General features: G+C 56.4%; 47 protein-coding genes and 1 pseudogene (1 of these 48 cut by a window edge). 25 read left to right on the top strand and 23 right to left on the bottom strand.

Translation table 11 applies throughout. The features are described 5' to 3' along the window. The 4 genes and pseudogenes from ABCS64_RS06500 to ABCS64_RS06485 form a co-directional block, all read right to left on the bottom strand. Window positions 1-70: the beginning of a DUF2169 family type VI secretion system accessory protein gene (locus tag ABCS64_RS06500; protein WP_418891063.1), read on the bottom strand. The gene continues 1,028 nt to the left of window position 1, outside the view; only the first 70 of its 1,098 coding nucleotides appear in the window; it begins with the start codon at window positions 68-70; the stop codon falls past the left edge of the window. A 15-nt stretch (window positions 71-85) separates the two neighbouring features. Next, complete coding sequence (locus ABCS64_RS06495; RefSeq protein WP_418891062.1) at window positions 86-2,311, bottom strand: type VI secretion system Vgr family protein; 2,226 nt, start codon at window positions 2,309-2,311, stop codon at window positions 86-88. A 454-nt stretch (window positions 2,312-2,765) separates the two neighbouring features. Beyond that, complete coding sequence (locus ABCS64_RS06490; protein ID WP_418891061.1) at window positions 2,766-3,197, bottom strand: hypothetical protein; 432 nt, start codon at window positions 3,195-3,197, stop codon at window positions 2,766-2,768. Next, window positions 3,194-3,496: pseudogene (locus ABCS64_RS06485) on the bottom strand (scabin-related ADP-ribosyltransferase); the annotation flags it as partial. The gene ABCS64_RS06490 and the pseudogene ABCS64_RS06485, both read right to left, overlap by 4 nt. Window positions 3,497-3,568: 72 nt before the next feature. On the opposite strand from ABCS64_RS06485, the gene ABCS64_RS06480 reads away from it, so the two are divergent. Further along, window positions 3,569-4,362 (top strand): IS5 family transposase gene (locus ABCS64_RS06480; protein WP_418891060.1). Its coding sequence is split into 2 segments (ribosomal slippage): window positions 3,569-3,845 and window positions 3,845-4,362, totalling 795 coding nucleotides; the frame shifts between segments, so codons are not numbered across the junction. A gap of 119 nt (window positions 4,363-4,481) precedes the next feature. Here the strand turns inward: ABCS64_RS06480 and ABCS64_RS06475 are convergent. The 6 genes from ABCS64_RS06475 to ABCS64_RS06450 form a co-directional block, all read right to left on the bottom strand. Beyond that, window positions 4,482-4,898 (bottom strand): hypothetical protein, encoded by a 417-nt coding sequence (locus tag ABCS64_RS06475; RefSeq protein ID WP_418891059.1) that lies wholly within the window; start codon window positions 4,896-4,898, stop codon window positions 4,482-4,484. A 424-nt stretch (window positions 4,899-5,322) separates the two neighbouring features. Further along, a complete protein-coding gene (locus tag ABCS64_RS06470; RefSeq protein ID WP_418891058.1) occupies window positions 5,323-5,595 on the bottom strand; it encodes a hypothetical protein in 273 nt (90 codons plus the stop codon). Then, a complete protein-coding gene (locus ABCS64_RS06465; RefSeq protein ID WP_418891057.1) occupies window positions 5,592-7,025 on the bottom strand; it encodes a PAAR-like domain-containing protein in 1,434 nt (477 codons plus the stop codon). Before ABCS64_RS06465 ends, ABCS64_RS06470 begins: the two co-directional genes overlap by 4 nt. After that, on the bottom strand, window positions 7,018-8,142 hold the full coding sequence (locus ABCS64_RS06460; protein WP_418891056.1) for a DUF2169 family type VI secretion system accessory protein: 1,125 nt from the start codon (window positions 8,140-8,142) through the stop codon (window positions 7,018-7,020). The genes ABCS64_RS06465 and ABCS64_RS06460 overlap by 8 nt, the downstream gene beginning before the upstream one ends. A 30-nt stretch (window positions 8,143-8,172) precedes the next feature. Further along, entirely contained in the window at window positions 8,173-10,464 is a 2,292-nt protein-coding gene (locus ABCS64_RS06455) for a type VI secretion system Vgr family protein (protein ID WP_418891055.1), read from the bottom strand. A 161-nt stretch (window positions 10,465-10,625) separates the two neighbouring features. After that, the gene (locus ABCS64_RS06450; protein ID WP_418891054.1) at window positions 10,626-10,844 is read right to left on the bottom strand and encodes a hypothetical protein; all 219 of its coding nucleotides are present in this window, start codon (window positions 10,842-10,844) and stop codon (window positions 10,626-10,628) included. 1,142 nt (window positions 10,845-11,986) lie between these two features. Here ABCS64_RS06450 and ABCS64_RS06445 point away from each other — a divergent pair. Next, window positions 11,987-12,523: a hypothetical protein gene (locus tag ABCS64_RS06445; RefSeq protein ID WP_418891053.1), complete on the top strand. Its 537-nt coding sequence runs from the start codon at window positions 11,987-11,989 to the stop codon at window positions 12,521-12,523. 335 nt (window positions 12,524-12,858) lie between these two features. Here ABCS64_RS06445 and ABCS64_RS06440 read toward each other — a convergent pair whose 3' ends face one another. The 3 genes from ABCS64_RS06440 to ABCS64_RS06430 form a co-directional block, all read right to left on the bottom strand. Then, on the bottom strand, window positions 12,859-13,422 hold the full coding sequence (locus tag ABCS64_RS06440) for an SET domain-containing protein (protein WP_418891052.1): 564 nt from the start codon (window positions 13,420-13,422) through the stop codon (window positions 12,859-12,861). 57 nt (window positions 13,423-13,479) lie between these two features. Then, the gene (locus ABCS64_RS06435; RefSeq protein ID WP_418891051.1) at window positions 13,480-14,817 is read right to left on the bottom strand and encodes an adenosylmethionine--8-amino-7-oxononanoate transaminase; all 1,338 of its coding nucleotides are present in this window, start codon (window positions 14,815-14,817) and stop codon (window positions 13,480-13,482) included. 82 nt (window positions 14,818-14,899) lie between these two features. Beyond that, window positions 14,900-16,075: a DUF2863 family protein gene (locus ABCS64_RS06430; RefSeq protein ID WP_418891050.1), complete on the bottom strand. Its 1,176-nt coding sequence runs from the start codon at window positions 16,073-16,075 to the stop codon at window positions 14,900-14,902. A gap of 410 nt (window positions 16,076-16,485) precedes the next feature. On the opposite strand from ABCS64_RS06430, the gene yaaA reads away from it, so the two are divergent. Beyond that, window positions 16,486-17,268 carry a peroxide stress protein YaaA gene (gene yaaA / locus ABCS64_RS06425; RefSeq protein ID WP_418891049.1) on the top strand — a complete coding sequence of 261 codons (783 nt, stop codon included), beginning with the start codon at window positions 16,486-16,488 and terminating at the stop codon, window positions 17,266-17,268. On the opposite strand, the gene ABCS64_RS06420 is transcribed toward yaaA, so the two are convergent. After that, window positions 17,224-17,808, bottom strand: coding sequence for a putative toxin-antitoxin system toxin component, PIN family (locus ABCS64_RS06420; protein ID WP_418891048.1), 585 nt, complete (start codon window positions 17,806-17,808; stop codon window positions 17,224-17,226). The two genes, yaaA and ABCS64_RS06420, sit on opposite strands and share 45 nt — an antisense overlap. 1,350 nt (window positions 17,809-19,158) lie before the next feature. Between ABCS64_RS06420 and ABCS64_RS06415 the strand changes: the two genes are divergently transcribed. The 3 genes from ABCS64_RS06415 to ABCS64_RS06405 are packed head-to-tail and all read left to right on the top strand — an operon-like array spanning window position 19,159 to window position 21,130. Beyond that, window positions 19,159-20,184, top strand: coding sequence for a tRNA dihydrouridine synthase (locus tag ABCS64_RS06415; RefSeq protein ID WP_418891047.1), 1,026 nt, complete (start codon window positions 19,159-19,161; stop codon window positions 20,182-20,184). A gap of 7 nt (window positions 20,185-20,191) precedes the next feature. Then, window positions 20,192-20,974, top strand: a complete 783-nt coding sequence (gene trmB, locus ABCS64_RS06410) for a tRNA (guanine(46)-N(7))-methyltransferase TrmB (RefSeq protein ID WP_418891046.1) — start codon at window positions 20,192-20,194, stop codon at window positions 20,972-20,974. Window positions 20,975-20,995: 21 nt separating this feature from the next. Further along, complete coding sequence (locus ABCS64_RS06405; protein WP_418891045.1) at window positions 20,996-21,130, top strand: hypothetical protein; 135 nt, start codon at window positions 20,996-20,998, stop codon at window positions 21,128-21,130. 200 nt (window positions 21,131-21,330) lie between these two features. Here ABCS64_RS06405 and ABCS64_RS06400 read toward each other — a convergent pair whose 3' ends face one another. After that, entirely contained in the window at window positions 21,331-21,936 is a 606-nt protein-coding gene (locus tag ABCS64_RS06400; protein WP_418891044.1) for a hypothetical protein, read from the bottom strand. A gap of 590 nt (window positions 21,937-22,526) precedes the next feature. Then, window positions 22,527-23,843: an exodeoxyribonuclease VII large subunit gene (xseA, locus tag ABCS64_RS06395; protein ID WP_418891898.1), complete on the bottom strand. Its 1,317-nt coding sequence runs from the start codon at window positions 23,841-23,843 to the stop codon at window positions 22,527-22,529. 892 nt (window positions 23,844-24,735) lie between these two features. Between xseA and ABCS64_RS06390 the strand changes: the two genes are divergently transcribed. From ABCS64_RS06390 to ABCS64_RS06360, 7 genes are all read left to right on the top strand, one after another. Further along, entirely contained in the window at window positions 24,736-25,344 is a 609-nt protein-coding gene (locus tag ABCS64_RS06390; RefSeq protein WP_418891043.1) for a MotA/TolQ/ExbB proton channel family protein, read from the top strand. Between the two features lie 9 nt (window positions 25,345-25,353). After that, complete coding sequence (locus ABCS64_RS06385) at window positions 25,354-25,773, top strand: ExbD/TolR family protein (RefSeq protein ID WP_418891042.1); 420 nt, start codon at window positions 25,354-25,356, stop codon at window positions 25,771-25,773. Window positions 25,774-25,892: 119 nt separating this feature from the next. Next, window positions 25,893-26,963: a tetraacyldisaccharide 4'-kinase gene (gene lpxK / locus ABCS64_RS06380; RefSeq protein WP_418891041.1), complete on the top strand. Its 1,071-nt coding sequence runs from the start codon at window positions 25,893-25,895 to the stop codon at window positions 26,961-26,963. Next, complete coding sequence (locus tag ABCS64_RS06375) at window positions 26,944-27,123, top strand: Trm112 family protein (protein WP_418891040.1); 180 nt, start codon at window positions 26,944-26,946, stop codon at window positions 27,121-27,123. Before lpxK ends, ABCS64_RS06375 begins: the two co-directional genes overlap by 20 nt. A gap of 23 nt (window positions 27,124-27,146) precedes the next feature. Next, on the top strand, window positions 27,147-27,932 hold the full coding sequence (kdsB, locus tag ABCS64_RS06370) for a 3-deoxy-manno-octulosonate cytidylyltransferase (protein ID WP_418891039.1): 786 nt from the start codon (window positions 27,147-27,149) through the stop codon (window positions 27,930-27,932). 216 nt (window positions 27,933-28,148) lie between these two features. Continuing rightward, the gene (locus ABCS64_RS06365; RefSeq protein WP_418891038.1) at window positions 28,149-29,546 is read left to right on the top strand and encodes a KAP family P-loop NTPase fold protein; all 1,398 of its coding nucleotides are present in this window, start codon (window positions 28,149-28,151) and stop codon (window positions 29,544-29,546) included. Window positions 29,547-30,379: 833 nt separating this feature from the next. Further along, window positions 30,380-32,437: a sodium-translocating pyrophosphatase gene (locus tag ABCS64_RS06360; protein ID WP_418891037.1), complete on the top strand. Its 2,058-nt coding sequence runs from the start codon at window positions 30,380-30,382 to the stop codon at window positions 32,435-32,437. 1,429 nt (window positions 32,438-33,866) lie between these two features. Here ABCS64_RS06360 and ABCS64_RS06355 read toward each other — a convergent pair. Beyond that, window positions 33,867-34,514, bottom strand: coding sequence for a YbhB/YbcL family Raf kinase inhibitor-like protein (locus ABCS64_RS06355; RefSeq protein WP_418891036.1), 648 nt, complete (start codon window positions 34,512-34,514; stop codon window positions 33,867-33,869). A gap of 31 nt (window positions 34,515-34,545) precedes the next feature. Continuing rightward, complete coding sequence (gene murJ, locus ABCS64_RS06350) at window positions 34,546-36,078, bottom strand: murein biosynthesis integral membrane protein MurJ (RefSeq protein ID WP_418891035.1); 1,533 nt, start codon at window positions 36,076-36,078, stop codon at window positions 34,546-34,548. Between the two features lie 263 nt (window positions 36,079-36,341). On the opposite strand from murJ, the gene rpsT reads away from it, so the two are divergent. The 6 genes from rpsT (at window position 36,342) to ABCS64_RS06320 (ending at window position 44,189) form a co-directional block, all read left to right on the top strand. Then, complete coding sequence (rpsT, locus tag ABCS64_RS06345) at window positions 36,342-36,608, top strand: 30S ribosomal protein S20 (RefSeq protein ID WP_418891034.1); 267 nt, start codon at window positions 36,342-36,344, stop codon at window positions 36,606-36,608. A 328-nt stretch (window positions 36,609-36,936) separates the two neighbouring features. Beyond that, the gene (locus tag ABCS64_RS06340; RefSeq protein ID WP_418891033.1) at window positions 36,937-38,109 is read left to right on the top strand and encodes an aspartate aminotransferase family protein; all 1,173 of its coding nucleotides are present in this window, start codon (window positions 36,937-36,939) and stop codon (window positions 38,107-38,109) included. A 12-nt stretch (window positions 38,110-38,121) separates the two neighbouring features. Then, entirely contained in the window at window positions 38,122-39,057 is a 936-nt protein-coding gene (argF, locus tag ABCS64_RS06335) for an ornithine carbamoyltransferase (protein WP_418891032.1), read from the top strand. Window positions 39,058-39,155: 98 nt separating this feature from the next. Further along, a complete protein-coding gene (locus ABCS64_RS06330) occupies window positions 39,156-40,385 on the top strand; it encodes an argininosuccinate synthase (RefSeq protein ID WP_418891031.1) in 1,230 nt (409 codons plus the stop codon). A 174-nt stretch (window positions 40,386-40,559) separates the two neighbouring features. Beyond that, window positions 40,560-41,054: a YajQ family cyclic di-GMP-binding protein gene (locus ABCS64_RS06325; RefSeq protein WP_418891030.1), complete on the top strand. Its 495-nt coding sequence runs from the start codon at window positions 40,560-40,562 to the stop codon at window positions 41,052-41,054. Between the two features lie 69 nt (window positions 41,055-41,123). Continuing rightward, complete coding sequence (locus ABCS64_RS06320; RefSeq protein WP_418891029.1) at window positions 41,124-44,189, top strand: DEAD/DEAH box helicase; 3,066 nt, start codon at window positions 41,124-41,126, stop codon at window positions 44,187-44,189. Window positions 44,190-44,956: 767 nt separating this feature from the next. Here the strand turns inward: ABCS64_RS06320 and ABCS64_RS06315 are convergent. The 3 genes from ABCS64_RS06315 to rquA all read right to left on the bottom strand — a co-directional run bounded on the left by ABCS64_RS06315 (window position 44,957) and on the right by rquA (window position 47,024). Continuing rightward, complete coding sequence (locus ABCS64_RS06315; RefSeq protein WP_418891028.1) at window positions 44,957-45,559, bottom strand: CoA pyrophosphatase; 603 nt, start codon at window positions 45,557-45,559, stop codon at window positions 44,957-44,959. 54 nt (window positions 45,560-45,613) lie between these two features. Further along, entirely contained in the window at window positions 45,614-46,207 is a 594-nt protein-coding gene (locus ABCS64_RS06310; protein ID WP_418891027.1) for a retropepsin-like aspartic protease family protein, read from the bottom strand. 109 nt (window positions 46,208-46,316) lie between these two features. Next, window positions 46,317-47,024: a rhodoquinone biosynthesis methyltransferase RquA gene (gene rquA, locus ABCS64_RS06305; RefSeq protein WP_418891026.1), complete on the bottom strand. Its 708-nt coding sequence runs from the start codon at window positions 47,022-47,024 to the stop codon at window positions 46,317-46,319. Between rquA and ABCS64_RS06300 the strand changes: the two genes are divergently transcribed. After that, window positions 47,023-47,298: a hypothetical protein gene (locus tag ABCS64_RS06300; RefSeq protein WP_418891025.1), complete on the top strand. Its 276-nt coding sequence runs from the start codon at window positions 47,023-47,025 to the stop codon at window positions 47,296-47,298. The two genes, rquA and ABCS64_RS06300, sit on opposite strands and share 2 nt — an antisense overlap. Before the next feature lie 872 nt (window positions 47,299-48,170). Here ABCS64_RS06300 and ABCS64_RS06295 read toward each other — a convergent pair. Then, entirely contained in the window at window positions 48,171-49,379 is a 1,209-nt protein-coding gene (locus ABCS64_RS06295) for an exo-beta-N-acetylmuramidase NamZ family protein (RefSeq protein ID WP_418891024.1), read from the bottom strand. Beyond that, on the bottom strand, window positions 49,376-50,008 hold the full coding sequence (locus ABCS64_RS06290; RefSeq protein ID WP_418891023.1) for a DOMON-like domain-containing protein: 633 nt from the start codon (window positions 50,006-50,008) through the stop codon (window positions 49,376-49,378). Before ABCS64_RS06290 ends, ABCS64_RS06295 begins: the two co-directional genes overlap by 4 nt. Window positions 50,009-50,341: 333 nt before the next feature. On the opposite strand from ABCS64_RS06290, the gene ABCS64_RS06285 reads away from it, so the two are divergent. The 5 genes from ABCS64_RS06285 to ABCS64_RS06265 all read left to right on the top strand — a co-directional run bounded on the left by ABCS64_RS06285 (window position 50,342) and on the right by ABCS64_RS06265 (window position 56,885). Further along, complete coding sequence (locus tag ABCS64_RS06285) at window positions 50,342-52,516, top strand: methyl-accepting chemotaxis protein (protein WP_418891022.1); 2,175 nt, start codon at window positions 50,342-50,344, stop codon at window positions 52,514-52,516. A gap of 481 nt (window positions 52,517-52,997) precedes the next feature. Next, window positions 52,998-53,672, top strand: coding sequence for a hypothetical protein (locus tag ABCS64_RS06280; RefSeq protein WP_418891021.1), 675 nt, complete (start codon window positions 52,998-53,000; stop codon window positions 53,670-53,672). A gap of 3 nt (window positions 53,673-53,675) precedes the next feature. Then, on the top strand, window positions 53,676-54,107 hold the full coding sequence (locus ABCS64_RS06275; protein WP_418891020.1) for a WapI family immunity protein: 432 nt from the start codon (window positions 53,676-53,678) through the stop codon (window positions 54,105-54,107). 415 nt (window positions 54,108-54,522) lie between these two features. Next, window positions 54,523-55,536, top strand: a complete 1,014-nt coding sequence (locus ABCS64_RS06270; RefSeq protein WP_418891019.1) for a TRAP transporter substrate-binding protein — start codon at window positions 54,523-54,525, stop codon at window positions 55,534-55,536. Between the two features lie 314 nt (window positions 55,537-55,850). Continuing rightward, entirely contained in the window at window positions 55,851-56,885 is a 1,035-nt protein-coding gene (locus tag ABCS64_RS06265; protein ID WP_418891018.1) for a hypothetical protein, read from the top strand. Window positions 56,886-57,671 lie beyond the last annotated feature (786 nt).

The raw sequence follows: 57,671 nt of genomic DNA, 5'->3' as shown, positions 1-57,671 counted from the left end.
TGTGGTTGCGCACCTCGGGCAGGGGGGCAGCCTGTACCGGCGCGGGCAGCAACAGGTCGGGACCATTCATGTTGGCGCTCTTTGCTCAGTTCAGATCGATACGTTTAGCTTCCAGCCCGATATGCTTGTCTGCCACCAGATCGATCTCCTTGCCATTGACCGTAACCGTACCGTCAGCCTTCATCACCAGCACAGATTTACCCACTTCCAGCGTGATACTTTCTCCGGCCGTCAGCTTGTAATGTTGGCCGACGTTGACACTCTGGTTCCGACCCACGGTGTCGCTACGGCTAAGCAGTACGTTGGTGAGCATCATGGCGCCGACGTTAAGGTTGTAGGCCGCGCCGATATTGACCATCTTCCCCAGTCCGACGTTTTGCATGTACGCCATACCGATCGTCTCGGTCTTGAAACGACCGACCTTGATTGACCAGTTCTTGCCGATTTTGTCCTTCTCGTGCTTGACGACAGTCTTGTCTCGGTTTTTGCCAACCTTGAGCGACTGATCAATGCCAATCTCGACCCGTTCATTCTTCCCGACATTCTCGTTGCGGTTATCGCCGATAGAAATGGTCTCGTTGTGATCGACGCGTTCTTTCCGGTTCTGATGGATGGTAATGGTCTCATCAAGATCGACTTCCTCCGTGCGCCAGCCATGCACATTGATCTTTTCATTACGATCGACCACTTCCGTTCTGTCGCGGTGAATGGTGTTGAACTCGTCGCGGTCGATCTCCTTTCTGCGATCCTGTCCCACCCATTTGTCTTCGTCGCGCTCCACTTCGGTGAGCTGGTCTTGCTGGGCGTGCAGCCAGAGTTGTTCGGCGCCGGCCTTGTCTTCAAAGCGCAGGGCGTTGGCCGCGCCGGCGCCGTCACGCAGTCCTTCTCCGGGCGCGCCGCCTTTGCTCGAGCGGGTGAGAAAGCCCGATTGGGTCTTGTTGGCCGGCAATTCCCACGGAGGCATTTGAGCGGCGTTATAGACCCGTCCGGTAATGAGCGGACGATCCGGGTCGCCGTATTCGTAATCGACAATGACTTCCTGGCCGATGCGCGGGATGTGGATGCCGCCGAAGTTGCTCCCCGCCCAGGGACTGGCTACCCGGATCCAGCAGGAGTCGCTGCCGTCTTTCTTGCCGTAACGATCCCAGTGGAAATGCACCTTGACCCGGCCGTATTCGTCGGTATGGATTTCTTCTCCGGCCGGGCCGACAACGACAGCGGTCTCCGGCCCGCGGGCGCGCGGGCCGCTCCGCGCCAGCGGCCGGTAGCCTTTGTCGGCCGGCTGGGCCTTGACGATGACCTGGTAGCCGGCTTCTTCCCGTTCCCCCCAGGCCTCGTAATCGTTGTCAGTGGCCCGGTAGTCGGCGCGGACGACGAGTAGTTCGCGGTTTTGTTCTTCCCGCGGGTGGTTCCTTAGGGTGAAGCGGTAGCCGGGCAGGGCGCCGCGTACTTTGCCGGTGAGGGTGATGAGATCCTGCCCGGCTTGCAGGGCTTCCAGTCGAGCGATGGCGTACTGCTCGCCCTCTCCCGGGTCGGTGTAGTTGCCAGGGTAGGCGTATCTTTCGTATTGGTCAAAGAGGTGGCCGCGCGGGTCGCTATGGCCGGTGGTGAGGTCTTTGGCCGGTTTTTTGAAGTCGTAGTCGCCCTGGGTGTAGCGCCCCGGTTCAGGGCGGCGGGAGAGGTTCCAGTCCCAGTAGTGATCTTCGTCTTCGCGCGCTTCGTCCGGCGGGCAGTAGAGGACGTTTTCGTAGCCAGGGTAGGTGTCCGGGGTGGTGAAGTGGTCGGCAATGATGAGTCTCTCGCCGCCCTTTTTGTGTTCGAACCAGTAGTAGAGACCTTCGTGGGCAAGTAGCCGTTCGAGGAATTCAAGGTCGGTTTCGCCGTACTGGACTTTGTATTCCCAGCGTTTGAGCGCGTTTTTGGTACGCCAGTCGTGGCGGATGGCGTGTTTGCCAAGGAGCTCTTCGGCAATTTCCTTGACGGTGAGGTTTTGCCAGATGCGAAAGTCGCTGGTGCGTCCGGCATGCCAGAGTTTGGGGGATAGATGCGCTTCGTAGCGGTAGTAGCGCCCGGCTTTGCCCAAGGCGCCCATGCGGACAATCTGGCCGCTGAAGTAGCGTTTGGCGCCCCCCGCAGCGAGTAGTTCTACACTGCCCGCTTCCCCCAACAGTTTCTGGCAGTCGATCTGGCCGTCTTCGCTGATGAGCCGGACGCGGATCCGGTAGAGGGTGCTGAGCGCTTCTGTCCCTTCTAGCCAGACCGCTTTGAGCTTTCCCCCTCCTCCCAGGTGCGCTGTCAGTAGTCGGTTCATGGGAGATCCTTTCCTTTTTTGTCAGATGTGTCGGTGGGTGCGGGAAATTCTTGGTAGCCTCCAGGACATCCATTTTTGGCATTGCAGGTGATCGCAGAGGCGCTAATGTTTAAATAGGGTAGAGGTTAAATTATATGAGCGTGCCAAGAAGGTCAAGAAGAACAGGTTTTTTGAACAGATGCTTGGAACTTAAATCAGGTTTTGACTCTTTTGGGGGTGTTTTCTCCTCAATTCGCCTTCCGTGACGGATTATTGGCAATGTGCGGAAACAGGATGGTTAGTGGCAGTCTGGAGCCAGCATTGTTTGGCGCCTGCGGCTTCGAGAACAAGGTAGTGATGGGTGCCCAGGTAGCGGCATTTGAGATGGGGAATAAATTGCCCGCCGCCAACGTGCCAGACGGCAAGTTCCGGATGCGCCGGATCCGTTTTAGGAACGAGAATAGATCTTGACCTTTTACCGTTTTTTCTCTAAAAACTTAGTAACGGCTTCTGGGTTATAAGTTGATGTTGGGCGAAATTTATCCGTTAATTTTCCATTTTCACCAACTAACCAGTAGCCTATCTCGGCTTCTTGAGGAATGTGTGGGAATAAATGACTTACACGCAAGTCAAATTCTGTTACCCATGTACCTTTTGCATGGGGCCGCACAGCTTCTGCCATAAATTTTGGGAGAATTCTCCTTGAGGTTTCTATGGGACGATAATTTTTATTTTCTTGAAACTCACCTTTAATATTTCCATCTGAATCAACTTGCCATGCACCTTCAATAGCCTCAGGAGGTGTTGGTTCCTTATTACTATCATATGGATAATCTATTTCATAAACCCATCCATTAGGATTCTGTTTCGCTTCTAAAATAGCTTTTTGATTAGGTGATTTTTTCATTTCGGAATATAATTTGGGTTTGAGTAAAATTTTCCAATAGACCCATCTGCATTTATTGGTCTTGCACCTATAATATTCCTTGAAGGTATCTTACTGACAACAGCAATTTCTGCTTCATGCGGGTATTTAGATGCACTACCGAGTGATGAGTTTATGTCTATGCCGTGCAAACCTTTAGGATCTATTTCGTAAATATAACTACCACTTCCTTGTCTTTTTGCAAAGCTCTCTGCAACCTCCTGGGAGGTCGATGTTGATATATAAATACTACTATTACCTCCTGTTTGATGGCGCAATAGGTCAGTCTCCGTGCCCCAAGAATCGAATCCTTTCTTAGAACGTGTTCATAGTCTCTGCTGTAAAGTATCGTTATGAACAGAAAAGCCTACCCAAGCGATATAAGTCGCACACAATTTGCTACTCTTCTTCCTCTTTTGGAAAGTGCTCGCAGACGCACAGCACCGCGCAAAGTGGACTTGTACGATGTCTTTTGTGCCATTCTCTATCTTCTACGCAACGGCTGTGCCTGGCGTGCCTTACCGGGCGATTTTCCCAAATGGCGCACCGTTCATTCCTACTTCCAAAGATGGAGTGAGCCCCGCGAAAGTGGCATCAGTCTCCTTGAGGAAGCGTTAAAAAAAATCAGGTGGCCGCAGCACGTCGCAAGCAGGGACGCCATGAAGCAACCACTTTCCTGATTATTGATGCGCAGAGCGTGAAGAACACGGATACCGCCATGGAAAAAGGCTACGATGCGGGCAAGAAGGTTAGCGGTATCAAGCGACATATAGCGGTTGACACGCAAGGTTTGCCGCATGCCCTTGCGGTAACGACGGCGGATGTTACGGATAGAAAAGGCGGCCTGGTGGCATTGGAACGTGACAGAGATAATCTTGGTGCGGTACAAAAAGTCCTTGCCGACGGAGGTTACACGGGTCAGGCATTTGCTTCGTCGGTACAGGAGTTGATTGGTGCGGAAGTAGAGATTGCCAAACGAAACGAATTGCAGCGTTTTGCGGTATTGCCAAAGCGATGGGTAGTAGAGCGCAGTTTTTCCTGGTTGGAAAAGAACAGGCGGCTTTGGAAAAACTGCGAGCGTAAGTTGAGTACCAGTCTGCAAATGGTAGTTTTGGCTTTCTTGGGAATCCTGCTACGAAAACTATGAACACGTTCTAAGGGTGAAGCGGTAGCCGGGCAGGGCGCCGCGTACTTTGCCGGTGAGGGTGATGAGATCCTGTCCGGCTTGCAGGGCTTTTGGTCTAGGTTATCTCTGGCCGATCCCGTTTACTGATGAGAAAGTATCTCAGACATTGGTTTCCACTCACTGCCTCGTATTAAACTCAAAGTCAGCAGCGTTTTGCTTCCCAAATCAAATAGGCATTGCACAACCATCCGCCGCCCCTCAAAGCTTGGTACCTCAAAGCAAACTATAGCATCGTGCATCAGCACGGCGTCATCGTCGTCTTCCGCATATAAGCTCACGATGGAAGCTGCCGTAGCAGCTTCGGGCTGTAAATTTGCAGGCCAAGCGCCCTTCCAATAGTGAAGTGGATCAGACAGGGCGGTATGAAAGATCAATGCCTGCAAACCCCATAAATACTGCTCTGATGGCCTCTCAGGATTGAGGCATTGAAGCATGAGATCCAGCCCTTGGTCAGAGAGACGCACCAGCCGAGGCTCTTGCGGGCCAGGAATTTGCATAAAACCGGACTCCTGAGAGGCGGGTGCCCTTAGATCAGGTAGTTCCAGTTCTTGTCGACGTAAAGCCTGCTGCCACGCTGGCCAAGCAGTGGCTTGGCCTAGTAGTTGTAGCAGTGAATCTGGGATGGGATGAAAGCGGGTGGGCATATGTTCAATCCGAGTGCAGTATGAATATAAACACCATAATGAGGAGCGTTTTCTAAACGAGCCTGCATCATACTTTGCGCATCATCAATCGCATTGAATAATTTTTCATTAAGGAATCTCTGAAAAACTGGCTGCGCGCGCAGCCAGCTTATCTGCATGATAGGTCTGCACTTGCTGCGATACTTCGCCTTGCACTGCATTCTGCTCGCTTGGTTTTTCAGAGGTTCCTTAACCATAATTCGGGAAGTGGAAGAGCATGTAATCATGCTTGAATTTTTTAAACCCCTGCCTCCTTTAAAATAAGTTGAATATTCTCTTCAATTTCCCTTATTAAATTTTTTGGGCCAATTAAGCTAAGTCCGATATAGGTTTCAAACTCTACTCTGATTATTTCATTTTTTACTAAAAATTCATAAATACTTATATCTTGGGAGCCAACTAGTGCATTTATTTTTGATATTTCCTTTGCTCCCATTTGCTTCAAAGCAAGAGAGAGAGCATCCTTTAAATTATCATCATATTCATTTCCAATAACAATATTTTCAATCATAAACCCAAATCCTTTCCACCTGTTCTAGTTGCTGACTCAATAATATCATCCCATGACTTGCCTCTAGCCCTGAGCCACTCAATAGATGGCCCCAACTTATCCCCATATTTCTCAATATTTCTTTGATATATTTTTTCCAGCATATCTTCAGGAGTAAGGTTTTTATACTTTACTCCAAGCCCCCTTCGAGAAGCATGCATCTCGCGCGCGATAGTTTCTTTGTCCACGCCATTCTTAAGCATTTCATCGGCCTTTGCCTTTAAAGCATTAACTTCATCAATATATGCTTGGCGTAATGGGTATGATGACTCCACTTTGACCCCATTACTACCCGCAGGCGCATTGCTTTTTACCGCAGCGCTACCAGCATCATCTGCCGCCGAGCTGGCAACTCTGACCACATCATCGGCACCTGATGCCGCCCTGCCGCCTGCCGCTCTGACCACATCATCAGCACTTGCCGCTGCTGCACTAGCTGCTTTGCCGCCTGCACCTGTCTTGGCCGCTGCACCCACGCCTGCAATCAGGGTGCCTATCTCCAGCCCGCCCCGGGTCACCGCTTCTAAATAGTCGCCTCTCTCCCACGCATCGGTAACGGGTTTGACGATTGCTTGGCCCACATCTTGCGCCGCTTGCTTGAGGCTTTCCAGACAGATGTTACCCAGCCGAATGTGCTCGGCAAGGATTTGCGCATCCAGTGTGGCATGGAAACTGCCGCCCGGAACGAGCAGTTTGCCACTTTCGTAGGCCAGTTGCCCCAGCCCTAAAGTCGCATCTTTGGTAAAGCTTAAGACAGCACGCGCTGCCTGCGCTCCTTTATCCCCAAGCCAGCGCAGACTACCTTCAAACCAGCCATATTCGCCTGACGTATCGACGCGAATGCCTTGGATCGCTTCATCCAAGATAGCATGGGTTTGATCAAAGCGTACAAACTCGTCGAGTTGGTCAGGATCAAGGCCAGCAGTGTCTTTTTTAAGAGCTTCCAGTTGCTCCAACCGGGGCGAGCTCTTGGGCGGGGTGTTACAGGGCAGTTTGCCATTTTCAACCACACCTTGCGGGGCACCTTGACTGGTTTGCAATCTGCCTACGGTGTTGCGGTTGTTCATCAGCACGAGGCTGTCGTGGCGCGCACAGATCTGGCCGTTGACGTGTACCGTGGTGTTATCCGCGACGATATGCACATGCCCCAGCATTAGGGATGTGCCAGAGAAGACGCCTTTGCCTGCATTGCTTTCTGTACCTTGGACGATGTCGCCAATTCGGTAGACGGGATAGCCCCTGGCATTGACGTTGGGCGAGGCGACCATGTCGTGGGAGAGGTCGCGGTAGCTGTCAAAGGGAATAACGCTCTTGCCGACTCTGCATAAGTCGGGCGTAATGCAGATGGCACTCCAAGAGTTCTCCGCATTGGCAATGTGTTTTTCAGCCATGCGGCCCCCTTTGGCGCTTTGGGCTGTAGTGATGGGTGTAGTACACAGGGCGTGTTTGACTATGGCCCCTAGAGCTGTTTGGAATCGCGGCCAGAAGGAGTTTGGCCAGTTGCCAGTCTTTGGGCACGGCGTAACGCCAGATTAGCTGTATTTGCCGCTGGTCCAGATGGATATTGAGGGTGTCGAGCCGCAAGGCTGCGCTTTGGCTGACGCCTCGTGCGTCTGTTAGAACTGCCAGCATGCGAATGCCCGGCAGCAGTGTTTCCAGTCTGCCTTCAGGTAAACAGCCGTGCAAAACCAATGGCTCATCTCCATCAAGCCAGCCAAGGGCTATCAGGTCTGGCTGGGCAGATTGGTAGAACGCAAAGTCAAAGTCTTGCGGCAGATAGGGTGCGTGCGCTTGTCTCCACTGCTCATCGTAAGTGCCGGCATGTTTTGCCCTTTGCGGATGCCAGCGCGGCAAAGGGCCAAAAGCTACAGGCTGGTAGCGCTTGCGTATATCCTGTATGGGGTTTTCCAAAGATTCAATTTGTGCTGCCGGGTATACCTGTGCGCGAGACAGTGCACGAGGGTCGAGATAGCCTTTGCCTACGGGGTTTGGTTTATAGGTGTCAAAGGCTTGGTCGTCGTGCAGGTCGTCGCTGGCCGGGCCTTGGTAATTAGCTCGTCGAGTATGCCCGCCATAGGCCATGCCCATGTGCAGAGCTACTTGTTGTACTGGTTCAGGCTGACTCAAATGCCAGCCTTGCCGCAGGCTCCATTGCCAGTGACGTGGTCCTGTGACGGTTGCTGTCTTGACCAGATTACCTACCCGCACACCAACGGGCCAGCGCTGCTGGGCTTGGCAGCCTTGGGTATACGCATGCCCCAGCAGATGAATGTCACAGCGTTTTTTACCCACGATGAGGTGGGTTTCTTCCAGCAAGGCGCTTGTCCGAGGATGGCCGGCATACCGGTCAGCGCAGGTAATGGAGCGTTGCGTCTGCGAGATCGGTGCCAGCTGGCCGTGTACCAGATCGCATGTGGCGGCAACCACCATGACATCAAAGTGCCTGTTGCGGGTGGTGGCCTTCTCAAAGACCATGTGCGGGAATGGCGAGCAGTTATTCACGTCCATAGATATCCACTTCCATATGCAACGTTTCTTTTAGTTCAGGTCAATTTCTTGAGCCTTAACCACGACACTGGGGCCGCCAGTAATCTGTACGCCTTCTTTGCCGTCTTGCAAAAGCTTGCCCGAGGCCAGTACCGAGATTTCTTTGCCCTCAATCTGAATGCTACCGTCTTCTTTCATCGTCAGCGTGCTCGCGCCTACTTTGAAGGTGATGCTTGTGCTATTCATGATCAATGAAGAGCCTGCTCCTTTGCCGATGCCTTTGACGTTAAGTGTATATTCGCTGCCTACCGTATGCGTATGCTTTAGCCCTACGGTGTCGATGCGCATCATGCCTGTGTTGGTCATCATGCTCATGCCCACATTGAGGTTGTAGGCCGCGCCGATATTGCTCATCCGGAAAATGCCGATATTCTGCATTAGTCCCATGCCGATGCGCTCGAATTTCATTTTCCCAATACTGTCCTTCTCGTGCTTGACGACAGTCTTGTCCCGGTTTTTGCCAACCTTGAGCGACTGATCAATGCCAATCTCGACCCGTTCATTCTTCCCGACATTCTCGTTGCGGTTATCGCCGATAGAAATGGTCTCGTTGTGATCGACGCGTTCTTTCCGGTTCTGATGGATGGTAATGGTCTCATCAAGATCAACTTCCTCCGTGCGCCAGCCATGCACATTGATCTTTTCATTACGATCGACCACTTCCGTTCTGTCGCGGTGGATAGTGCTGAACTCATCGCGGTCGATTTCCTTTCTGCGATCCTGTCCCACCCATTTGTCTTCGTCGTGCTCCACTTCAGTGAGCTGGTCTTTCTGGGCGTGCAGCCAAAGCTGTTCGGCGCCGGCCTTGTCTTCAAAGCGCAGGGCGTTGGCCGCGCCGGCGCCATCACGCAGTCCTTCTCCGGGCGCGCCGCCTTTGCTCGAGCGGGTGAGAAACCCGGACTGGGTCTTGTTGGCCGGCAATTCCCACGGAGGCATTTGGGCGGCGTTATAGACCCGTCCGGTAATGAGCGGACGATCCGGGTCGCCGTATTCGTAATCGACAATGACTTCCTGGCCGATGCGCGGGATGTGGATGCCGCCGAAGTTGCTCCCCGCCCAGGGACTGGCTACCCGGATCCAGCAGGAGTCGCTGCCGTCTTTCTTGCCGTAACGATCCCAGTGGAAATGCACCTTGACCCGGCCGTATTCGTCGGTATGGATTTCTTCTCCGGCCGGGCCGACAACGACAGCGGTCTCCGGCCCGCGGGCGCGCGGGCCACTCCGCGCCAGCGGCCGGTAGCCTTTATCGGCCGGCTGGGCCTTGACGATGACCTGGTAGCCGGCTTCTTCCCGTTCCCCCCAGGCCTCATAATCGTTGTCAGTGGCCCGGTAGTCGGCGCGGACGACGAGTAGTTCGCGGTTTTGTTCTTCCCGCGGGTGGTTCCTTAGGGTGAAGCGGTAGCCGGGCAGGGCGCCGCGTACTTTGCCGGTGAGGGTGATGAGATCCTGCCCGGCTTGCAGGGCTTCCAGTCGAGCGATGGCGTACTGCTCGCCCTCTCCCGGGTCGGTGTAGTTGCCAGGGTAGGCGTATCTTTCGTATTGGTCAAAGAGGTGGCCGCGCGGGTCGCTATGGCCGGTGGTGAGGTCTTTGGCCGGTTTTTTGAAGTCGTAGTCGCCCTGGGTGTAGCGCCCCGGTTCAGGGCGGCGGGAGAGGTTCCAGTCCCAGTAGTGATCTTCGTCTTCGCGCGCTTCGTCCGGCGGGCAGTAGAGGACGTTTTCGTAGCCAGGGTAGGTGTCCGGGGTGGTGAAGTGGTCGGCAATGATGAGTCTCTCGCCGCCCTTTTTGTGTTCGAACCAGTAGTAGAGACCTTCGTGGGCAAGTAGCCGTTCGAGGAATTCAAGGTCGGTTTCGCCGTACTGGACTTTGTATTCCCAGCGTTTGAGCGCGTTTTTGGTACGCCAGTCGTGGCGGATGGCGTGTTTGCCAAGGAGCTCTTCGGCAATTTCCTTGACGGTGAGGTTTTGCCAGATGCGAAAGTCGCTGGTGCGTCCGGCATGCCAGAGTTTGGGGGATAGATGCGCTTCGTAGCGGTAGTAGCGCCCGGCTTTGCCCAAGGCGCCCATGCGGACAATCTGGCCGCTGAAGTAGCGTTTGGCGCCCCCCGCAGCGAGTAGTTCTACACTGCCCGCTTCCCCCAACAGTTTCTGGCAGTCGATCTGGCCGTCTTCGCTGATGAGCCGGACGCGGATCCGGTAGAGGGTGCTGAGCGCTTCTGTCCCTTCTAGCCAGACCGCCTTGAGTTTTCCCTCTCCCCCCAGATGCGATGTCAGTAGTCGGTTCATGGGAAAATCCTTTCTAATTGTATATACCTATGCCGCGCCAGAAAACAACGCCGCGAGAAGAATGCAGGGTATTTATGCCGGGGGGACCTATTGAGGGAGATAGCGCTATACCAGGTTATCGGTAAAGTATCTTTCATGACCGCTTGCCATTATTCAAATATTTAGTAACAGGTTTCATCATCACATGCAAAGTAGGTGGTTGCCCCTCCGCAGGTGATTTCGCCAATTGCACTAGCCTGGATTTTCCAGAAGCACGATGTTTTACCACGCTGAAGTTTTCCTTCAAGATGGCAGGGGGCAAAATAGTGATTTTTGTTCAGTTCCTGTAGTGAGACCTTTTGTGCCAGCCGGAAAAAATCAGCGATCTGCATTTTGTTCAACGCTACATCTGAGGAACGGCAAATCTCCGGATTCCTGGTGAAAAATTGTGAGGACTGAATTGTCAGTTTGGCCGCCTAATCATTCATGAGCCATGTCTGTGTCAGCCACACTACGCGCCGACGGGAACATCTAGAAAAAACTCTCCAGAGACATAGTGTAACAAAACCTGCATTTTTCCAATCAGCACCAAGAGACGCCTCCAAGAGGTCTAAGAAGGTTATAGGAATAATCTTAGTCCTGCAAGTGTCAACGGTTTTTCTGGAGTTATGCCAAGCATCGGCTGGTGCAGTTTCATGGTATGCGAAAGGACAAGTTCTAAACCCCGCGTAAAACGGGCATCTCCGGAAGGGCTGCCCGCTAGCACACTGTTTATGGGCATTTCCGAGTGACCTATCCTCTAGCCCACTATTTACGTGGGTTTCCGGCCTGCTTGCCCGCAAACGCTCTATGGACGCGGGCTTGCGGGCGGCCAATTTAGCCGGTCGGATGCCGCAGATAAAACCACGCTCAAACTTAAGAAACACCGCATCCGCTACTTCTTTCCGTACAGAGCCACGCCCCAGAAGCTTAAGAAACGCCGCACCGCTGCATCTTTCCACACTCCCTGTTTTAGGCCATTGACAGGCAGGTAATGCAGGACTAGCCTGCCTGCATCATCCGTGGCTTAGCGATTTCCTTCACTCATCCAGTCTTGCCGGATAGAAGCGGATTGAACTAGATAGGATATTTCCTCAAAAGCCCGGAAATTCTGGATACCTGAAATATTAATAGGTTTATAGTTTTTCTAAAATTAGGGGGTAAATTAATTGAAACGTTTGTTATAGTGCGTCGGGTTGGTCTTTCTAGCAATTATTGCTGAAACAATATACATTGAATGGGCTTTAGACAATACATCGAGAAAGTTTGTTGAACAACTCGTGCCTGTTAAAAAAGGGTTTATGCTTAAAAGTGCTATTACTTTGTATGATACGCCGAGATTATACCGAAAGAAAAGCGCCTATGATGATCTGAACGCGCTAATTATCTCTTTGTTATATATGAACGATCATGTTGATGATTTTAAATGGGGGGTTATTCTGCCGTTAATCTAATCAAATATGGTTTAAAATAATACCCCAAAAGCTCTAATGAGTATTTATTTTTGCTTCAGAAAAAAATAGCCATTATCAATCGATTACCTATACACATTGCCAAAGATTTTGATGATATCCAAATGGATGTTGATGATCTTGTTAGATTATCAAGAAATCATAAAGATATACATCAGGAGGCCTATTCATTTATAGAAAATATGTTATATATAGCCAATAGGTTCAGTAGGGGAGCTGCCTTAGGAGATTCCAATAAATCGGAAATACTGAACAAAATTGAAAATTTATATACAAAAGCTGTCGATACTTTAAAAAGAAACTCAGCCAATGAAGAAGAGTTAAATATTATAAAGTTCAGTTATTATCACGGTTATGCAAGATGCCTTCTCGGAGATGAAAATGGAGGGAAGGATATGCTGGCCGCCGTTGATACACTTTCAAAAAAATCTGATTCTTTTGATGAAGCAATGCTTGCCAATTGGGACTGGACGTTTGTTGGAAATCTTACTTCGCCCGGAAACCGTGGCCATGTTGCCTGCGAAAAATATGCACAAAAAATCCGGTCTCTGGTGAAGTCTTTTCATTGATGAGGCAATAAAAAACTGGGGGCTTAGGAAGCAAACATGTACTAACTACATGCTAACTTCCTGAAATGCTAAGCAAAAACAGGTACTGCCGCCATTTGCTGCTGTTTGTTTTAAGTCAGGATGCCTGCTTTTGTACACGATTGAAACGGTAGCTGCTTGATCTGCTTTAGGCGCAAACTTCCTGAAAATCCCTAATCTGTTTTTGGGCAAAGCCGCCTGAAGGGTGGCGTGCCTGGCGGCGTATTTTATTCGCCGTTATAAAAGTTTTGGCAGGCCCGGTAATCGATGGGCGAAGTGGTGTCCGATCTGCTGCTGAAGTTGGCTATACCAAACCCTCAGCGTTGCCGTGCGTCGTGGGGCTTGCCGACATCCGCTTGGGGTTGGGGGGTGTTGTTGGGCTTTGTGGCGCGTGTGCGTTGGCGCAATCCTTCCGGGTTGGCCATGGTGCCGCGGCAGGTTTTTGCGCCGCAGGTGCAGGCCCAGCGCGAGTAGGCGTCTTTTCTCGAGCGCACGTCCAGGCGGTAGTCCCACACCAGCTCTTCGCCGCACCTGATGTCGCGCAGGGCGTAGAGCCAGGCGTGCAGTTTCCCCCGGCCGTGTCCGCCGCGCCCATCGTGCCCGCTGCGTCCATTGCGTCCTGTGCCGACTTCTTCGCGCAGCTCGCAGTTCGGTTCGCAGCTGTGGTTGGCGAGCGCGGCCCAGCCGGTGCCGTCGATGCCTGTGCCGTCGGAGAGACCAAGGAATTTGGTCAGGCCGTCGACTTTCATGTCCGGGAACTCGCCTTTGGCATAGCGTTGCCCCGTGTATTCGATCAGCCTTTCGTCGGCGGCCAGGTCTCTGGCGGCAAAAAGGCCGCGTCCGTGCAGGGCGCTTTTTCGGGCGATGACTTTCGGCGGCATGCTGTGCGAACAGCGGAAGTGTGAAAGTGTGGTGGATGTGCGGCGAAGGCGGAAAATTCAGGCGGCGCCCAGCGTGTCGGTCAATGCGCCCGCCACGGCCTGGCCGAGGTGTTCGATTTCGGCATCGTCGATGATGTACGGCGGCATGACGTAAACCGTGTTGCCGATCGGGCGCAGCAGAGTTTCGCGGGCGAGGGCCGCGCGGTAGAACGTGCGCGTAAACCAGGGATCGTCGGTTTCTACGTCAAAGGCGGCGATCATGCCGCGCTGGCGCAGGTGACGCACGCGCGGATGCTCGGCCAGCGGCGCCAGTGCAGCGGCGATTTTCTGCGCGCGCGTCCGGTTCTGCGCCAGCACGTCGTCCTGCGCGAAGATGTCGAGCGTAGCCAGCGCGGCGCAGCAGGCGAGCGCATTGCCGGTGTAGGAGTGCGAATGCAGGAAGGCGCGTGCGGTGGCGTCGTCGTAAAAGGCTTCATATACCGGGTTTGTCGTCATGACGATGGACAGCGGCAGGTAGCCGCCCGAGATGCCTTTTGAGAGGCAGAGGAAGTCCGGCCGGATGCCGGCCTGCTCATGGGCGAAGAAGGTGCCGGTGCGGCCGCAGCCGACGGCAATTTCGTCGCAGATCAGGTGGACGTTGTGGCGGTCGCAGAGGGCGCGCGCCAGGCGCAGGTATTCCGGGTCGTACATGACCATGCCGTTGGCGCACTGGATGAGCGGTTCGACGATCAGCGCGGCGATGTGCTCGCCATGCTGTTCGAGATGCGTCGCCAGCGCGGCGGCGGCGCGGCGGGCAACGTCGGCCGGCGTTTCGCCGTCCCGGGCCTGCCGCGCGTCGGGCGAAGGCAGGGTCGCCGCGCTGCGCACCAGCGGCGCGTAGGCTTCCTTGAAAATATCCACGTCGGTGACGGCCAGCGCGCCGACCGTTTCGCCGTGGTAGCCGCCGGCCAGGCTGAGAAACTGGTCTTTCTGCGCAAAGCCGCGATTGCGCCAACTGTGGAAAGACATTTTCAGTGCGATTTCCGTGGCCGAGGCGCCGTCGGAGGCGAAGAAGCAATGCCCCAGCGCATGGTCCGTCAAGGCTGCCAGGCGTTCGGAAAGGGTGACGACGGGCTGGTGGGTGAAGCCGGCGAGGATGACGTGCTCCAGGGTGTCGAGCTGGGCGCGCAGCGCGGCGTTGATGCGCGGATTGGCGTGACCGAACAGGTTGACCCACCACGAGCTGATGGCGTCGAGATAGCGCTTGCCGTCGAAGTCGTACAGCCAGGCGCCCTGGCCACGCGCGATGGGGATGAGCGGCAGTGCGCCCGCGTCGGTATTAACGTGCTGTTTCATCTGGGTGCAGGGATGCCAGACGGCGGCAAGGCTGCGTTGCAGGAGTTCGGTATTGTTCATGGCGTTTCGGTCAGTTGGTAAAAGGGTGAGGTGTGGAAGCGGGGGCGGTGCATGGCGCCTGCGTCTGAATTCTTAATACCTCTCAATGCAGCGTTTGCGAGGACGGGTTGTTCTGCTCCGGCAGTTCGGCATGCACTGATTCGCCTTCCACGTTGGGGTAGAGCGGTGCGCCGCAGTCATCGCAGAATTCAAAAGGAAACTGCTGCTCGTGCACGATGACTTCCTTGATGCCGGCTTCGCGCAGCAGGTTTTCCACCTCGGTGACGACATCGGTGTTTTCATCCTCATTTCCGAGCAGCGGCCAGATGACGCCGTGAAAGATCGCCTCGCCGTCACGCGGGCCAAAGCTGATGCGGTACTCTTCGAGACGCTTGTCGTAGAAGGCGCCGACCACCACGCGCAGTGATTCCGGCGATTTGCCGAGCATCGTTTGCAGGAAGGCGATCGAAGCGTGCAGCGAATAGGGGCGCGAGGCCATGTCGGCGGCGCGGCAGGCGGCGTGATAGGCATCGGCCAGCAGCGGCTGGAAGGCGCAGCCGGTGAGTAGCGGCTCCAGGCAGGGGCCGCCCTGCCGGGTCCATTCCTTGAGCGCGGATTCGCGCGTTGCGCGCAGGTCTTCGTTCCAGTGAAACAGCGGCTCGCCGTGCGCTATGGCGATGGCGCCGATGAGATAGCGCGTGTCGGACAAAAACGGGTTGGTTTCCGGCAGGCTCGAGGCGTCGAAATGCACGGGCAGGCGCTTGAGCGCCGCCTGGGAAAGCGTGTGCATCAGCTGCCAGGTATCGACGAAGGTATGCGGCAACTGGTCGGGGCTGAACAGATAATCGGCCAGCGCGATCTGCGTATGCGCCGAAAAAACGTGTGCGCCAAGCTGGACTTCCAGCATCTGCTGCGTACTGCGCGGGATCGCGCCGGAAGGAATCGAAAAGCGCGACCAGGCGAGAATCGGCACGCAGAACAGCATGAGATCGACGGTTTTCCCTTCATGCGTCAGGGTGACCGATTCGGCGCAGTCCTCGATCATGTCGGCCAGGCAGTCATGCGCGGCGGCGTGCGAGTCGAACAATCGGTCGAGTGCGGCGTTGAGATCGTCTTCCGCGCCGTCTTCCAGCAGCTGCAGAATCAGCGCGCGCAGTTGCTTTTCCAGAAAGGCATCTTCCAGCCGGCTGCCGGATTCGGCAAGGCAGACGGCCAGCCGCCCCAGTTCGACGGCATTGGCGGAAATGCGTTTGCGGGAAGAAATGCGTGTTCGTTTCATAGTGAATAGCGAGAAAAAAGCGGTAACGGAGGATTCGCTATTATCCCGTAAAATTCCGCTCGGCTCTTGCATCGCGGCTTCCTTGGCCAAAATACTGTGTTGTTGTGTTGGCCGGGGCTTGCCGTATTGCGCATATTGTCTGCGGCTTGTCGCCTTGTCTTTGGGCAAAGTCGAGCGATAGCGGCTTCCTTTGCCAAAAATACGGCGTTGGCTCGCCTTGCCGTATTACTCATACTGCCTGCGGCTCGCCGCCTTGTCTTTTGGCAAAATTAAGCCGCTATTTGCGCGTTCGGCGCACCGCCCAAAAACCCGAGCAAATAGGGCAGAAAACATAAATCGCCCTGAAGCCCCCTAAATACAAGGACTTCAGGGCATCACAAAACATAAAGTGAAAATTTCAGAGGCAAACCATGCTCATCATCCTTTCCCCCGCCAAGACGCTGGATTTTGCTCCGATGCCACCGAATCTCGCCGGGCTTGCCGCGACAACGCCGGAGTTACTTGATCAGTCGCGCATCTTGGTTGCGCGTTTGCGCGAATTCTCGCCCGACGCGCTGGCCGGGCTGATGGGCATCAGCGACGCCCTGGCGGTGTTGAACGCCGGCCGCTATAGCGCCTGGTCGACGCCATTTACGCCGGATAACGCCAAGCCGGCGGCGCTGGCATTTGCCGGCGACGTGTATGAAGGGCTGGATGCGTCCGCGCTATCGCCTGCCGATTTCGATTTTGCGCAGCGGCATGTGCGCATTCTGTCTGGCCTGTACGGCGTACTGCGGCCGCTGGATCTGATTCAGGCGTATCGGCTGGAAATGGGCACGCGCCTGGAGAATGCGCGCGGTAAGGATCTGTATGCCTTCTGGGGCGATCGCCTCACCGAGGCGCTCAATCGGGCGCTGCCCGGCCAGGCGGCAACGCTGGTCAATCTGGCTTCGGCAGAGTATTTCCGGGCGATCGATCCGCGCCGCCTGTCCGCGCCCGTTATCCAGCCGGTGTTCGAGGACTGGAAAGGCGGCCGCTACAAAGTCATCAGCTTTCATGCCAAGCGCGCCCGCGGCCTCATGGCGCGCTTTGCCATCACGGCGCGATTGTCCTCGGCCGAAGGTCTCAAGGAGTTTTCTGCGCAGGGGTACTGCTTCGACGCGGCGGCCTCAGATGCGCGACGCTGGGTCTTCCGGCGCCGCGTGTCCGCCTAAAAGCATCGGGCCGGCCGCCGCAGCCGTGACGATGCGGAAGGGGAGCCGCGCATGCGCCGGCCGGATGCTGGGCGAGGCATCCAGGCGCAGCAGGGCCTTGTCGCGCGTGAGCAGCAGGTCGGCGCGGCAGCGCCCGGCGAGGATGAGGAATTTCTGGTCGTCGGGATCGCGGCATTGTGGCAGTGGCAAGTGAATAGGGGCGTCGCCGGCACCGTCCGCCGCTTCGCCGGCTTCACATCGGTACGCCAGACGGCAGTAGCGTGCCAGCAGGGCGTTTTGCGCCGCAAGGTGTAATCCAAATTCCGGGTATCCGGCGACGCGCGCCAGTTCCGCTAGACATTCCGCGTCGGTGAAGCATTGCAGGCGCCCGCTGTTCAGCCCGTCCGCCAGCGCCGCCGTATGCGGATCGGCAAAATGCAATAGATCCATGACGATATTGGTGTCGAGAACGAGGCGGAAAGGCTGGTAGAGAGGGCTGCCGGAAGGCGGCGGTAGCGTTGAAGACATGGCGGGCGGAAAAAAAAGAATGGCGGCAGACATGGTACCGAAAAAGGCAGGCGGCGGAGCCGGCAGGTCGCGCCAGATATTTTCCCGCCTCCTCTGAAGCCCTGATAAATAAAGGGCTTCCGGGTAGGTGCCTCTGAAACACCCTATTTATAAGGGTTTCAGGGCATACTCCTCGGAGACGCCTTATTTACAAGGGGTTTACGGGCACCTCCTCTGAAACGCCCTAAATACGCGGGCTAGCGGGTAGGTACCCTGAAACTAAACAACAAGAATTACTAAAGCCTGCGCGCTGACTTCCACCCACAAGACTTCTCTTGATGCCGTTGCGCTGTGCGGCAGCGCACCCCGCTGACTTTCCTACCTTCTTTCTTTATCTCGCCAAATAAAGTCAGCAAAGAAAGGCGACCCCGAGGCGCAGAAAACCCCTTGCCGCGGGTTGCTTGGCGGCGGGCTTGACAACTCGCTGCGCTCAGACAATCAAGCCCTTGTTCCCGCCAAGCTCCCCCGCGCCTTTCTGAAATAGCGGCTTCCTTTGCCAAAATACTGCGTTGGCTCGCCTTGCCGTACTGCTTGTACTGCCTGCGGCTCGCCGCCTTGTCTTTTGGCAAAGTCGAGCCGCTATAGATTGTCTGGCTTTTAAAAAGGCTGCCCGCAACCCCGTATGGATAGGGCGTTTCCGGGCAGGCACCTCTGTAACCCTTATGAATAAAGGATCTCCGGGTAGGGTATCCGGAGATACCCTGTTTACAAGGACTTCAGAGCACCCCACTTGAAGATGCCCTAAATAGGCGGGCTTCAGGCTACCTCTTTTGGTAGATGCGCCTGCGCTTTCACCCCTGGGTTTTTCTAATTTTCCCCCTGTCGGGGAGATGCCCCGAAACCCGCGCGGATAAATGACTTCAGGGCAAGCACCCTGAGATGCCCTATTTACAAGGGCTTCAGAGCATCCCTCTAGATTCCGTAAAAACAGGGCAGAAAACATAAAATGCCCTGAAGCCCTCTAAATACGTGGGACTCAGGGCATCAAAAAACATAAACCGGAACGCCGTACCCGACCAACTCTCTGAACCTGCGTGAATAAAGGATTTTAGGGCGCCTGCCCGGAACCCCGCGTGGATAGGGCATCTCAGAGCGCCTCCCCGGAAACCCGCATGGATAAGGGACTTCGGGCAACCCCTCTGAGATACCCGTTTGCAAGGGTCGCAGAGTGCCGCTCTGGAAATGCGCGGATTGGGGCGGGGGGAAGGCGCAAGGCGCGAGCGTAGGCGGGTAAAATCCGTTTCCGTTTTTTCCGCGCTTGTTCGCGCCGCGTCGATTTTTCGTGTCAAGCCTTGTGTCAAGTCCCGTGCCAATGCCCGAATTTTTTTCCCTTTTCTGTGCGCCATGACCGCCCGCGTTATTCTTGCGCCCATGGAAGGCCTGGCCGACTGGCTGTTGCGCGATGTGTTGACGCAGGTGGGCGGCTATGATGCGGCGGTGAGCGAGTTCGTGCGCGTTTCCGGGCCGAAGATGCCGTTGCGCAGTTTCCGGCGCGTCAGCCCGGAACTGGATCACGGCGGGCGGACGCCTTCCGGCGTGCCGGTCGATGTGCAGTTGCTCGGCAGCGATCCCGACGATCTGGCGGACAATGCGGCGCAGCTTGCGCGCCTGTCGCCGCCGGGCATCGACCTCAATTTCGGTTGTCCGGTGCCGCAGGTCAACCGGCACGGCGCGGGCGCGGCCTTGCTGGACGATCCGGCGCGGATTGGGCGTATTGTGGCGGCCGTGCGGCAGGCCGTGCCGGCGGTGATCCCGGTATCGGCCAAGATGCGGCTGGGTATCCGCGATACGGCCAGGGCGCTCGACTGCGCGCGCGCCATTGCCGCGGGCGGCGCGTCGCACCTGGTTGTGCATGCCCGCACGCGCGATGCGTTTTACCGGCCGCCGGCGCATTGGGAATGGGTGGCTTATATCCGTGAGGCGGTGGCGATTCCGGTAATTGCCAACGGCGAAGTATGGACGCTGGACGATTACCTGCGCTGCCGGGCCGTGACGGGGTGCTCTGCGGTCATGCTTGGACGCGGTGCGGTGGCCGATCCTTTTCTGGCGCGGCGTATCCGCGCATTTCTGGACGGCACGCCGGAAGGCGCGTGCGAGTCGGATTCAATAAATTCGACGAATCCGACGAGTTGTGCGAATTGCGCGGATTGTGCAGATTGGGCGGCGCTCGCCCCCTTGCTGGCGCAATACTGGCGGCGTTTGCCGGAAAAGGTGCTGCCCTGCCATGCGCCGGGACGGCTCAAGATGTGGCTCAAGCTGCTGTGCCGGCGCTTTCCCGAGGCCGAGGCGTTGTACCAGGCAGTGCGCCCGCTGCCGGATGCCGCCTCGGTGACGGCCGTGCTGGCGCGGCATCACATTGGCGAGGGGTGAGGCTGTCATGTCTGCGGAAGTTACCCATTCCGGGCGTTTTGCTGATGTTGATTTCGATGCGTCTACCGATGCTGCGGCCGGCGTTGCGAGGCATGGGGCCGGCTGTTCCCGCCTTCCCGTGAGCGCGCAGTCCGCTGTTCATGAGCGTTTGCTCGCCGTACTCGAGCGGCATCGTGGCGCACCGTTCCGCAAACCTTATGCCGATTACAACCGGGCGGCCTTTGCCGCCAGCATGGCGCGGCGCGAACGCCATGCGCCGCAGGCGCCGCTGATTCTCGATGCCGGCTGCGGCGTCGGCGAGAGCAGCATTCGGCTGGCGCGCGCTTTTCCCGATCATTACGTGATTGGCGTCGATCAGTCGGCTGCACGGCTGGCCCGCCGGATCGATGGTAAAACAGGCGGACTGCCGGAAAACCTCGACCTCGTGCGCGCCGATCTCGTCGATTACTGGCGGCTGCTGGGCGAGGCGGGCATCCGGCTTGACCGGCACTATCTGCTTTACCCGAACCCCTGGCCGAAGATCGGCCATCTGTCGCGCCGCTGGCATGGGCACCCGGTTTTTCCCGCTTTGCTGGCGCTCGGCGGTACGCTGGAATGCCGCAGCAACTGGCGGATTTATATCGAGGAATTCTGCCTTGCGGTGCGTGCGTTGAGCGGTGTGCCTATCCATTGCGAGTTACTCACTCCGCAGATGCTGGCGGCGCAGGGCGGCCCGCAGACGCCGTTCGAGCGTAAATACCGGGATTCCGGACATGCGCTGTGGCGTGCGCGTGCGGTGCTGCCGCGTTGATGAACCTGGAGCCCCCTGCTCATGCAAGAGCGTTTTGCCAGGCGGGTAACTCCGCAGATGCTGGCGGCGCAGGGCGGCCCGCAGACGCCGTTCGAGCGTAAATACCGGGATTCCGGACATGCGCTGTGGCGTGCGCGTGCGGTGCTGCCGCGTTGATGAACCTGGAGCCCCCTGCTCATGCAAGAGCGTTTTGCCAGGCGGGTAACGCGGTCGGTTTGGCAACGGCGCGCGCCCGCAATATAAACGGGGAAATTGAACGGGAAAATGCCCAAAGGAGCGAGGCACAAAGACGGCGCATCGCAAAGATAGGCCATCGCAAAAACAGGTAATGCTCCGGCGTTCAGCCGGTATCCCATTCAGGTGATGCCGTCCTCAAGCAGTCCGATTTCCCGGAAAAATCCTGCATACGCTGCCGCTTTCTTTTCCAGCGCCAGCGGGTACGCGCGCGAAGAGGACGGCAGGCGGTGGAGTTTGAGCGTTCGGCCGGCAAATTCTGTTTCCGCCGGTTGACCAATGGCCGGTTTGGCCGTTGCGGGCGGCAGCAGCGAGAGCAAGGTATCCGTCGCCAGTTCGCCTGTCGTGGCAATGTTCCGGCACGCGGGCAGGCGGGAGAGCAGCTTGGCCAAATCGACCGGCTCGACGACTTCCAGAAACCTGTCCGAAGCATTGCCCTGTAGCCGCCGCACGCGGTATGCCGCATCGCTGAAGGCGATTCCCGTCTTGCTCAGAAAGTCCCGAATCTGCGGTTCTCTGAATCGTTTTTCGGCGGTGTTCGCGGCGATGAAATGGGCTTTGTCGCCGAAAAACACCCAGCCAAAAATCCGCCACATATCGTTCTGGAAGTTCGGGTAATAAAAATTCATCTTCCAGCGTGCTTGCGGCGGCGGGAATGAGCCGAGCATCAGCAGCCTGGCGTTTTCGGGCAGGAAAGGGGGGAGCGGATGCGTTTCGATGGAAGGCATGAGAGCACCTGAAGATTTCCGTATGCCGCGCATAAAAATTGAGTTGGCGTGATGTTTTGACGCCGGGGTTGAGAAGTTATCCGGAATTTCTTGCATTTTTTGCACTTCTTGACTTGCCTGCACATGATTTAGCCGTATTTTCGGGATGGCGGAGTGGAAGCCGGCGTCGATATTGGCTGGGGATCTGAAGGCTCCTGCTTTTTCCCGGACGGCTGCGTATAGATGACTTGGTTGCCGACAATGATTACCGGCGATGTGCAGGGATGCGCCTTCGTTTGACTCATGCCGGGGATGTGCAAAATCGTCCAGCCCCAAGCTTCCAGGCAATCTGCAATCAGCGAACAGCGGCAGCGCCACCAGGCGGCCTCGGCGCATATCAGCGCAATCCTTGTTCGCAATGTGTCGGAGGATAGCGGAACGTTCGCGGTCACGTGAGCGCGGTCTTTTTACGCACCGGCGTTGCGGAGAATGAGAGGACATCCGTGAAGCGTGGGCGAAGGGTAGGCAGGAGAAGGTCGTAGAAAGCGCAGGGAAGCCAGGACACGACAGACCGGACGATGATGAAATGCGTCGCGGCATGCCGCCAGCCTTTATTTTTGATTTTCCTGTTCGGCTGTTTCGACACGTGCGTTGAGTGCGCCCTTGTACAGGCGGATGCGGATGTGTTCGTTTTCCGCCAGTGTTTGGCTGTCGCGGACGATGCGGCCGTGCGCGTCGGTGACGATGCTGTAACCGCGGGCGAGTACGGCGTGCGGATTGAGATGCGAAAGGCCGTCGGATAGGCGGGAGAGCTGCTCTTGCCGCGTATTCAGATGGCGGCGCCAGCGCGCCGACAACCATTCGCGCAGTGTGTCGAGCTGGCGGAGGCGTTCCGCAGTGCGCGGCCGGCCGAGGCGCAGACGGTGCGCCAATTCGGCGAGCGTCTGCTGCTGGCGGCTGCTTTGCAGGCGCAATGCGCCGTTTAGGCGCTGCCGGAGCGTGTGTAATTGTTCGCTTTGCGTTGCCAGCCGCCGGGCAGGGTGGATGAGCCGGCCGGCCAATAGATCGAGCTGCTGGCCGCGCAGCTCCAGAATATGCCGGATTTGCCGGGAGAGGGCGGCATGACCGGCATCAAGGCGGCGGTGCAGCGCGGCGCGTTCGGGCGCAGCCAGTTCGGCGGCGGCGGTGGGCGTCGGCGCGCGCTGATCGGCGGCAAAGTCGGCAAGCGTGACGTCGGTTTCATGGCCAATGCCGGCGATGACCGGTAAGGCGCTGTTGCGGAGGGCGCGCGCCAGTGCTTCATCATTGAACGCCCAGAGATCTTCCAGACTGCCGCCGCCTCGGCAAAGAATCAGAACATCGCATTCGGCGCGGCGGTTGGCCTGGTTCAGGGCGTCGATAATCTGCGCCGCGGCGCTTTCGCCCTGGACAGGCGTCGGATAGAGGATCAGGCGCACATGCGGCGCGCGGCGAGCCAGCGTGGTCAGCACGTCGCGCAGCGCTGCGGCTTGCGGCGAAGTAATGATGCCGATGGCGCCCGGAAACGCGGGGAGCGGACGCTTGTGTTCGAGGGCAAACAGCCCTTCGCGCGTCAACCGGTCTTTGAGTTGCAGGAAGCGTTCGTACAGATCGCCCAGACCGGCTTTACGCAGGTTTTCAACATTGAGTTGAAAGTCGCCGCGCGCTTCATACAGGGTGACCAGCGCGCGTGCTTCAACGCGCTGCCCGTCGGCCAGCCGCCAGCCGAGCAACTGGGCGCGGTTGCGGAACATGGCGCAACGAACCTGGGCTTCGGCATCCTTGAGCGAGAAGTAGACATGGCCGGAGGCGGCGTAGCTCAGATTAGAGATTTCGCCGGCAACCCAACACAGCGGGAACGCTGCCTCAAGCCGTTCGCGCACCAGACGGTTGAGTCGGGAAACCGGAATGACGGGCGCGGATGCAGCGGCTGTTGCTGTCGCCGCCGGCGTGGGGCGCGGCGGCGATGTGGCAGCGGATGCGGACAAAACAGGCGATGCGGCGGCCTGAGCAGCAGGTTGTGCGAACAAATCGCCCGTCAAGGGCGAGGGGGGCGTGCGAAATCTGGTTTTGCGTGGTATCTGGTGGTGGCTCATGCGCCCATTTTAGAGGGAATTTAGAGCGTTGCGAGAAAAAGGGAAAGGTGGGGAGAAGGGAAAAAGAAAGTGATCAAAAAGAAAGAGACCAGAAAGGAACGACGAGAGCACATGAACGTCATTGAGGCGGCCGAGCCGTAAAAGTATGGGCTAAGTGTGAATTTAGGGATACCGATGGGTTTGATGCCTGCGTTTCATGTCCACCCCGGCGTTTATTCCGGTACCGGAGCCATGTTCATGCAGCATTCTGTGCGGGATAGCGGCATTAAATTGCCAAATCAACGGTTTTATGCACATTTTTAGGCGGGATGTCCGGATGTGCCGAAAATTGTCAGGTATAGGGTAGGTAAGATATTGATATTTCTGTATTAAATTTTAATCATTTGATTTAAATAGATTTTTATTTTTTGCTTATTTTCAGGGCGACGTAAACGAAAGCCTTGTCTGGACGGGGTTTGAGGAGATTGTTCAGCGATAAATCACAAAGTTATCCACAGATTTTGTGAATAAACGGATTTCCCGCATGACCTGCGCACAATTGCATAATGACACGTCGTAGCTCGCCTCTTTTCCGCAAAATGTGTTGTGCGCCAAGGGTGGGTGTGGCGTGCAGCAATGACAAAAGCAATGAAAAACCGGCAAAAGACTTGCCGAGCAGAACGCCACAGGCTAAAGTTCGCCCCTGAAAAAGTTTCTGGAGAAAAGCGTGTTTTCCATCATCCTTGCTGCCGGGTGGCCGATCTGGCCCTTGCTTTTTGCTTCAATCGTCGCAGTTGCCCTGATCATTGAACGCCTGATTGCATTGCGGCGTTCCAAAATCATGCCGGATGGGCTGTTGCAGCAGGCGGTCGGTGAATATCGTCAGGGCAAAATCAATAAAGAGAAGCTGGACGCGCTGGAAAATGATTCGCCGCTGGGCCGGATTCTGGCGGCGGGGTTGCGCAACGTTAAAAGCCCGCGCGAAGTGATGCGTGAGTCGGTCGAGGAAGCCGGTAATATGGTGGCGCATGAGTTGGAACGCTACCTGACGACGCTGGGTACGATCGCTTCGATCAGCCCGCTGATGGGGTTGTTCGGTACGGTCGTCGGGATGATCGAGATTTTTGGCTCGCAGGCGCCGACCGGCAGTAACCCGGCCCAGCTCGCACATGGCATTTCGATTGCGCTGTACAACACCGGGTTCGGTCTGGTGATTGCCATTCCCAGTATGATTTTCTGGCGGCATTTCCGCGGGCAGGTCAATGGTTACCTCGTCGAAATGCAGCAGCAGGCTTTGCGCCTGGTCGAAGTCATTCACGGCGAACGCAAGGGCTGAGAGGCAGGCATGAATTTTCGACGCGGCAATACCCAGGATGAGCCGGAAATCAACCTAATTCCGATGATCGACGTGTTGCTGGTCATCATCATTTTTCTGATGCTGACGACGACGTATGCCAGATTTTCCGGCCTGGAAATCAACCTGCCGACGGCGGACGCCGAAAAGAAGAGCGAACAGCCGAATGAAATCCATATCGCCGTGACGGCGAACGGCCAGGTCATGATCAACAAGTCGCCGCTGTCTGCCAACGACGTTGATTCGATCAGCGCCGCCTTGCGTCGTGCCGCCGGCGGCATGACTGAGCCGCTCATCATCGTCAATGCTGACGCCAAGGCGACGCACCAGAGCGTTATCGATGTCATGCAGGCGGCACAGGCGGCCGGGTATCCGCATATCTCTTTTGCGACCCAGTCTCCGCCGCGCTGATTGCCGTTTTTATCGTTTCGTACATTTCGTGCGGCGTTGATGCTTCATTCGTGCCTGCCTCTGGCGGCTGCCATCCGGCTTCCTTGGGTGTTCCGCCGGACCGATTGGAGTGGGCGTCCATGAACTGGCTGGCGCGTTCTCTTCCCCATTTGTGGTATCGCGCCCGACTTGCGTGGCCGTTATGGCTACTGTTGCCGTTTTCCTGGCTGTTTCGTGGGATTTCCGCAGTGCGGCGCGGGCTGTTCCGGTCAGGTTGGCTGCGCTCCCGGCAGCTTCCCGTTCCCGTCATTGTCGTCGGTAATTTGACGGTCGGCGGTAGCGGCAAAACACCTTTCGTCATCTGGCTGGTCAGCCAGTTGCGTGCGCGCGGCTGGCGGCCGAGCGTAATTAGCCGTGGTTACGGCGGGCAACAGATTGCCGCGGGGAGTGCCGATGGCATGGGCGGCGTTATGGCCGTGGTACCCGACACACCGGCTGCGCTGGCGGGCGATGAGCCCGTGCTGCTCGCCCGGCGTTGCCAGGTGCCGGTATATGTTGGACGCGACCGGGCGGCCGCGGGGGAAGCGTTGCTAGCGGCGCATCCGCAATGCAATGTGATCATTGCCGACGATGGTTTGCAGCATTACCGCCTGCGTCGTTGTGCTGAAGTCGTCATGTTTGACGGGCGCGGCGTTGGCAACGGCCATCTGTTGCCGGCCGGGCCGTTGCGCGAGCCGCTGATGCGCCTGCGGGGAGCGACGGCTATCGTCTGGAATTGCGCGCCGGAATGCCATTTCCCCGGGGAGCTGCCGCCGCAATTTTCCATGCATTTGGCGGCAGGTAATTTTTATGCGCTGCATGATCCGAATATCCATTGTCCGGCGGTGGCATTGCGTGGCAGGCGTTTGCATGCGCTGGCAGGCATTGGGGATCCATGTCGTTTTTTTGCACAGCTGGCGACGCTGGGTCTGGAATTTACCGAACATCCATTTCCCGATCATCACCGTTATACGCTCGCAGACCTTGATTTTGCGCGGGATGGCGTGCTGCTGATGACTGAAAAAGATGCGGTAAAATGCGCCGCGCTGCCCGTGCATGAGGCTTGGGATGAGGCTTGGGTATTGCCGGTCGATGCGCAGTTCGATGACGAAGATGCGCCGCAGCTGCTGAGACTGCTCGTGGAGAAACTCGATGGATGCACGCCTGCTTGATGTTCTCGTTTGTCCGGTCTGCAAGGCCGACCTGATTTACCGTAAAACTGCGGCGGAACTGGTTTGCAAGCCGTGTCGACTGGCTTTCCCGATTCGCGACGATATCCCGGTCATGCTGGAAGACGAAGCGCGTGCGTTGGAAGAAAGCGAGCTTGAATGATGCGTGCGCAGGCAGATTCACCGATGCCGTTCAAGATTGTGGTGCCGGCGCGTTACGCATCGACCCGCCTGCCGGCCAAACCGCTGCTTGATCTTGGCGGTAAACCGATGGTTGTTCGCGTGGCCGAGCGCGGCCTATTGTCGGGCGCCGAGGAAGTCTGGGTGGCCACTGACCATGCCGAGGTGCTGGCAGCGGTGAAACAACACGGTTTATCAGCGCTGATGACGCGTACCGATCACCCGACGGGAACCGACCGTCTGGCCGAAGTCGTCGAACAGCGCGGCTGGAGCGACGATACGATCATCGTCAATGTGCAGGGCGACGAACCGCTGATCGATCCGGCGTTGATTGCACGCACAGCGCAGCATCTGGCGGACAGCGGTGCGGATATTGCCACGCTGGGTTGTCCGCTAGGCGATGCCGCCGATTTTTTCAACCCCAATGTCGTCAAGCTGACCTGCCGGGAAGATGGTGATGCGCTTTATTTTTCGCGTGCGCCGATTCCCTATGCGCGCGACCACTTTAGCGGAGAAAACGGCAAGTTTTCTCTGCCGGCAGGTTTGCCCGCCTACAGGCATGTGGGGCTGTATGCTTATCGGGCACACTTCCTGCGCGCTTTCGCGCATCTGCCGCCGTCGCCGCTGGAGCGCTTCGAGGCGCTCGAACAGTTGCGTGCGCTCAGCAACGGCTTTCGCATCAGTGTGATGATCGTCGATCATCCGCCGCTGCCCGGCGTCGATACGCCCGAAGATGCAAAACGGATGCAGGGGGCTTTTTCTACCGCGGCCGATGGCCGCGGTGAAGCTTAGAGGGCTGGGGCGACGCAGTTATTTTTATCTGCAGACGCGTAATCGCAAGCAGCCTGTTCTGGTTGTCAAAACCATGTGGTTTTAACTGCTGCAAAAAAGCCTTCATTACTCTCTTCTCTCTTTAAACCCTGAGCTCTGGGTGGAATGCCAATTTTTACCATCCTTATTCTGCGCACCGAAAATTTGTCGGTGACGTATTGGTTTTAGGAAAACAGCATGACTTATCGAATCAACGATCTTGATGTACCAGAGGACAACCCATTCCAGTATGACTCACTTGATCGACGGCCTGTTGTTGAATTTCTTTCAGAACTGATTGGGCGTCTAAACGGCCCTTTTGTGATGGCGCTCGATTCTCCATGGGGATCGGGCAAAACTACTCTAGTTCGAATGCTGATAGCAGATCTTCAAAGAAAGGAGTTTCAGTGCGTCTATTTCAATGCCTGGAAGGTGGACTACATCACAGACCCATTGGTGGCGCTGGTCTCGTCGATTGACAGAATTGATTTTGGTGGAGAGGAAGCTGCGAACAATTTCAGGTCGCGCCTGAAAACCGTCAAGAAGGTCACCACGCTGCTGGCTAAACGCTGGGTGATGGCCGCGATCAAGGCGTCAACCCTCGGTGCACTGGACCTTGAGAAAGAGTACGAAGCTATCGCCTCGGAATTGACTGCCAATACAGTGGCGGACATTGTCGATGCATTCAATCAGGAGATCGAGCTGCTCAAAAAATTCCGGGCTGAACTTGAAGCAGCGGTAAAGCAGCTTCCCAACGTTGGCAAGAAACCAAATCTGGTGTTCTTTATTGACGAGCTGGATCGCTGTCGACCGACTTTTGCTATCAAGTTGCTTGAGCGAATCAAACATCTTTTTGACATCCAAAACATCGTGTTTGTGCTTTCTATAGACAAGCAGCAACTCGAAGCTATCACAGCTGCTGTGTATGGCTCAGGCATCAATGCTCCGGAATACTTGCGCCGGTTCATCGATCTGGAGTATGGCATTCCTGCAGTGCACCCTGAGCGTTATACGGAGGCGCTGATTGAGCGTTTTGGGCTGGTGCCTGTTTTTGCAAAACGCAAAAACCAAGAGACCGTTTATGACAAGGAGAATTTCGTCGAATTCTTCACGATGCTGGCAGATGCCGTTGGGCTTTCTCTCCGCGCACGTGAAAGGTGCATCACCCGACTCCGGGTCGTGATGGATCAGACACCCGAGAATCATTATCTGGATCCGATCCTGGTTGCGCTACTGATCGTTTTACGATCCAACAAACCTGATCTGTTTTCTAGAGTGGTTTCCGGAGAAGCCTCCGCAGAGACGGTGATGGAATACCTGTGTTCTCTTCCCAATGGAGAAAAATTCAGAACCGGACGGGCTGGCATCATAATTGACGCCTACCTGATAGCGTTCGATCCTAATCATGATCGCTGTCAGAAAAGAATGACGCAACTGTGCAAAGAGATTAAAGACGGCAAGTTGCCGGAGGAGCGGCGGCATGCTTCTGATCTTCTGGGCATGATAGAGAAACTAACTGGTGGCTTTCGTGGGGAGATCAGGCTGGTCAGTGTGGCTAAAAAAATTGATCTGGCGGCCATGGTGGAACCACAGTGAAATGGCAGGCATTGTTGATTTTATTTGATGCGCGTGCGCATTTACCGATCACCAGATAGTTCTTGTATGCGGAGGGGCAATTAGAAGGGAATGAGGCAGGGAACGAGACCAAGGTGTGCTGCCGTTCTGCTTGTCTTGGATCGCTGTCAACGCCGTTTGCTGAGCCAGAGTCAACCTTAAATCGCAATTGTTTAAGCAAGTGGGGATGGTGGGAGAAGTCACAACCCTCTGCAGGGATTGGTTGTTCGAGGTCTGCCTGTTGTTTGCGAATTTCCGGATTCGCGAGACAGACAGCACGGTGGACTGGCGCCGGCCCATCGAAATAAACTGATAGCCAGTGATTGGTTGATGCGCGTTTTTAACGGCTGGCCGGAGGTCGGCGTAGATTGGGCGTTTCCGGGCAACCTACCCGCTAGCCCACTGTTTACGCGGGTTTCCGGCATGCCTGCCCGCCAGCCCAGTATTGACGCGGATTCCAGAGCTATCGTGGCGGAAATGCCCAATCCACGCGGGCATCGGGCCAGGCAGCTTGGCGTTGTAGCCATGCCATTGCGATTTTCGGGATTGGTTTTCTACGTAGGTATGGTTTTTGTGGCGGATGAAACGCCGTGGATTGTGGTTTTCCGTAGGTTTGTTTGTAGTCGTTTCGGCGGTCTGAAGGATTGTCGTAGAATCATTCCTGTTAACTTCCTGTGGCGTTACAGTCGGTTGTGGTGCGCCCCAGGCGTTCGGCCGGGGACGCTGCGCGTGAATCAGGCCTGTCCCTTGGCATGAATTCATGCGGGCATTGCTTTGTTTGGGGCGTTGCCTCTTTCTTTTCACTGGGGAGATCTATGTCGGCAGGTCTTTTATTTGCGCTGGCGTGCGCAGTCGTTGCGGTAATTTATGGACTATTCATGACTCGGTGGGTGATTTCGCTGTCGCCGGGGAATGAAAAAATGCAGGAAATTGCACATGCGATTCAGATCGGGGCGTCGGCCTATCTGAATCGCCAGTATTCGATGATTGCGCTTGTCGGCGTCGTGCTGGCTGTGCTGATCGGTGTTTTTCTCGGAAAGCTGATGGCCGTTGGTTTTGTACTCGGTGCGTTGCTGTCCGGCGCGGCGGGCTATGTCGGCATGAACGTTTCGGTGCGCGCCAATGTGCGCACGGCCGAAGCGGCGCGGCGCGGCATTGCGCCGGCACTGGCCGTAGCTTTCAAGGGTGGCGCGATTACCGGCATGCTGGTGGTTGGGCTTGGCCTGCTCGGCGTGGCCGGCTATTACGCCTGCCTGCTGAACAGCAGCGGCGACTTTCATCGCGCCGTCGAGCCGCTGGTTGGGCTGGCTTTCGGCGGTTCGTTGATTTCGATTTTTGCCCGTCTGGGCGGCGGCATTTTTACCAAGGGGGCCGATGTCGGCGCGGACCTTGTGGGTAAGGTCGAGGCGGGGATTCCTGAGGATGATCCGCGTAATCCGGCTGTGATCGCCGATAACGTGGGCGATAATGTCGGCGATTGCGCTGGCATGGCCGCTGATTTGTTCGAAACCTACGCCGTGACTGTGGTGGCGACGATGGTGCTTGGCGCCATGATGCTCAAGGGTGTAGCGAATGCGAACGACGGGCTGGTGATCTACCCCTTGGTGCTGGGGGGCATTTCGATTCTCGCTTCAATTGCGGGCTGCTTTTTTGTCAAGGCGAATGAGGGCGGAAAGATCATGAACGCGCTCTATCGCGGGCTGGCGGTGGCCGGCGGTCTGGCGCTGGCGGCTTTTTATCCGGTGACGAGCAGCCTGCTCGGCGAAGGCGTGACCTTGGCCGATGGCAGCGTGCTCGCCTCGTTCAATATTTTTGCTTCGGCGGTTGTCGGACTGGTGCTGACGGGGCTGCTGGTCTGGATTACCGAGTATTACACCGGCACTGATTTCTCGCCGGTCAAGCATGTGGCGGAAGCCTCGACGACCGGTCATGGCACCAATATCATCGCAGGGCTGGGGATTTCGATGAAGGCGACGGCGATGCCCGTCGTCTGTGTCAGCCTGGCGATTTATCTGACGCACCAGTGGGCGGGACTATACGGTATTGCCATCGCGGCGACCTCGATGCTGTCGATGACCGGCATCATTGTGGCGCTTGATGCGTATGGGCCGATTACCGATAACGCGGGGGGCATCGCCGAAATGTCGGGGCTGCCGCAGGAAGTGCGTGATGTGACCGATCCGCTCGATGCCGTCGGTAATACGACCAAGGCCGTCACCAAGGGCTATGCCATCGGTTCGGCCGGGCTGGCGGCGCTGGTGCTGTTTGCCGATTACACACATGCGCTGGAAGCGCGGAATTTCGTGACGACTTTCGATCTCTCCGATCATATGGTTATCATCGGCCTTTTCATCGGCGGTCTGATTCCCTATCTTTTCAGCGCCATGGCGATGGAGTCGGTCGGTCGTGCCGCCGCTGCGGTCGTTCTTGAAGTGCGCCGTCAGTTCAAGGAAATCCGCGGCATTATGGACGGTACTGCGAAGCCTGATTATTCACGCGCGGTCGGTATTCTGACATCGGCGGCCATCCGCGAAATGATCCTGCCTTCGCTGCTGCCGGTTGGTGTTCCCGTACTGCTCGGCATGTTGCTCGGGCCGAAAGCGCTGGGCGGCTTGCTGATGGGGACGATCATTACCGGCCTGTTCGTCGCCATTTCGATGACGACCGGCGGCGGTGTCTGGGATAACGCCAAGAAATATATTGAAGACGGCCACTTCGGCGGCAAAGGTTCGGAGGCGCACAAAGCGTCGGTGACGGGCGATACGGTTGGCGATCCTTACAAAGATACGGCAGGTCCGGCAGTCAATCCGCTGATCAAGATCATCAACATTGTGGCGCTGATGATCGTGCCGATGTTGCCGCTGGCGACCTGAACTTAAACGCTTCTGCCGGAGGCTAAAACACTCCAGCCGGACTGGCATATCTCACAGAAGCAAAAAGGCAGCGCGTGGGCGCTGCCTTTTTTATGCCTGAGCTGCCGGTAGGGATGTCATTGGGGGATACTGGGTATTCCTACGGGGTATTCCTCTGAAACCCGCGTAGATAGGGCGTTTCCGAGCAGAGGCCTCTGAAGCCCTTATAAATAAAGGGCTAGCGGGCGGGGTGCCCGGAGATGGCCTAAATATAAGGGGTTTCAGGCACCTCCTCTGAAACGCCCTAAATAAGCGGGCTTCAGGCCACCTTTTTTGGGCGATGCGCCTGCGCTTCCGCCCCCCCCGTTTTTCCAATTCTCTCCCTGTCGGGGAAATGTTCCGAAACCCGCGCGGATAAAGGACTTCAGGACAGGTGTTCTGAGATACTTTAAGTACAGGAGTTACCAAGGCCTGCGCGCTGACCTTCCCACTATGAAACTTCTCTTGATGCCGTTGCGCTGTGCAGCAGCGCGCCCCGCTGACTTTCCTACCTTCTTTCTTTATCTCGCCAAAGAAAGTCAGCAAAGAAAGGCGACCCCAGGCGCAGAAGACTCCTTGTCGCGGGTCGCTTGTCGGCGGGCTTGATAACTCGCTCACGCTCAGACAATCAAGCCCTTGTTCCCGCCAAGCCGCCCCGCGCCTGCAGCTGCGCCTAAAGGGGTTTCTGGGTGCTTCGTAGTGATCGAATACGCAAAGGGGCATGCTTGGAAATCCGCATAAATAGACCAGAAAACATAAAATGCCCTAAAGCCTTCTAAATACGCGGGGTTCAGGGGATCAAAAAACATAAACCAAAAAAATAGCGTCTTACTTTGTGAAAATACAGCGTTGCTGTGTTGGCCTGGCTTTGCCGTACTGAATGGTCTGTCTGCGGCTTACCGCCTTGTCTTTTGCAAAGTCGAGCGATAGCGGCCCTCTTTGCCAAAATACTTCGTTGGCTTCGCCTTGCCGTACTACTCGTACTGTCTGCGGCTCGCCGCCTTGTCTTTTGGCAAAGTCGAGCCGCTATAGATTGTCTGGTTTTTAAAAAGGGCTGCCCGCAACCCCGCGTGGATAGGGCATTTTCGGGAAGGTGCCTCTGGAACCCTTATAAATAAAGGACTAGCGGGCGGGGTGCCTGGAGATGACCTAAATATAAAAGGGGTTTTAGGCACCTCCTCTGAAACGCCCTAAATACGTGGGCTTCAGGCTACCTCTTTTTAGAGATGCGCCTGCGCTTTCGCACCACGCGTTTTTCCAATTCTCCCATGTCGGGGAAAGACCCCGAAACCCGAGCAGATAAAGGACTCCAAAGCATCTACCCGGAGGCGCCCTGTTTATAAGGGTTTTAGTATGTTCCCTCGGAGATGCCCACTCCACGCGGGCTTCAGGGGCGCGCCTTTTTTATCTCTCACGCCGATGGGTGATTCAAGGCGGCGACCTGTGGATTCAGCGTGTATAGCCCCGTCAGCCTGGCCTGGGCGAGAATGTGTCCATGCAGGGCGGCGCGCGCTTGGGCGCCGGTAAATTTGCCCTCGATCGGTAGGCGCTCGACGTCCAGCGCATAGAGCGTGAAGATGTAGTGGTGGACGATTTCGTCATTCCATGGCGGGCAGGGGCCATCGTAGCCAAAGTAATCGCCGCGCATGTCGTGATCACCCGCGAACCAGGTCGTGTAATCGTTGAGTCCCTGGCGCGCGCCGTGTAGCGCAGCCGGGCCGGCTTTGCCGCGCGGCGTCACTTCTTTGGAAAATTCGCCTGCACGGATTTCGCGCAGGTCTGCCGGCAGATCGATCAGCGTCCAGTGGAAGAATTCGATGCGTGGCAGGCTGGCCGGTACGCTGCGTCCTTCCTGGTTGACGTCGTCGCCCTGGCTCGGGACGTCCGGATCGTGGCAGATCAGCGCAAAGGATTGGGTTTTTTCCGGCACTTCGCTCCATGCCAGATGCGGATTCATGTTTTTGCCGAGGCAAACATGGTGCGTCGGATCAGGCTGGCAAAAGGAAAAATCCCCAGGGATGTTTTGACCCTCGGTGAAGCTGTTGCTGCTGAGTTTCATAGCGCGATCTCCTTGTTGGGGGCTGAAAGGTTCAGGCTTTCCGTTGAAAATCCCGCAGCCGAAAGCCCATAATGAAAAGTGTCATGAAATACGTCGCGGCGGCGAGCGGCACCAGCCATATCAGCCGGAGCAGGCGCTCGGTAGATGTCCAGCGTAACCATTCCGTATCCTGACCGCCGGCCAGCCAGAGCACGCTGCCCATGCATAGCAGCGCCAGCGCTAGTTTGCCATAAAACGCCAGCCAGCCAGGTTGTGGCGTATAGATGGCATGGCGACGCAGGCCACGGTAGAGCAGTGCGGCGTTAAGACAAGCCGCCAGTCCGATTGCCAACGCCAGTCCGGCGTGTTGCAGCCAGCCGATCAAGGCCAGGTTGAGCGCCTGTGTCATGCCGAGCGTCAGAATACCGATCTTGACCGGCGTGCGGATGTTCTGGCGGGCATAAAAACCGGGTGCCAGCACCTTGACAAGGATCATGCCCAGCAGGCCGATGCTGTAGGCGACCAGCGCATTGCGCGTCATGAGCACATCATGGGCGGTAAAGGCCCCGTGATGGAAGAGCGTGGCGATCAGCGGCACGGCAATGATCGCTAGTGCCACGGCAGCGGGCGCGGCCAGTAGAAAGGTCAGGCGCAGGCCCCAGTCGAGCAGCTTTGAGTATTCCTCCGTATTGTCACTGGCGTGGTATTTGGCAAGTGAAGGTAAAAGGATGGTGCCCAGCGCAGCGCCCAGCAGACCGGCGGGAAATTCCATCAACCGGTCGGCGTAATACAGCCAGGAGACGCTGCCGGTATCGAGGAAGGAAGCGAAGATGGTGTTGATGAGCAAACTGATTTGCGAAACCGAAACGCCAACTACGGCTGGCGCCATCAGTTTGAGAATGCGGCGTACGCCTTCATCCCGCCAGTCAAGGACGAAGCGTGGCAGCATGCCGATGCGCTTGAGGCTGGGCAGCTGGAAGGCAAGCTGTAATGCGCCGCCGAGGAAAACTGCCCAGCCGAGCGCCATGACTGGCTGTGAAAAATGAGGAACGGCAAACAGTGCCATGCCGATCATGGCGACGTTGAGCAGAACCGGCGTGAATGCCGGCACGGCAAAGCGGCTCCAGGTATTGAGAATACCGCCGGCGAGCGCGACCAGCGACATGAACAGGATATAAGGGAAGGTGATGCGCGTCAGCGTGACCGTGAGCGCAAATTTATCCGGTACATCTGTGAAACCCGGCGCAGAAACATATACCAGCAACGGTGCGCCGACCATACCGAGCAATGTGACCCCAAGTAAGACAAGGAACAGCAGGGTCGCCACACGGTCAATCAGGTGCTTTGCCTCGGAATCACCGCTTCTGTTCTTGTATTCGCCGAGAATGGGGACAAAAGCCTGTGAGAATGCGCCTTCGGCAAAAAGCCGGCGCAACAGATTGGGCAGTTTGAAAGCAACAAAAAAAGCGTCGGTCATCATGCCGGCGCCAAAAACGCGGGCGATGACGAAGTCGCGCACGAATCCGAGAATGCGCGAAAGGAAAATCATACCGCTGACGGTGGCGAGCGCTTTGAGCAGGTTCATCGTTGTTTTGCTTTCAGGCCATCATCTTATTCCATTTCCGGATTCAGGCAATTTAACGCCGTTCGAATATTATCGGCCGCCGGCGCGATTTTGATAGGAATTCTGGCAGCGTTCTGTAGTCCAGTGCTGATATCGAATGTTGTCGGGGAATTTTGCATGAATATCGGCAGGGCTAAAGAGTGCAAAATTCTTGCGCAGAGCGGCATGTCACTGTAAAATCGCCCACTTTCGATTAACCCCTACTCTATTTAGGACAAAGATTCATGGCCAATAGCGCACAAGCGCGCAAGCGCGCCCGCCAAGCCAACACGCATCGCGCCCACAACGCCAGTCTGCGCTCAACCCTGCGCACGGCCGTTAAGCGCGTGCAAAAGGCGATTCTCGCTGGTGATCAAGCGGCGGCAAAGAATATTTATCAAGAATCGGTTTCGGTGATCGATCGGATTGCCGACAAGGATGTGATTCACAAAAATAAGGCGGCGCGTCATAAGAGCCGGCTGTCGGCGCAGATCAAAGCGCTTGCAGGCTGATTTTTGACGCTTGAAGCGCATTTGGAATCGTTATAAACGGCGTCTATAGACGCCGTTTTGTTTTTCTGTCTAACGAGGCAGAAAAATGGAGTGGATATATGTATCAGAATATGTGCTGTTGGGCGTATTGCAGCGCAGGCATGATGTACAAGCCCTAGTTTTTCCCTTAGAATCCCTTTCCTGCTGGAAAATTCTTCCAGCAGATTTTTTCGATTTCAGCAGAATATGCGGTTGCGTGGTTTTGGTTTTGTAATCTTTCCGGCGGCGCGAGCCGCCGTTTCATTTTAAGCGTCCGCTATTGAGCGGAGCGGAATATCAGGAGACGTTGATGTCCCATGTGATGAATACATACGCTCGTTTGCCGGTAGCATTGAGCCACGGTGAAGGGAGCTGGGTCACTGATACTGAAGGGAAGCTCTACCTGGACGCACTGGCCGGGATTGCCGTGTCGACACTCGGCCATAACCATCCCGACCTAATCATGGCTATTTCCGCACAGGCTGGCCGTTTACTACATAGTTCCAATATATACCGCATGCCGCAACAGGAGCAGCTGGCTGACAAGTTGGCCGTGCTATCAGGCATGCAGGAAGTATTTTTCTGCAATTCTGGCTGTGAGGCCAATGAGGCGGCAATCAAGCTGGCCCGTTTTTATGGACACCGGCGTGGCGTTGATGAACCGCAGATTATCGTCATGGAAAAAGCTTTTCATGGACGTACATTGGCGACTTTGTCGGCAACCGGAAACCGTAAGGCGCAGGCGGGATTCGAGCCGCTCGTCCCCGGTTTTATCCGCGCGCCATTCAACGATCTGGCTGCCGTCCATGCGCTTGCCGAACAGAATCCATCGATTGTCGCCGTCATGATCGAGGTCGTGCAAGGCGAGGGGGGCGTGCACATGGCGGATATCGAGTATCTGCGCGCTTTGCGCACCTTATGCGATGAACGCGGCTGGTTGCTGATTTGCGATGAAGTGCAGTGCGGTATGGGGCGCACCGGTACCTGGTTCGCTTTTCAGCATGCTGGCATCGTACCCGATGTCGCCACGCTGGCCAAAGGTTTGGCCGGTGGCGTACCAATTGGCGCCTGTCTGGCGGCGGGCAAGGCAGTGGGGTTGTTCGGGCCAGGTAACCACGGCTCGACTTTTGGCGGCAACCAGTTGGCAACGACCGCGGCATTGACGGTGCTGAACGTCGTCGAGCGTGATGGCCTGATGGGTAATGCGATCCGACAAGGGGCGCTGATTCGCAATGGCCTGGGCGCCGCGCTGGCGGAGGTCCGTGGGGTTGTCGATATCCGCGGCCAGGGGCTGATGATTGGTATCGAACTCGATCGGCCATGCGCCGAGCTGATGACACGTGCGCTGTCGATTGGGTTGCTCATCAATGTAACGGCCGAAAAGGTAATTCGTTTGCTGCCGCCGCTGACGTTTTCCGAAGAAGAGTCGAAGGAGCTGGTTGCCCGTCTCGCAGAATTGATCCACGACTTTCTGAAGATTTAATCGGAGTTGACGATGACAACCGGCAATTCGACTTCCGCCGTCAAGCATTTTCTGCAATTCAAGGATTTTACACGCGAAGAATTTTCCTACCTGTTTGAGCGGACGCGCTGGATCAAAGCGCAGTTCAAGGGGTATCAGCGCTATTGGCCGCTGGCCGACCGTACGCTAGTCATGATTTTCGAGAAAGCGAGCACGCGTACACGCCTGTCGTTCGAGGCGGGGATGCAGCAGCTTGGCGGCAATGCCATTTACCTCAATACCCGTGACTCGCAACTGGGACGTGGTGAGCCGGTGGAAGATGCTGCCCAGGTCATGTCGAGAATGTGCGATCTGATCATGATCCGGACATTTGAGCAGCGTATCGTCGAACGTCTGGCCTCTGCGTCACGGGTGCCGGTTATCAACGGACTGACCAACGAATTTCACCCGTGCCAGATCATGGCCGATATTTACACCTACATCGAACAGCGTGGGCCGATACAGGGCAAAACCGTGTGCTGGATCGGCGACTCGAACAATATGTGCTACACCTGGCTACAGGCGGCAGAAACGCTGGATTTCAAGGTCAATGTCTCGACCCCGCCAGGTTACGAAATCAAGCCTGAACTGGCCGGTTTAAAGAATACCGGTCATTTCGAATGTTTTTCCGATCCGCTGGCGGCTGCGCGGGGCGCCGACATCGTGACGACGGATGTATGGACATCGATGGGCTTTGAGGTAGAAAACGAGGCCAGATTGCACGATTTTGCCAATTGGCGGGTAGATGCCGCCATGATGCGTCTTGCCAGGCCGGACGCGATCTTCCTGCACTGTTTGCCGGCACATCGTGGTGAAGAGGTGACAGCGGAAGTCATTGATGGCGCGCAGAGCCGTGTTTGGGACGAGGCCGAAAACCGGCTGCATGTGCAAAAAGCATTGATGGAGTACCTGGTGCTTGGCCGCGTCTGAGTGCCCCAGAATTTGCATGATGGATTGGTAGATTGAGAGTTCGTGACGCAGCCGGATAAAGCTGCATTTGTAAAATACGCAAGCATGGAGCAATGGAAATGAGCGATATCAAAAAAGTGGTTCTCGCCTATTCAGGCGGCCTTGACACCTCGGTCATCCTCAAATGGTTGCAGGATGTTTACCAGTGCGAAGTCGTTACCTTTACGGCGGATCTCGGCCAGAACGAAGAGCTGGAACCGGCGCGTGCCAAGGCATTGAAGCTGGGCATCAAGCCGGAAAACATCCATATCGAAGATCTCTGCGAAGAATTCGTGCGCGACTACGTTTTTCCGATGTTCCGCGCCAACGCGGTCTATGAAGGCGAATACCTGCTGGGCACGTCTATTGCGCGGCCGCTGATCGCCAAACGCATGGTTGAAATCGCCAAACAGACCGGCGCGCAGGCGGTCTGCCATGGCGCGACGGGCAAAGGCAACGATCAGGTGCGTTTCGAGCTGGGTGCGTATGCGCTTAACCCGAACATCAAGATCATCGCTCCGTGGCGTGAGTGGGATCTGCTCTCGCGTGAGAAGCTGCTGGCTTATGCGGAAAAGCATGGCATTCCGATCGAGATGAAGCATAAACAGGGCGGTTCCCCCTATTCGATGGATGCGAATATGCTGCACATCAGTTACGAAGGCCGCCATCTCGAAGATCCGTCGGCGGAGGCTGAAGCGTCGATGTGGCGCTGGACGGTCTCTCCGGAAGCCGCGCCCGACAAGGCGGAATACGTTGACCTGGAATTTGCTAAAGGCGATCTCGTCGCCATCAATGGTGAGCGTATGAGTGCCGATAAACTGCTGCGCAAGCTCAATGAGCTTGGCGGCAAACACGGCATCGGTCGGCTCGATCTCGTTGAGAACCGCTATGTCGGCATGAAATCGCGCGGCTGTTATGAAACGCCGGGCGGCACGATTCTGTTGAAAGCGCATCGCGCTATGGAATCGATCACGCTTGATCGAGAAGTTGCACACCTTAAGGATGATCTGATGCCCCGTTACGCCAGCCTGATTTACAACGGCTACTGGTGGGCGCCGGAGCGTATTGCCCTGCAGGCGCTGATCGACCACACGCAGCAAAATGTCAACGGCTGGGTGCGCCTCAAACTGTATAAAGGCAACGTCGTCGTCGTCGGCCGGGATTCGAAGACTGACTCGCTGTTCGATCCTACCATCGCCACCTTCGAGGATGATGCGGGTGCGTTCGACCAGAAAGATGCGGGTGGCTTTATCAAGCTCAACGCATTGCGCATGCGCATCGCTGCCAACCACAGGGCGCGCAAGGGCTGATCGAAGGATTGCCGCGTTGTTTGCTTTCCCCCGCGACGCCGCCTTCCGGGGCGGCGTCTTGCGTAGACTGCCAAGGTATTCCCGTCCGTGCTGGAGCAATTCATCCGATGATTTCACGGGCTGAACGGCTGATGTGAGCGGCCAGATGCCGATTTATTCGAGGAGCCAGTAAAAATGCCGAGTTTTGATTTTTCTTCCGAAGTCGATATGGTTGCACTGAAAAATGCGCTCGATGTCGTCAGTCGCCAAATCGATGCGCGTTACGATTTCAAAGGCACATCGGCCAAAGTCGAACTCAACGACAAGGATAAGCTCATTACCTTGTTTGGCGATTCCGAATTCCAGCTGGGGCAGATCAAGGACATTCTGTTTCCGGCGATGGAAAAAAAGGAAAAGGAAAGCGTCAAACGGCTTGACCCGCAAGCCGTACAGAAAATTTCCGGCAACAAGGTCAAGCAGGAACTGAAGGTCAAAATCGGCATCGAGACTGAGCTGGCGAAGAAAATCGTCAAGATGGTCAAGGAAGCCAAGCTCAAGGTTCAGGCCACGATCCAGGGCGATGCCGTGCGCGTTTCCGGCGCCAAGCGTGACGATTTGCAGTCGTGCATTGCGCTGGTGACCAAAACCATTACCGATTACCCGATCAAGGCGGGCAATTTCCGTGATTGAGTCTGTGCCACAATCTGCGGCGGATGCTCTCGTGCAGTACCCGCCGCAGCTGCCTGGGTAACGTCTCCTTTGACCGCCATTTCCCGCATCCCCGATCACGCCGCCGATCCGCAGATACCGGCGGAACGGGAAAATAGGGCGCCGGGTGCGTTATCCCCAGGTGCGTTATCCCTATCCTGGGCGGAGGAATTGCGCCGGGTTTCCAGCGCGGTGAGCAAAACAAACCTGCGTGTTGCACCCGGCCATCAGCGGATTTTTTACCTGTTGCATTGGCGGACGAACAGCCGGAAAAATCTCCAGGCATTCGGTGTATCGCTGCGCAAGGGACGCGATCCGGACAATGCCGAAGAATGGTGGGATCTTGAATCGGCGCTGCGCAGACGGCCGCCTTATGTCAGCGACGAAGATCACCAGATCATCGCCCTGCTGCTGGCGGCGCAGGGGCGCAGCAACGGATTGCGCGCCTTCAGTCTGGAAGCGCCACAGAGCGCGGAAATTCTGCGGCGAATGGCGCGTACCGGGCGCTTGTGTCCGGCGTCGGATCTGTCGCCGCTGACACTGGCCGGCGCCCGCCCGGCGGCCTTGCTCTGGCAGCGTGGGCGCGACGGCTTGCAGCACCCCCTGTTGCAGGTATCGCCGTCGGCTGACCTGATCATCCCGTTGTCGCCGCCGTGGTACATCGACCTTGAGGCCGGCGTCATTGGAGAGATCGGGCTTTCCGGGCCGCGGGAAACCCTGACTTTGCTGCTGTCTTCCCCCGGATTATCGGAACGTGAGGCGGCTCGGATCCGCACTGCGCTTGGCGAGAGCGGAAGTAACCTGCGTTTGCCCGCCATTGATGCGGCGGTATTGCGGCAGATCCGCAGCGCGCCGGTGGCCTTATTGCGCCTGTACTCGATCACGACCCATGGCAATACGGCCTGGCGCGCTTACCAGGTGCAGGATGGGCGTGACCTGTTTGACCTGGCCGAGCCGATTTTCCGTTACGAAGATGCCGAGGTTCGTCCCGGCGATGTGGATGATTTTTGCTGCCTGCCGGATGGCGAGGCTGTGCATGTTGTCAGGCGCCCCGAACAGGAACGCGCGCTGCTGGCGCATCTGCACCGGGCAGGGCTGCAAGCCGTGCCCGACGGCGTGCTGCGTGCCTTTGGCAGTCCGCCGGACGGTGTCTATGGCCTGGCCCGGGAGGAAGACTGGCCGGCCTTCATGCGACAGAAACTGGCGGAATTGCGGGACGCCGGGTGGCAGATCGAGTTCGACAGCGATTTTCGCCATCATTTTGTTGAGGTTGATGCCTGGGATGCGGCACTGATCGACGCGGGGAACGACTGGTTCGATCTCGACATGGGCATCGTTGTCGAAGGCGAGCGCGTGCCTCTGGCGCCGCTGCTGGCGGCCTTGTTCCGGCGCGATGGGCGTTGGCGGGACATCGTTCAGGTCAACGGCATCGACGATGCCGAATTCGTTGAGCTGAGGATGCCCGATCTGCGCCGCGTGCGCGTGCCGGCGGCGCGCCTGAAGCCCCTGGCATTGGCGCTGGTCGATCTTTTTGACCGATTGCCGGAAGGCCCCCATCTGCGCATTTCACGTTTTGATGCGCCGCGTTTGCGCGAATTCAGTGATCCGCGGCGCTGGCAGTTCAATGGACAGCGCGACGTGCTGGCCCTGGCCGATCGTCTGCGTTCGGCGCAGGGCATCGGTGACATCGAGCCGCCGCGCGGCTTGGCGCTTGATCTGCGCCGCTATCAGCGGGAAGGCCTGGCCTGGCTGCAGTTTCTGCGCGAGCAGAATCTGGCGGGCATTCTGGCGGACGATATGGGGCTGGGCAAAACGGCGCAGGCACTCGCCCATCTCTTGCTGGAAAAAGAGTCCGGCCGCCTTGATCGGCCGGCGCTGGTTGTACTGCCCACCTCGTTGATTTTCAATTGGCGCAACGAAGCGATGCGCTTTGCCCCGGGGCTGTCGGTACTTTCCCTGCATGGCGCCGAGCGGAAAGCGCGGTTTGCCGAAATCGCCGATCATGATGTCGTCTTGACAACCTATCCGCTGCTCTGGCGCGATGCCGATGCACTGACGCGCCATCCTTATCATCTGCTCATTCTCGACGAGGCGCAGACGGTCAAGAACGCCCGCAGCCGCAGCGCCGAGATTGTCCGCCGTATCGAGGCGCGGCACCGTCTTTGCCTGACGGGAACGCCGCTGGAAAACCATCTTGGCGAACTGTGGAGTCAGTTTGATTTTTTGCTGCCGGGGTTTCTTGGCAGCCGCAGCAATTTCACGCGCTACTGGCGGACGCCGATCGAGAAAATGGAAAACAGGCCGCGCCGTGACCTGCTGGCGCGCCGGGTGCGGCCATTCATCCTGCGACGCCGCAAGGAAGACGTGGCGCGAGAACTGCCGCCGAAGACCGAGATTGTGCGCAAAGTGTCGTTGAGCGGCGGGCAGCGCGATCTCTATGAAACGGTGCGTGTCGCCATGGACGCGGCGGTGCGCGAAGAAGTATTCAGCAAAGGCTTCGGGCACAGTCAAATCGTGATTCTTGATGCCTTGCTCAAACTACGCCAGGTCTGCTGCGACCCGCGCCTGGTCAGGCTGCCGCTGGCGCAGCGCGTCAAAGAGCGCGCCAAGCTGGAGCTGCTGATGACCCTGTTGCCCGGGCTGATCGAGGAAGGGCGGCGTATTCTGGTGTTTTCGCAATTCACGCAGATGCTGGCGCTGATCGAAGCTGCGCTCAGGCAGAAAAGTCTCGACTACGCGCTGCTGACGGGGGATACGAAAGACCGCGAAACGCCGGTGCGCCGTTTCCAGTCGGGAGAGGTGCCGGTATTTCTGATCAGTCTCAAGGCCGGTGGTATTGGCCTGAACCTGACGGCGGCGGATACGGTCATCCATTTCGATCCCTGGTGGAACCCGGCGGCTGAAAACCAGGCGACCGACCGGGCGCACCGAATTGGCCAGGACAAGCCGGTTTTTGTCTACAAACTGATTGTTGCCGGCAGTATCGAGGAAAAAATTCTGGCACTGCAAGAACGCAAGGCCAATCTGGCCGACGGCATTCTCTCGGATGATCGCGCCGTCCGCTTCAAATTTGGCGAGGAAGACGTCGCCGCGCTTTTCGCGCCGCTGCCGTCCTGATGCGCTGAATCCCTTTATTTATAAGGGTTCCAGAGGCAACCGCCCGCAAACGCCCTATCCACGTGGGGTTCAGAGGGGCACCCTGATCACCTTACACAACGGCTCGACTTTACCAAAATACTGTGTTGGCTTGCCTTGTCTTTTGGCAAAGCCAAGCCGCTATATTTTGAGCGTCTCAAATATGGGTGCGCTGAACCCCGCGTAAATAGGGCGTTTCAGAGAATTTGCCCGTAAACTCCTTGTATTTAGGGCATCTCCGGGGGGTTGCCCTGAATCCCTTTATTGATAAGGGTTTCAGAGGTACCTACCAGAAACGCCCAATCTACGAGGGCTTCCGGGCATGCCCCTTCGCGCATTCGATCATTCCGAAGCACCCAAAGCCCCCTTAGGCGCAGCCGCAGGCGCGGGGCAGCTTGGCGGAATCAAGGGCTTGATTGTCTGAGCGTGAGCGAGTTAATCAAGCCCGCCGTCAAGCAAACCCGCGACAAGGGGTTTTCTGCGCCTCGGGGTCGCGTTTCTTTGCTGACTTTCTTTGGCGAGGCAAAGAAAGTCAGCGGGGCGCGCTGCCGCTCAGCGCAACGGCATTAAGAGGAGTTCCGTGGGTGAAAGTTGGCGCGCATGCTTTAGTAATTCTTGTTTTTTAGTTTCAGGACACCTGCCCGACAGCCCGTGTATTTAGGGCATTTCAGCGCACATGCCCTGTTTACGCGGGTTTCCGGGCGTCCCTTCTGAAACGCCCTGTTTACAAGGACCTCCGGGCAGGTGTTTTATGCTGATAAGGCGCGATGGAGCGAGAGCAACATGCCCGCCGTGGCGCCCCAGATAAAACGCTGGCCGTAGGGAATGGCGAAAAACCGGCGCGAGGCGCCACCGTTGCGAACGACGAATTCACGATGGTTGGCGGCATCCATCAGAAACGCCAGCGGCGCCTCAAAGGTATCGGCAACTTCGAACGCATCAAGTGTCAGGGCAAAGGGCGGCGTGACGAAGGCGACGACGGGCGTCACCCGGTATCCCGTAATCGTGTGATAGTCGGGAAGATAGCCGATCACCTCGACATGCCGCGATGGCAGGCCGATTTCCTCGCGTGCTTCGCGCAATGCGGTCGCTGCCGGCGAATCATCTTCCGGCTCGGCGCGCCCGCCGGGAAAGCTGATCTGACTGGGATGATCGCGCAAATGATCGGTGCGCTGCGTAAACAGAACCGCAAGCCCCGTTTCACGCAGAACCAGCGGAACGAGCACTGCAGCGGCAATTTGGCCATCTCCGGCGCGGCCTTCATCGCCAAATGCCGTGGCCGCCACCGGCGCCGGCGAGAGCGCCCGCGCCAGACGCTGGCGCTCAGCGGCAAATGCATTTTGTTCAGGCATTTTGGCCATCATGTACTTATGTACGTTATGCGCGTGCGGAAGACCGGCGCATTGCTAGTAATTCTTCCTGAGCGTCATGGTATCGCCATTGCGCTGCATTTCCATCCGGTTCAGAAAACTCATGCCGAGCAGCACCATCGGCATATCCTGCGAATGCACCGTGGCTTCGACATCGTTGAGTACGATGTCGCCGACCCGCACGCTATGCAGGCGCACGCGCGAAACTTCCGCAACGCCGTTGGCCGTTTGGGCAAACCCTTTTTCCCCCCGCGTCGGATCGACCCCCGCGCGGCGCGCATCGGATGCGCCCATGGCGACCGTCGACGCGCCGGTATCGACCAGGAAGCGCATACTCGCACCGTTGATACTGCCCGTCGTCAGAAAATGGCCGCGCCCGTCCGCGGTCAGCACGGTCGTCGCCCGCCCGCCCGCCGTGGCGCGTACGGTAACGTTCTGCCCGATACGCAAGACCCGCTTTTTACCGTCGACCTCGATCGTTGCCGTATCGCCGCCCGCCGCCAGTACCTTGACCCCATCGGCCGTTTTACCGCCTACGGCCACTGTGCGCGGGGCGCCGCCATTGATGGTCAGCAGCGCCTTGCCGGGGAAAATGCCGACCAGACCGACATCCGCCGCCGATGACGGCATGGCAAAAACGCCCCCGTACAGGCCAATTCCGCATACAAGGCACGCGCGCACAGCACGGAAAATATGACCGCGAAAACTCATGACTCCCCCTGAGTAGTGAAATTTACTTTTATTTCTTGTGCCGGACGACGACACACTGATAAACGCCTGCAAAAATGCTCCGCTTTTCCCAGACATAGCGCTCAGGATGCTCGGCATAGTGACTGATTTCGTGATCCCACATCGCCTCTGCAAACGGCTCCAACAGGCGATTGACGACCTTGAGGATATAGCGAATCGGCTGCCATTTTGCCGGATTGGCGTAATCGACGAAAACCAGTTTGCCTCCCTCCGGCATTTGCCGCAGCATGTTATTCACAATCTCATGTTTTTTCTCATCCGGCACCTCGTGCAGCAGGAAAAAGCTGCAAATCAGATCATAGTGCTGCCCCTGACCGTCAAACGAGGCCGCATCGGCGCGCATTACTTTCGCCCACGGCGCATTGGCCAGTTTTTGCTTGGCATGCTCGATCTGCACCGGCGTGACATCGGTCAGGAAGAAAAGCCCCTGCGGGCCGACCTTTTCGGCCGCTCGCCGAACCAGGTCGCCATAAACGTGCGCCACCTGCCAGACGCGCATACCCGGTTCGATTTCGTTCAAATACATGCGCATCAAGCGCTGGTCATTGAAAAACAACAAGACGCGGACCACCCAGTTGTGATCGAGCGCGCGCACCCATTTAGGATCCACATACGCCCAGTCATAGACTTCGACCATGTAGTCGGGAACGCCGTCGTAATACGGATCGACGGGCGCGGACGGCAAATTATCAGTCATGATTGCAATCTCGGAATACAAAATGTGCGGTGCAAAATCGCGGGTAAAACAGGGCGATTCGGGCGCACAACACGGAAAAACCGGCGCCGGGGATCCCGTAAATAAACAAAATACGATGCGCCGGGGAAGAAGTGATTATCCTTGCCGCTATCAGCCAGGTCAAACACTTGCAGCAAAATTGCCGATTCCCGGAAAATTTTATGCCGCCGCGCCCGCTCTCTGCGTGTCCTCTGGAGTCCGCGTGGATTGGGCGTTTGCGGACAGGCGCCTCTAAACCCCTTATAAATAAAGGGCTGGCGGGCAGGGCGCCCGGAGATGCCCTGTTTACGCGGGGTTCAAAGCCCCCCCTCTGAAACGCCCTAAATACGTGGGCTAGCGGGCAGGTGCCCTGAGACACTTTAAATATAGGAATTGAATTGCCAAGGCCTGCGCGCTGACTTCCACCCACGGAACTCCTCTTGATGCCGTTGCGCTGAGCGGCAGCGCGCCCCGCTGACTTTCCTACCTTCTTTCTTTATCTCGCCAAAGAAAGTCAGCAAAGAAAGGCGACCCCAGGCGCAGAAAACTCCTTGTCGCGAGTTTGCTTGGCGGCGGGCTTGATAACTCGCTCACGCTCAGACAATCAAGCCCGTGTTCCCGCCAAGCCGTCCCGCGCCTGCGGCTGCGCCTAAGGGGTTTCTGGCTGCTTCGTTGTTACCGTATGCGCGAAGGGATATACCCGGAAGCTCGCGTGGATAGAGCATTTCCCAATACCCCGTCTGAATCCCCCGTAGATAGGGCGTTTCCGGGCAGGTGCCTCTGAAACCCTTATAAATAGGGCGCTTTCGAGTAGGGTGCTTTGGGATGCCCTGTTTACGCGGGTTTACGAGCATCCTCCTCTGAAATGCCCTAAATACACGGGGTTCAGGGCGTCCATATTTGAGACACTCAAAACATAGCGGCTTAACTTTGCCAAAAGACAAGGCGGCGAGCCGCAGGCAGTACGAGTACGGCAAGGCGAGCCAACGCCGTATTTTGGCGAAGGAAGCCGCTATGGCTTGACTTTGCAAAAGACAAGGCGGCAGGCAGCAGGCAGTAGGCAGACCACTCAGTACGGCAAGGCCCGGCCAACACAGCAACGCCGTCTTTTGGCAAAGGAAGTCACTATCAATAGAGTAAAAAGGGTGCGCGTTCTTCCAGCCATTCCGTTTCATCGTGCCGTGCCATTGCGTCGAGGTCTTCCGGTCTCGTCTGCGGGTCGTCCACCCATTCCCGTAATAACGGGCTGCCGTTGATCAGGTCGATGGCCAGTCGGTCGTGTTCGTATTCGTAGGGAAAGTCGCGCCAGAGCGGGTAGTCGGGATCGCGGCGGCGAATGGCCTTGAAAGCAAGCGCCTGGAGCCGCCATGGACGAAACTCGCTGTGTTGGTAAGCGCCGTCATCGACATGAATCTGGATGCCGTGACACAGCGTGCCGGCGTGTTTGTGGAAAGTCGGCTCGAACCAGCAAGGCCGCAGACGGCAGCCTGTCAGCCAGTGCGGCGCCAGACGGTGCATTTCGTCAAGTAGCGCCTCTGCGTCAATGTCCGGCGCGCCGAAAAGCTCGAGTGGCCGCGTTGTGCCGCGTCCTTCCGAAAGCGTTGTGCCTTCGAGCATGACGGTGCCCGCGTAGCAGCGCGCCATGGATAGGTTGGGCGCATTCGGGCTGGGATTGATCCAGGCGCGTTCGCCAAGCGGCCAGCCAAAACCCGGCGCTTGCCCAGGCTGCCAGCCGTCCAGCGTAATGATTTCACAGTCGAGATCGAGCCGGCCGTCGGCGATAAACCAGCGCGCCAGTTCGCCCGGCGTCAGGCCGTGACGCATCGGGAGATGACCTGCGCCGACAAAGCTTTCCCATCCCGGCCGCAGTTTCAGGCCTTCGACGCAGCGGCCGACCGGATTGGGACGGTCGAGAATCCAGATGGTTTTGTGGTGTTCGGCGGCGGCTTCCAGCAGGTAGCGTAGCGTGGTAATGAAGGTGTAGATGCGGCAGCCAAGATCCTGCAAGTCAATCAGCAGAACATCGAAGGTGTCGAGCATCGCCGGCGTCGGGCGGCGCACCGTGCCATACAGGCTGAAAACGGGGATGCCGTGGCGCGGGTCGATAAAATCGGCCGATTCGACCATATTGTCTTGCTTGTCGCCGCGCAGCCCATGTTGCGGGCCAAAAGCGGCAGTAAAATGCAGCTCCCCCAGCGCGGCGAGCACGTCGAGCGCATGCTGCAGGCAGGCGTCCGTCGAAGCAGGGTGCGCCAGCAGGCCCAGGCGCTTGCCCGCCAGTCGGCGGCGTAGGGCAGATTCAGAAAGGAGGCGGTCAAGGCCGAAGCGTGTCGTCATGGCGCAGTATTCTCGTGTCTTACAGAACGTGCGGGTGAAGGCGCCAGCCTGAGAACCCAGGCGCGGCGGTCGTGAAAATCAGGGCGTTCGGCAGGATGGCGCAGCGCCCAGTAACTCAATGGCGGGGTGCCCGGCGTGCGCCTATCGGCGCGGGTTTCAACGATGGCACTCAAGCTAATAGCCAGCGTTTTGCCGCATAGCCCGGAGGGCAGCAGGCCAGGTCGTAGGACGGCGCTCAGTTGCAGGCAATTCGGCAAGGTGCGCAGCGTAATTTCCGGGGCAGGCGGGTTCGCCCTGTCCGCCCAACTATCCGCCGCCTTATCCGCCACCCTGTCTGGCTGGCGGTAAGCGGTAAAGGCATAAACCGCCCAGCGTCCATTCGGAGAGAAATTGAACTCATGGTAGGCAGTTTCACCCACCACTGAAATGAAAGCCTCGAAACAGGTATGTTGCCAAAGATGATCGGCGCGTATGCTCGGCCCGGCGGAGGGAATTTGCATGGCTGACAGATCGCCAAATAGGTCGAATGAAAAATGCAGTTCGCCATTCGCTGCATATTTTGCCGAGGCCGTCAGTGATTGAACGGACGGATCGGGCGTTGTAGGATGGCAGTGGAGCGGGATTTGCATGGAGAATGCCGTCTGGACGCGAATTTTTCTGGCGGAGATTTTAATCTGTCTTGCTGCCGAAAACAGTTTGACATTACAGCAATTACTGTAGAAACAGTCGATTGATGTTTGTTTATACAATACTATTTGACAGTGTTGTTCAGGTCGAACATACTTGCGAAACTAGTTTGGTGTCATTCCGTCAAAGTCGTTTGACTTATCCGAGGCGTCGGGGCAAAAAACGGCGGAGCCGCCCAAAGTACGACGAGCGCATCAGGTCGCATAAATCGTTTAAATGAATCACTATTCAAGCAGAAAACAGTGCCGCATAGTTTTGCCGGCAAGGAGGAATTAATGGCTTTCCTGAATATAAAGAAAGCGCTATTTGCCAAAAAAGATGAGGATATACAGGCGGCGGATTTCAAGAAAAATAGAAGGGTCAATACCGCCGATCCGGTTCTTGCCTCCGGGCGGCGTGCCGGGCAGACGGAGGAGGTCGCTCAGGAAAAACAATTACCGATCATTGGAAAATATCCTTATCCGAAGCAGAAAAAAATATTGTTTGTTTCGGCCACGGTGATTGGCGCGCTCTTTTTTATATTTTTTGTCGTGACATTTCTCTTTCTCGGACACAATGCAAGGATGCATTCGATCGTTACGGAAATGCAGATGCTGTCCCAGCGCATGGTTATTGCCTCCAACGCTGGCATGAAGGGCGATGAACGCGGCTTTGATGATGTCAATGAGTATATGGAGCGGTTCAGGTCCAATATTCTGGCCGTAGAAAACGAGAGTGCCTTGTGGCTGAACAATACGCGAGAGAAGGCCAATATTCTTTCCCGGCTGCAAAACCTGTGGCGCGATAACTTCGGTGAAGCCAATCGAGCCAATATGCAGCATGTGCTGGAGCAAAGAAAACAACTGGTCAGTATTGGCCAGAGCATTTCGGAAGTCGTAAAAAATGATAGTGAGGTAGAAAAGCTCATTTCGACCATCAATCGTGACTTGTCGATTTATGAGGAAGACAAGCGTGCTGTCAACTATTTTGGGCAGTTGGGGCCGCTGTATTCGCGTATGTCGAAAGCCGTTGGCATGCTGATGTCCGGTAATGTTTCGGCGCGCGCCGAGTATGCCGTGTTGGAACCGGATGTCAGAAAGTGGCTGCAAGTTGTCAGAGCCCTGAGGGAAGGCGACGCCTCCGCCGGTGTTCCGCCTTTTCGTTCTCCCGCCCTGTTGAATGCGCTTGCTTTGCTTGACCGGGTGGCGAGTCCCCTGTCGAAAATTACCGCAGAGTTACGTACTTCAAGCGCGGCGCTCGATAATGCTTATCTCGCCAATCGTCTGCTAGTTCAGGATTCCCGTTCCGTAGCGGATATCATCGGCGAGCTGGCCAGTTTTTATAGCAACCGCGGGCATGTGGCGACACTCGGCCCATTTTTGTTTGCGCTGGTCATCGTCGGCTTGCTGACGCTGTATTGCCTTGTCCGTGTTCTTAATCAGGAATCGCGACAGAAACACCTGCAATCCGAGACCGAAAGCCAAAAAAACCAGGCCGCCATTTTGCGTTTGTTGACGGAAATGGAGGGTATTGCCGACGGTAATCTCACCATGCGTGCTATGGTGACGGAGGATCTGACCGGGGCTATTGCCGACTCGATCAACTATACGGTCGATGAATTGCGCTCGCTGATTCTGGAAATCAACCGTTCTGCCGAACAGGTGACGCTGGTCAGCGGAAGAGCGCACGAGGTCTCGGATCAACTGTTGCGCGCCGCAGGAAAGCAGTCCGAAGAAATTGAAAACACCAACCAGGCCGTGCGCATGATCGTGCAGTCCGTACAGGGCGTGGCCGGGTCAGCGACACGGTCATCGAAGGTTGCGCAGGCTTCGCTATCGGCTGCCGAGCGCGGCGTGGTCGCGGTCAATAACCAGATCCGGGGCATGAACGAGATTCGGGAGCAGATCCAGGAGACCTCGAAGCGGATCAAGCGTCTGGGCGAGTCTTCGCAGGAAATCGGCGAAATCGTCGAGCTGATCTCGGATATTACCGAGCAGACCAACGTTCTGGCGTTGAACGCCGCGATTCAGGCGGCGGCGGCGGGAGAGGCCGGGCGCGGCTTCTCCGTTGTTGCCGAGGAAGTGCAGCGTCTGGCCGAGCGCTCGGGCGAGGCGACCAAACAGATTGCCGCCATCGTCAAAACCATTCAGTCCGATACGCAGGACGCCGTGGCTGCAATGGAACTTTCGACGCAGGGTGTGGTTGAGGGCGCGAAACTTTCCGACGCTGCGGGTTCTGTGCTATCGGAAATTGGCCGGATTTCGCACGAACTGGCGCGCCTCATCGAGTCGATTACGCACGAGACGGAAGACCAGAGTCTGTTGGCCGAGCGTGTCAATGCGTCCATGCGCGATATTCTCTCAATCACTGAGCAGACGATGCGGGGGACTCGTTCTTCGGCCGAGGCGATTGCTCAGCTGGCCGGTTTTGCTGCTGGCCTGAAGAGCGCGGTGGCGCGTTTCAAGGTATAAAGCCAAAGGTTTTCTCTGCGTGATTTTACGGGCCGCCTGCGGGCGGCCTTTTTTTGTCTCCTGCCTGAAATTTGGTTTTTGCGCGCGAGTTCCTTTTCAGATTCTGTCCGAGCTAACGCCCTGGCCGTTTTTTAGGCGATCCGGCAACGCCATAACGGGGCGGGAGAAGACGGATTTGAACGGGGGTGGCCTTCCATTCACGAAATGCGTCGATAAAAATATTGTTGCGGATTTTCAGCCGGCTACGTCTACCAATTTCGTCATCCGGACGAACTTTCAGCTATATCGCAACGAATCGAAAGTTACCGCATTTGTCACCGCTATCATGCCACCGTGCTTCCACATAACGACCGCCATGTCACCACAGAGTTACTACGTTCATGGCGCATTGTGCACTTCCATACAGTTATTTTGTCGTTAGAATATTTTTCGTATAAACGCTTACACTTTCATTTCTGATGGCTACTTCTTCGCCAACCATATGAATACTCTTACTTACTCTGGCACGGAAGCAGGAAAGTCTCTCTCAGTCTCTCCGCTACGTATTACCGACACAGCTTTTGTTGTAGCTGTTCCATCGCTTCCACATGGCGCACGACCCATTATCGACGATCAGTCTAGCACATGCGTGGGCTTCATCCATGAAAACACGAAAAATATCTGGCATATTTTTGACGTATCTGGTCAGTGCGTCGGGATCAAGGAAGCTCCGTTAGAAACGCCCCTCATTGATCCATATGACTTGATTTTGATAGGTCCTGCGGTAGTGAAGTTCATACGCGCTGGATTCAGTGCGGTCGCCCGACTCGCAACCGGGCGCGCAGCGTTCTCCACCACATCAGAGATTACAAGCAGGATATTTCCGCTTCTGCGCAGTAGATTGCAAGGCTTGTCAGTAAAGCAATTGCAGTTTACCGAGACAACGGCCAAGCACATGGCGAATCCCGGACGATTTGTGCCTATCCATATCCTCCACTTGGCGATCAAGTATGGAAAGCGAATGCCCGACCCACAGAAGATGGCGGGTATATTTCGATATGAAATCCAGATGTCCCGTTTTGTGAAGAGGGGCGCAACCTTTGTTCGAGAGCAAAAAACGTTGGAAGTTGTTGTGCGAGAGTCCGACTGGACAATTCTCCATTTTATGTACTATTGACAAATGCTAACCATTGATACAGATGACTTTCGGCTTCAAATAGAGCCTGTTTCTACGCGACGCGAGGAACCGGGAGGGCCATATCTTGAATGGATCGACGTACGCATCAGCCTAACAGTGCCAGGCATTCAGGCGGAAGGGCAATGGAGTGTCATGCCTGATGAGTTGCGGAATTTTCAGCAACAGATTCAATCCATGCAAGCACAGCTTCAACCAGGGCAACGAGCGGAGTTAACAGGTGTTGAGTCCGGGTTTGAGCTGATCTTACGAACACTTGATCGAGGTGTAATCCTAGGTGATTGGCGTTTCCAGCCAGTACCACCCGATGGAGCATGCATCACTGGGCTTTGTGGGCTGGATCAGTCCTTTTTGTACGAACTGCTCCAAGGCATTGAATCTCTTCTCTCATTCACCAGAACGAGCAATTCGGCGTAGTCAAGGCGGATTCGCGTTTCAATATCCCGGCGCAGCGTAGCAATCATCAAGGAGAAAACGGGAACGAAGCTGACACGAAACGAGGCCGTAAAACCGAAGCAATAAGTGCGCCAGGTATCCGGCGCCGGCCATAAAGTTGAATGCGTGGGAAAGGGTGATGAAGTGCGCTCTTGCAGACCTGACCCGCGTATGGCAAAGCCATACTGGCCATGATTGCTATGTAGGCGTTTGGCTATCCTCAAACCGGCAGGGGTCGATCAATAAAAACAGTTGTACATACACCTTTGGTTGGCCTAGGATTCAAATCGCGACCATCGTTCGCCCCAGTGCTCATTGACGTTCAACCGCGGACGGGCGGGCGATGGCGCAATCTTTCCGATGTATGGCCTGTGCTTAACAATAGGAGGAGGTTTTCATGATGACTCGCAAACGTATGGTGTCGACCTTGCTGGCGTTTTTCTTCGCCCTTTTTTCGTCGCTCTCCCTAGCGCAATTTGCTGACCGGAAAATCCGCATTTCGGCGGGCGTGCCGGAGGAAAATCCGGTATCCGTTGGCGTTAAAAAGATGCAGGAAGTGCTGAACGCCAAATCGGGCGGCAAAATGAAACTGACAGGTTATTACAGCGGTATCCTGGGCGGAGACAACCAGGCGGTTCAGGCATTGCGCAGCGGCACCCAGGAAATGGTCATCACCTCAAGTTCTCCGCTGGCCGGCATGATTAAAGAATTGGGCATTTTTGATCTGCCCTTCCTGTTTGCCAATGAAAAAGAGGCCTACGCTGTGCTGGACGGCCCGGCGGGCGATTACTTCAATAAACGGCTGGAAGAATTTGGCCTGGTCAATCTGGCCTATTGGGAAAACGGCTTTCGTAACCTGACGAACAGCAAGCGCCCGGTTGGCAAGCTCGAAGACCTGGATGGGCTGAAAATCCGCGTGATGCAGAACAATATTTTTATCGACGCATTTCGTGAATGGAAGGCCAATCCCGTTCCGATGCCCAAGCAGGAACTTTATACCGCACTGGAAATGAGAGCGGTCGACGGGCAGGAAAATCCTTACATCGACATCGAAACCAACAAGATGTTCGAGGTGCAGAAATACCTGACAACCTCGCGCCATGCCTATACGCCGTGGCTGATCCTGTACAGCAAGCCGCTTTGGGACAAACTGAGCGCGGATGAACAGGCCGCGCTGCGCGAGGCCGCCATTGCGGCGCGCAAGGTTCAGCGTGAGGCCAACAAAACGCTTGATGACAAGGCGCTGGTTTCCCTCAAGCGGCAGGGCATGGTCGTGAGCGATCTGGACAAGCAGGAACGCGAAAAAATGATGGAAAAGGTCAAGCCGGTTTACGAGAAAAACCTGGCGACCTATAACAAGGAAGTGTCCGATCTGGTTTTTGGCGAACTCAAAAAAATTCGCGGCAATTGATCCGTGGGCATCATGGTGCGCCATTCATGAAATCTTTTGTTGATTTCTGGCGGACGCAAGCTTCGGCAATGATGGGCCACCGTTTTTGATGCAAGCGGGCAATCGGCTGCATGCGTCGAAGGCGGGTGCCGAAGCGCGTATTGAACGGCATAAGAGACAGCGATGAGAGACAGCGTATCGATGGCGCACCGGCGGATCTTGCGATCTTGCTGATTTTGAGGCCGTGCCGATTACAGGCATCATTCACGCAGTATGGTTTTCATGTTTTTGCCCGCGATGCCTGTCAATGGCACGGCGATTCTGGAGATTGAGCAATGAATATTGAAAAGCGTCATCTGGCGATTCTGCCCAAATGCTACGCTGCCAACAGCATTGTGGTCGACGGCGAACGTCGTATTCTGCTGGCTTCCGAAGGCGATGCGCCCTGCCTGGCCTGGCGGGGGCCGGACTATGTTGAGTCGCACACCGTCTGGGAGGGGCCGGGCGGAACGATGGCGATCGTCCCTATTCCCGGAACGCGTGGTGAATTTCTCGCCGTGCAAAAGTTCTATCGCATGTTCGACTGGGAAGAGGCCAAGGTCGTGCACGTGCGCCCTGACGGCGCGTGCGGATACAAGGTGACCGATCTGGTGCATTTGCCTTATGTGCACCGTTTCGATCTCCTGACCGTGGGCGATCGCCACTATTTCATCGCCTGTACGCTGGCAACCCAAAAAAAGTCTATCGAAGACTGGTCAAGTGCCGGAAAAATCTGGGTCGGTGAATATACCGGTCCCGAAAAACTTTCACTGGCCGTGCTGAAAGAAGGGATTACCCAGAATCATGGTTATTACCGTCTCGTGACGCCGGACGGCGTGCGGGGACTGGTGACCGGTCGGGAAGGCGCATTCGAGGTGACGCCGCCGGATGGCAAGGGACGCGGATGGACGGTCACGCAGTTCATGGATTGGCCGATCAGCGATATTTCGGCGATCGACATCGACGGTGACGGCGAGCTCGAATTTGCCACGATCGAACCATTTCATGGCACCTACTTCCGCATCTACAAACGGATCAACGGCAGCTTCCAGAAAATTTTCGAGCATCCGGAAGTGACCGAGTTTTATCACGTTGTCGTCGGCGCAAGGCTGGCGGGCGTTCCGGTCTTTATCGGTGGCTGCCGGCGCGGCAGGCAGGAGTTTTTTTATGTACGTGCCGATCCCTCGAACCCGTCGAAGCTCAAGCCGGAACTGATCGAAGCCGGCGTTGGCCCCAGCAATGTCTATGTGCTCAATGAAGCGGGGCGGGACATCATCGTCGCCGCCAATCGAGAAACGGACGAAGCTGCGTTGTATATCGTTACCCCGTAGGCGCTGTTTATGGCGGCTTCCTTTGCCAAAATTACTGCCTTGTCTTTTGGCAAAGACGAGCCGTTATGAGGCTTTTGAGGCACACTTCTGAACCCCGCGTGGATAGGGCGTTTCCGAGCAGAGGCCTCTGAAGCCATTATAAATAAAGGGCTAGCGGGCGGGGTGCCCGGAGATGGCCTAAATATAAGGGGTTTCAGGCACCTCCTCTGAAACGCCCTAAATACGTGGGCTTCAGGCCACCTATTTTTGGAGATACTCCTGCATTTCCGCCACCGCATTTTTCCAATTCTCTCCCTATCGGGGAGATATCCCGAAACCCGCGCGGATAGGGCATTCCCAGGCATCCCTTCTGAAACGCCCTAAATACGCGGGCTAGCGGGCAGGTGCCATAAAACTAAAAATAAAAATTGCTACAGCGTGCGCACTGACTTTCACCCACCGAACTCCTCTTGATGCCGTTGCGCTGTGCGGCAGCGCGCCCCGCTGACTTTCTTTGCCTCGCCAAAGAAAGTCAGCAAAGAAAGGCGACCCCGAGGCGCAGAAAACCCCTTGTCGCGGGTTGCTTGGCGGCGGGCTTGATTAACTCGCTGCGCTCAAACAATCAAGCCCTTGTTCCCGCCAAGCTTCCCCGCGCCTGCGGCTGCGCCTAAGGGGGTGTAGGGTGCTTCGTAGTGATTGAATACGCGAAAGGGAATGCCCGCAACCCCTTGTGGATAGGGTGTTTCCGGGCAGGTACCCCTGAAACGCCCTATTTATAAGGATTTCAGAGCACCCCTTTCGGAGATG

It is taken from the genome of Dentiradicibacter hellwigii, from assembly GCF_041770905.1.
Classification (GTDB): Bacteria; Pseudomonadota; Gammaproteobacteria; order Burkholderiales; family Rhodocyclaceae; genus Propionivibrio; species Propionivibrio hellwigii.
Note: the sequence above shows the minus strand (reverse complement) of the source record. Positions and strands in the feature narration are given on the sequence as shown.

Bases quoted from the DNA above. Each gene is read 5' to 3' on its own strand.
- ABCS64_RS06495 (WP_418891062.1), bottom strand. From the start codon at position 2,311: ATGAACCGACTACTGACAGCGCACCTGGGAGGAGGGGGAAAGCTCAAA.
- ABCS64_RS06490 (WP_418891061.1), bottom strand. From the start codon at position 3,197: ATGAAAAAATCACCTAATCAAAAAGCTATTTTAGAAGCGAAACAGAAT.
- ABCS64_RS06475 (WP_418891059.1), bottom strand. From the start codon at position 4,898: ATGCAAATTCCTGGCCCGCAAGAGCCTCGGCTGGTGCGTCTCTCTGAC.
- ABCS64_RS06470 (WP_418891058.1), bottom strand. From the start codon at position 5,595: ATGATTGAAAATATTGTTATTGGAAATGAATATGATGATAATTTAAAG.
- ABCS64_RS06465 (WP_418891057.1), bottom strand. From the start codon at position 7,025: ATGGCTGAAAAACACATTGCCAATGCGGAGAACTCTTGGAGTGCCATC.
- ABCS64_RS06460 (WP_418891056.1), bottom strand. From the start codon at position 8,142: ATGGACGTGAATAACTGCTCGCCATTCCCGCACATGGTCTTTGAGAAG.
- ABCS64_RS06455 (WP_418891055.1), bottom strand. From the start codon at position 10,464: ATGAACCGACTACTGACATCGCATCTGGGGGGAGAGGGAAAACTCAAG.
- ABCS64_RS06440 (WP_418891052.1), bottom strand. From the start codon at position 13,422: ATGCCGCCGAAAGTCATCGCCCGAAAAAGCGCCCTGCACGGACGCGGC.
- ABCS64_RS06435 (WP_418891051.1), bottom strand. From the start codon at position 14,817: ATGAACAATACCGAACTCCTGCAACGCAGCCTTGCCGCCGTCTGGCAT.
- ABCS64_RS06430 (WP_418891050.1), bottom strand. From the start codon at position 16,075: ATGAAACGAACACGCATTTCTTCCCGCAAACGCATTTCCGCCAATGCC.
- yaaA (WP_418891049.1), top strand. From the start codon at position 16,486: ATGCTCATCATCCTTTCCCCCGCCAAGACGCTGGATTTTGCTCCGATG.
- ABCS64_RS06420 (WP_418891048.1), bottom strand. From the start codon at position 17,808: ATGTCTGCCGCCATTCTTTTTTTTCCGCCCGCCATGTCTTCAACGCTA.
- ABCS64_RS06415 (WP_418891047.1), top strand. From the start codon at position 19,159: ATGACCGCCCGCGTTATTCTTGCGCCCATGGAAGGCCTGGCCGACTGG.
- trmB (WP_418891046.1), top strand. From the start codon at position 20,192: ATGTCTGCGGAAGTTACCCATTCCGGGCGTTTTGCTGATGTTGATTTC.
- ABCS64_RS06405 (WP_418891045.1), top strand. From the start codon at position 20,996: ATGCAAGAGCGTTTTGCCAGGCGGGTAACTCCGCAGATGCTGGCGGCG.
- ABCS64_RS06400 (WP_418891044.1), bottom strand. From the start codon at position 21,936: ATGCCTTCCATCGAAACGCATCCGCTCCCCCCTTTCCTGCCCGAAAAC.
- ABCS64_RS06385 (WP_418891042.1), top strand. From the start codon at position 25,354: ATGAATTTTCGACGCGGCAATACCCAGGATGAGCCGGAAATCAACCTA.
- lpxK (WP_418891041.1), top strand. From the start codon at position 25,893: ATGAACTGGCTGGCGCGTTCTCTTCCCCATTTGTGGTATCGCGCCCGA.
- ABCS64_RS06375 (WP_418891040.1), top strand. From the start codon at position 26,944: ATGGATGCACGCCTGCTTGATGTTCTCGTTTGTCCGGTCTGCAAGGCC.
- kdsB (WP_418891039.1), top strand. From the start codon at position 27,147: ATGCCGTTCAAGATTGTGGTGCCGGCGCGTTACGCATCGACCCGCCTG.
- ABCS64_RS06365 (WP_418891038.1), top strand. From the start codon at position 28,149: ATGACTTATCGAATCAACGATCTTGATGTACCAGAGGACAACCCATTC.
- ABCS64_RS06360 (WP_418891037.1), top strand. From the start codon at position 30,380: ATGTCGGCAGGTCTTTTATTTGCGCTGGCGTGCGCAGTCGTTGCGGTA.
- ABCS64_RS06355 (WP_418891036.1), bottom strand. From the start codon at position 34,514: ATGAAACTCAGCAGCAACAGCTTCACCGAGGGTCAAAACATCCCTGGG.
- murJ (WP_418891035.1), bottom strand. From the start codon at position 36,078: ATGAACCTGCTCAAAGCGCTCGCCACCGTCAGCGGTATGATTTTCCTT.
- rpsT (WP_418891034.1), top strand. From the start codon at position 36,342: ATGGCCAATAGCGCACAAGCGCGCAAGCGCGCCCGCCAAGCCAACACG.
- ABCS64_RS06340 (WP_418891033.1), top strand. From the start codon at position 36,937: ATGTCCCATGTGATGAATACATACGCTCGTTTGCCGGTAGCATTGAGC.
- argF (WP_418891032.1), top strand. From the start codon at position 38,122: ATGACAACCGGCAATTCGACTTCCGCCGTCAAGCATTTTCTGCAATTC.
- ABCS64_RS06330 (WP_418891031.1), top strand. From the start codon at position 39,156: ATGAGCGATATCAAAAAAGTGGTTCTCGCCTATTCAGGCGGCCTTGAC.
- ABCS64_RS06325 (WP_418891030.1), top strand. From the start codon at position 40,560: ATGCCGAGTTTTGATTTTTCTTCCGAAGTCGATATGGTTGCACTGAAA.
- ABCS64_RS06315 (WP_418891028.1), bottom strand. From the start codon at position 45,559: ATGCCTGAACAAAATGCATTTGCCGCTGAGCGCCAGCGTCTGGCGCGG.
- ABCS64_RS06310 (WP_418891027.1), bottom strand. From the start codon at position 46,207: ATGCCGTCATCGGCGGCGGATGTCGGTCTGGTCGGCATTTTCCCCGGC.
- ABCS64_RS06300 (WP_418891025.1), top strand. From the start codon at position 47,023: ATGATTGCAATCTCGGAATACAAAATGTGCGGTGCAAAATCGCGGGTA.
- rquA (WP_418891026.1), bottom strand. From the start codon at position 47,024: ATGACTGATAATTTGCCGTCCGCGCCCGTCGATCCGTATTACGACGGC.
- ABCS64_RS06295 (WP_418891024.1), bottom strand. From the start codon at position 49,379: ATGACGACACGCTTCGGCCTTGACCGCCTCCTTTCTGAATCTGCCCTA.
- ABCS64_RS06290 (WP_418891023.1), bottom strand. From the start codon at position 50,008: ATGCAAATCCCGCTCCACTGCCATCCTACAACGCCCGATCCGTCCGTT.
- ABCS64_RS06285 (WP_418891022.1), top strand. From the start codon at position 50,342: ATGGCTTTCCTGAATATAAAGAAAGCGCTATTTGCCAAAAAAGATGAG.
- ABCS64_RS06280 (WP_418891021.1), top strand. From the start codon at position 52,998: ATGAATACTCTTACTTACTCTGGCACGGAAGCAGGAAAGTCTCTCTCA.
- ABCS64_RS06275 (WP_418891020.1), top strand. From the start codon at position 53,676: ATGCTAACCATTGATACAGATGACTTTCGGCTTCAAATAGAGCCTGTT.
- ABCS64_RS06270 (WP_418891019.1), top strand. From the start codon at position 54,523: ATGATGACTCGCAAACGTATGGTGTCGACCTTGCTGGCGTTTTTCTTC.
- ABCS64_RS06265 (WP_418891018.1), top strand. From the start codon at position 55,851: ATGAATATTGAAAAGCGTCATCTGGCGATTCTGCCCAAATGCTACGCT.